The sequence below is a fragment of the Marinobacter guineae genome (assembly GCF_002744735.1).
Lineage (GTDB): Bacteria > Pseudomonadota > Gammaproteobacteria > Pseudomonadales > Oleiphilaceae > Marinobacter > Marinobacter guineae.
The window spans coordinates 1555191-1612562 of sequence record NZ_KZ319339.1; the positions used below are offsets into that span (position 1 = coordinate 1555191).

Here is a 57372-nt window from a genome sequence, read left to right on the forward strand (position 1 = left end):
GCGTGAATTCCATGTGCAGAACCGCATCACCGGGCTCCAGAGTCCGGATAATTTCCAGCGTCTGTGAGTCGATCACCTGAACCACATCGTTGTCCGGATGGGCAAAGCTTACCCAGATCTGGCGGTTGTCCGGACTTGCCATCACAAACACCGGCTGACCCTGCACCGGGATGCGATCGGTCAATGACCAATCACTCGTGTCGGCCACCAGCACCTGGTGGTGACCAACGGCCGGCACAAAGGCCTGTCCATCGGCGATGGCCCAGCCCTCCAGGTGAGGCATCTTGTACACCGGCAACTTCTGCTCACCCTTGCCATAATCCGGCAGAATTTCAGTCACCCCCTGCCCCGGGTTCCATAGGTCCAGCATCGACAAGCCATCTTCGCCAAACAGGCCGGCAATGTAGAAGCGGCCGTCCGGGGTAATGAGTGCGTCATAAGGTGATTTGCCCGCCTCGAAGCGGGTGATTGCCAACGAAGCACCACTCATGTCGAGGGTCCAGATCTCTCCCGCGTCGAACAGGCTGAAAACAAACAGGTTCCCCGGCGCGTCCACCAGCCCGACCGTTTTCGATTGCTCAGATTCACTCTGCCCGCTGGTGTAGTTGGCGGGCACATCCGCCACCAGTTCCAGTGTCTGGCTGTCAAACACCTTCACGCCACCCGGTTCATAGTTGGAAACAGCCACGTAGCGGCCATCCTGGGAGATAGCGCCGCCAATACTGTTGCCCGACTGGATAATCCGGTCGACGACGGTTCGGGTTAACAGATCGACTTTGGTGAGGCCGCCGTCCCGCCCGAATACGTAGCCGTATCGGGCGTCCCGGGAATAGACCACGGACGCGTGGGACAGGTCCCCCAACCCCTCGATTCGCCCAAGCACCTCATGGCGAGACGTGTTGATAACCAGCACCGAGCCACTTGCCCGCTCAACGATCAGACCAAGATCTCCGGTGCCCATAATTTCAGGTCGGGGCTCTTTTTCGGACATCGCCGCTCCGGGAAACGCCTGGCATCCGCTCAGGCTGATGGCAATAAGCAATGCAAGTATCAGATGTGCGGATCGCTTGAGCGCAGGATCCATGATTGATCGTTCCTCCAGATTGGCCCTTAGGGCGAAACCAGTGCACCGGACTTCAGCTGCTGGCTGATCCAGTGAATCTCTTTGGGGGACAGCAGTGGCTTCCAGGGTGGCATGGCGGTATCCGGAACACCTTCGCGGATAATGGCGGCGATGGCCTCTACCGAAAGATCTCCCAGATCCTCTGGCCGCAAGGGCGGGCCGAGGCCACCACGGAGAGTCAGGCCATGACAGGAGCCACAATCCTGGACCACCAGGTTGGCGAGCCGGGCCTGACCCGCTGCCTGCGCCCCGGATTCATCTCCCATCACCGTGGCCGGCGTTACCACCAGGCCAAACAACAGAGCTGCAGAAACCAGCCTCCGCCATTGCCCTTCTCGCCAGGAACTGTTCAAACTCTGCGTCCTCCCAAGTGTTATCAGCATCGTGACGACACCCATAAAGCTCATCCTTGATATTGGTTAAAAGCCGCACTCAACGCCAGAACTCTTTGGGCATACCCCCGTTTGGGTAGAGGCTGGACAAAAAACAGGCATCTGACATTAATCAATGTTCATCAAACCAAAGAAGCGAAACCTAGAGGGACTCTTAAATCCAAGGAGAGAACCTGATGAGAGTAACCAACCTGTTTTTCAAACCCCTGGCCCTGGCCGTTGCCGTCGCGTCGTTCGGCGCCCTCGCGGCCACTGACGACGCCAAACATCCCGACGACCCGGCCTCAACCGCGTATGAGGGCACTGCGAGTGCCGTCTCGCCGGAGTCCGCCAAGGTCGTTCGCAGTCCGGGTGCCCCGGAGCTGACCGAGGCCGAATTCGAGAAAGCCAAGAAGATCTTCTTTGAGCGCTGCGCCGGTTGTCACGGCGTCCTGCGCAAAGGCGCAACCGGCAAGCCGCTGACCCCTGACATCACCCAGGAGCGCGGCCTGGACTACCTGAAAGCCTTTATCACCTATGGCTCACCGGCGGGCATGCCCAACTGGGGCACGTCCGGTGAATTCACCGACGCTGAAATCGAGCTCATGGCCAAGTACCTGATGCACGAGCCACCCGAGCCACCGGAGTTCAGCCTTGCCGACATGAAGGCCACTTGGGAGATTGTCGTTCCGCCTGAAGACCGACCCAAGAAACAGCTGAACGACCTGGACCTGAAAAACCTGTTCAGCGTGACCCTGCGGGATGCCGGCCAGATTGCCCTTATCGATGGCGATTCCAAGGAAATTGTTGAGGTGATTGAGACCGGGTATGCGGTTCATATCTCGCGGATGTCCGCCTCGGGGCGTTATGTGTTCGTTATCGGACGGGACGCCAAGATCAACATGATCGATCTGTGGATGGAGCATCCGGATACCGTCGCCACAATCAAGATCGGCCTTGAAGCCCGTTCCGTGGAAACCTCCAAGTACGAGGGTTACGAGGACAAATACGCCATTGCCGGCGCCTACTGGCCACCGCAGTTCGTGATCATGGACGGCCAGACCCTGGAGCCGTTGAAAATCGTCTCTACCCGGGGTATGACCGTGGACACCCAGGAATACCACCCGGAACCCCGCGTTGCCGCCATCGTATCCTCCCTCGAACAGCCGGAATTTATTGTTAACGTCAAGGAAACCGGCAAGATCCAGCTGGTCAACTATGAAGACCTGGATAACCTGAGCATCACCACCATCGATGCCGCCCGGTTCCTGCACGACGGCGGCTGGGACAGCAGCTTGCGGTACTTCATGACCGCCGCTAACCAGTCCAACAAGATCGCGGTGGTCGACTCCAAGGAACGGGAACTCGAGGCGATGGTCGACGTCGGCAAGATTCCCCATCCCGGCCGTGGTGCCAATTTTGTCGATCCGGAGCATGGTCCGGTCTGGGCCACCAGCCATCTGGGCGACCCGACCATTCAGTTGATCGGCACCGATCCCGAAGGCCATCCCGACAAGGCCTGGAAAGTGGTCCGCACACTGAACGGCCAGGGCGGCGGCTCGCTGTTCATCAAGACTCACCCGAAATCCGACAACCTGTGGGTCGATACCCCGCTGAACCCGGCGGAGTCCGTGAGCCAGAGCGTCGCCGTTTATGACATCGACAACCTGGAAGCCGGCTATGAAGTGCTGCCGGTCTCAGATTGGGCCGAGCTGGGCGAAGGACCCAAGCGCGTGGTTCAGCCGGAGTACAACGTTGCCGGCGACGAAGTCTGGTTCTCGGTCTGGAATGGCAAGGAACAGACTTCGGCCCTGGTGGTTGTCGACGACAAGACACGCGAGCTGAAAAAGGTGATCAAGGACGAACGGCTGGTAACGCCTACCGGCAAGTTCAACGTCTACAACACCCAGCACGACGTGTACTGATCGGTTCCGGCCCGGAGGAGAGCACTGATGAGACTGGATACGACTGACAGACAGCTGATCAACCTGTTCCAGCGGGACCTGCCCGTCTGTGACAGGCCCTACCAAGCCATGTCCCGCCAACTGGGCATCGCCGAAGAGGAGGTCATTGAACGCCTTCAGTCGCTCCAGGACAGCCAGGTTCTCAGCCGGGTCGGACCGGTTTTTGAACACAGCCGGGCAGGCGCGAGTCTGCTGGCTGCCGTTGCCGCCCCGGAAGAGCAGATCGACCTGGTCGCGGCCCGGATCAACCATGCTCCCGGCGTGAATCACAACTACGCCCGGGAGCATACCTACAACCTCTGGTTCGTCATGACTGCGCCGGATGAAGACACTCTGGACGAGCGACTTGACGAGCTGGAACACCAACTGAGGCTCCCGATGCTTCGGCTGCCAATGGTGGAGAGCTACCATATTGACCTCGCCTTCGATATTGACTGGGAGTCCCTGCCGTGAAGCCAGCCCCGGATTACCTGGTTCTCGCTCCGGACGTCGCCGGCGCGGGGCCCACCAGTGCGTGGGGGCTGCTGCGACTGAGACAACAGCTGGAGCTGGGCATACCCCTCACCCCCCGGCCCTATAAAACCCTGGCAGAGCGTACCGGACTTTCGGAGCAGGACGTCATGTCGGCCATCCGGCAGTGGCAGGAACGGGGACTTATCAAGCGGCTGGGTCTGGTTATCAAACACCGGACACTGGGTTACACCGCCAATGCGATGGTGGTCTGGGATGTCCCGGACGATCAGGTTCAGAATCTGGGCCGCGCCCTGGCTCGCACCTCGTTCATTACCCTCTGCTACCAGCGTCCGCGCCGGCTCCCCGAGTGGCCCTACAACCTGTTCTGCATGATTCACGGCGTTGACCGGCAACGGGTCCTGAGCCAGCTGGAAACGCTGATTGCCGACCTTGGCCTGGAACAGATCCCCCATGCCGTGCTGTTCAGCACCAAGGCCTACCGGCAACGGGGAGGCCGGTATGTCAGCCGTGACTGAGCGCCTTCAGGCAGATCCCGAGTTCACGGAGGTGGAGCGGGCCGTCATTAACCGGTTGCAGACAGGGCTCCCCCTGGCGCATTCACCCTACGCTGCGGTCGCCAGCGAACTTGGCCTGACCGAGCAGGCACTTCTGCATACCCTCACAGACCTTCTGGACCGCCGCATCCTCACGCGTTTTGGCCCCATGTTTCACGCCGGAGAAATGGGCGGCGGGCTCACACTGGCCGCCATGCGAATCCCGGAGAACGACTTTGAGGACGTCGCCCGAAAAGTGAACGCCTTCGACGAGGTGGCCCATAACTACCGACGGGAACATGAACTGAACATGTGGTTTGTTCTGGCCACGGAAGCCCCGGAAGACATCGCCCGGGTTATTGCCGCCATCGAATCCGCCACTGGCTATCCCGTCTACAACATGCCCAAGGAGGAAGAGTTCCATGTCCATCTCCACTTCCCGATCTGACCCGGATTACGTGCTGGGTGAGCGGGACCGACAACTCATCCTGGCCACTCAGGAGGGCCTGCCCCTGGTGTCCGACCCCTGGGGCAAGCTTGGAAAACAACTGGGGCTGCCAGCCGACGAGGTGCTCGTCAGGTTCCAGCGCATGCAGGAGGCCGGTGTGATTCGACGGGTCGCCGCCGTGCCCGATCACTACCGCCTGGGTTATCGCTTCAATGGCATGACGGTCTGGGATGTGCGCGACGACGCCATCACCGACATGGGCCGGCAGGTGGGCGAACTGCCCTTCGTCAGCCACTGCTACCGGCGCCCGAGGCACCTGCCCTATTGGAGTTATAACCTGTTTGCCATGGTCCATGGCACCAACCATGACGAGGTGGAAGACAAGGCTTCGCAGATTCAGGCGGTGCTCGGAAACACCTGCCAGGGCCACACCATTCTCTACAGCTCGGCCATCCTGAAAAAGACCGGTCTGCGGCTGCGGAAAACATGAGAGAGGAAGCACCATGTTCAGAATGACCCGCTATATAAAGAGCCTGATGGACCCGGCCCCAGTGCGACCGGTCCCGAAACCCTCCGGCCCGGTGGTGATCTGGAACCTGATCCGCCGCTGTAACCTGACCTGTAAACACTGCTATTCAATCTCTGCAGACATCGACTTCAAGGGCGAACTGAGCACGCAGGAAGTCTATACCGTCATGGACGACCTCAAGGCTTTCGGTGTGCCGGTCCTGATTCTGTCCGGCGGCGAACCACTGATGCGGCCGGACATTTTTGACATCTCCCACCGGGCCCGGGAAATGGGCTTTTACGTGGGGCTGTCTACCAACGGCACGCTGATCACCGAAGACAACATCGGCAAGATCGCCGAGGCAGGCTACGACTATGTGGGCATCAGCATCGACGGTCTGGAAAAAACCCACGACGAATTCCGGCAGAAAAAAGGCGCATTCAGAGAGTCCATGAACGCCGTTGCCCTGTGCAAGCAAGCCGGCATCAAAGTGGGCCTGCGTTTTACCCTGACCCAGGACAACTTCCCGGAACTGCCAGCCATGCTGGACCTGCTCGATGAGCACGACATCGACAAGTTCTATCTCTCCCACCTGAACTACTCCGGCCGTGGCGGCCGCAACCGGAAACGGGATGCCTGGTACGACATGACCCGGGAAGCCATGAACCTGATGTTCAACCACTGCCACCAGGAACTCCAGCGGGGCGTGGAGCGGGAATATGTTACCGGCAATAACGACGCCGACGGCCCCTTCCTGATCGAGTGGGCGAAACAGCACTACCCGGACCAGTTCGGGACTCTGGAACAGCGCCTGGAAAACTGGGGCGGAAACTCCTCCGGCGTCAATATCGCCAATATCGACAACCTGGGCGTGGTTCATCCGGACACCTTCTGGTGGAACCATGACCTCGGCAACGTTCGCCAAACCCCCTTCTCCAGAATCTGGGCTGACACCACCGACCCGCTGATGCAGGGCTTCCGGCAGCATCCGCGACCGGTCAAGGGGCGCTGTGCGGAGTGTAAATACCTGGCCATCTGTAACGGCAATACCCGGGTCCGGGCCTACAACATTTCCGGTGACTTCTGGGAGGAAGACCCCGGCTGCTACCTCACCAATGAAGAAATCGGTGTATTCGATATGCCCCGGCGCGTTGCTGCCCCGGTTACCGAAATCCCGGTTCACAACCTGTAAGGACAAGCATCATGACAACCAGCCAAAGGAAGAAGTGCCTGGTGGAGTTCCAGCTGGCGGAACAACCCTTACGGGCGGGGGAAGTGGCCATCGTCGGAGCGGGCCCGGGCGACCCCGGACTGCTGACCCTGCGGGCCCTGATGCTGATTCAGCAGGCCGATGCCATCGTCTATGACCGCCTGGTGTCACCCCAGATCATGGAACTGGTCAATCCGGCGGCCGAGCGAATTCATGTGGGCAAGGCCAGCGGCTGCCATTACGTGCCCCAGGAAGACACCAATGAACTGCTGGTGCAGCTGGCCGTAAAACAGCGCCGGGTGGTCCGGCTCAAGGGCGGCGACCCGTATATTTTCGGCCGGGGCGGCGAAGAAGCGGAATTCCTGGTGGATAATCACATCGACTTCCAGGTGGTTCCCGGCATCACCTCCGCCGCCGGCTGTGCCTCCTACTGCGGCATACCGCTGACGCACCGGGAATACTCCCAGAGCGTGACCTTTGTAACCGGCCACCGCAAGGCCGACCAGTCCCTGGAACTGAACTGGAGTGTACTGGCAGCGCCGGGCCAGACCCGGGTGTTCTACATGGGGCTTCACAATGCTCCGACCATTGTCCGGGAACTTACCGCCCATGGTCTGCCGGGGGACTGCCCCGTGGCCCTCATCGAGCGGGGAACCACTCCGCAGCAACATATGGCGGTCACCACGCTGGCGGAACTTGAAGCCACCATCCTTCGTGAAGGCTTCCAGCCTCCGACACTGATTATTGTAGGTGAGGTTGTCCGCCTTGCAGACAAGCTGGCACAACCCGCGGTCGCCGGCTGGTATTCCGGCCAGAACGAGACCATCGCAGCCCGGGCAGGAGGCGGACCGGCATGATGAACTGCAAAAACACCCTGCGGATTCTCGCCGCCAGCCTGCTGTTCCCGGCCTCGCTGCTGGCCAGCCCGGGTCCGGAAACCGAGGCACTGTACCAGCAACACTGCGCCAGTTGTCACGGCTCTGACCGCCTGGGCGGCATGGGCCCTGCCCTGCTGCCGGAAAACCTGTCCCGGCTCAAAAAGCCGGAAGCGGAGACAACCATCCGCAGCGGCCGACCCGCGACCCAGATGCCGGCCTTTGCCGATGTTCTTGGCAGCGAATCCATCACCGCACTGGCGGACTATATTTACCGCCCACCCGCCAGCCCAGCGACCTGGGGCCAGGCAGAAATCCACGACAGCCATTTGTTGCCCCACCCCCAGGGTACGTTACCCGACGAGCCGGTGTACGAAGCCGACATGATGAACCTGTTCCTGGTGGTGGAAATCGGCGACCACCACGTCACCTTGCTCGACGGTGACAGGATGGAGCCCATTCACCGGTTCCCGAGCCGCTACGCCCTGCACGGCGGCCCGAAATACAGCCCGGACGGTCGTTACGTCTACTTCGGCTCCCGGGACGGCTGGATCACCAAGTACGACCTGTACAACCTGAAAGTGGTGGCGGAAGTGCGCGCCGGCATCAACATGCGCAACATCGCCGTGTCTGCTGACGGCAAATACGTTATGGCGGCCAACTACTTGCCCCATACCCTGGTGCTGTTCGAGGCGACCAACCTTGAACTCATGGATATCATCCCGGTGGAAAACGACGCTGGTGACAGCTCCCGGGGCAGCGCCGTGTACGCCGCCCCGCCCCGGGACAGCTTCATTGCCGCCCTCAAGGACATCCCCGAAGCCTGGGAAATCACCGTACGGGATGGCGAGGCCAGCATACGCCGGATGCAAATCGACACCCTGCTGGACGACTTCTTCTTCGACCCCGGCTACAAACACGTCATCGGCGCCGCCCGCGACGGCAAACGCGGCTACGTGATCAACCTCGACACCGGCAACACCGTCGCCAAACTCCCCCTCCCCGGCATGCCCCACCTGGGCTCCGGCATCACCTGGGAATACCAGGGTACGCGGGTGATGGCCACGCCCCATTTCCGCACCGGCGCAGTCTCCATCATCGACATGGACAACTGGGAAGTCATCAAAACCCTGGAAACCCAGGGCCCCGGCTTCTTCATGCGCAGCCACGAAAACTCCCGCTACGCCTGGGTGGATGTGTTCTTCGGCCCCAACAAGGACAAGGTCCACGTCATCGACAAGCAGACCCTGAAAATCGTCAAAACCTTACAGCCGGCTCCGGGCAAGGTCGCCGCCCATGTCGAATTCGACCGGTACGGTGAAAAGCTGCTGCTGAGTATTTGGGACAAGGACGGAGCTGTGATCGTTTACGACGCTGATACTCTGGAGGAGGAAAAGCGCATTCCCATGAACAAGCCCTCCGGGAAATATAACGTCTGGAACAAGATCAACTACGAGGAGGGAACCAGTCACTGACTGAGGCCAGGCCAACCAGATCCGGGGGTTCGGAGTTGCGGGCCAGGGCTGGGACCGTCTCCCGAAACTGTGCGGAGCCATGGATGGCGGAGCCCAAGCGTCACAGGGATGTGCCGCAAGGAGCGTGTTTCGGGAGACGGTCCCAGCCCTGGCCCTCCCGCTAACTCTCAGCCCTAATCGACTCAGTGAAAAAGCCTTAATGATTTAAGTCATTTCAAAAAGCATATTTCTGATACCATAATTGAATAAAACTTCAACCAGGGTAGAAACCATGAACAGCATCTTCAGGCCGGATGTGTCCTCAGCCCCCTGCATGCTGGGTGATAACAACCCTGACATTATCCAGCACGACAGCGCTCCCGCCGAAGTCGCCCTGCTGAATGGCCTGAGCCGGGTATTTGGTATCCGCCTGGCAGGCCATGAAAACGATCCGGACGCACGGTTTCTGGCAGATCTGGCCCGCCTGTTCCATCAGCGCCGGGTTGATGCGGACACCAACCTGGAAAAGCATGACTCACCGTGGGCCAGCGTCTACTTAATTCAATACGGTATCCTCAGGCTGTTCCGGGAAGCGCCCAATGGCAAAATCTCTGTGCACCACTTTTTTTCCGAAGGCGATATGGTGTGGCCGGTCTTCGGTCGCAGCCGCACCGTACGCAACACCCTGTGCCTGACCTCCTGCACGCCCGCGACGCTCTGGGTGGCGGACTTTGCCGCTTTCAGATCGGCGATTCAGTCTCACGGTGAAGGACTCTGGCCGCAATTCGCCCTGGCCCTGACTGAGGAGATGGCGGAGCTGACCAGCATGAGGGAGTTCCGGAAACACACCATGCCCGCCCGGGAACGGTATCAGCTGCTGCTTGAGGAATATCCGGAGCTGGTCAGGCGAGTGCCAGACAATCAGTTGGCATCATGGCTGGGTGTTGTGCCGGCAACCTTCTCCCGGCTGAAAACCGGGGCTGCAGGCAACCGGGCGTAAGTTCCCGAACAAGACCGGATACACTATAAAAAAGGGCAGCAAGCTCTCGCCCACTGCCCTGAAAAACGCTCAACGCTTATTCAATGCTTTGCTGTTAGCCGTGCAGTTTTACTGCCAGCTCGGCCACATGCTTGCCCTGATAACGGGCGATCGTCAGCTCTTTCTCGCTGGGCTGGCGGGAGCCGTCGCCTCCGGCGATGGTCGACGCACCGTAGGGTGTTCCGCCGTTCATTTCCGAGATATCAAAGAACTCCGGAATCCCGTAACCCAGGGGCACAATCACCATGCCGTGGTGGGCCAGGGTGGTCCAGAACGAGCTGATCGTATGCTCTTGGCCGCCACCGGTTCCGGTCGAGGTAAACACACTGGCCAACTTTCCGTGGAGCTTGCCTTCCGCCCAGAGACCACCGGTCTGATCCAGGAAGGTGCGCATCTGGCCGGCCATGTTGCCGAACCGGGTCGGTGTGCCAAAGATGATGGCGTCGTAATCCGCCAGCTCTTTCGGATCTGCGACGGGGGCTACCTGCTCCGCCTTGCCGCCGGCACCCAGAAACGCCTGATCCGACATAGTCTCCGGAACCCGCTTGATGGTGATTTCGGCACCGTCGACATCGTTGGCGCCTTCGGCAATCGTGTTTGCCATCGTTTCAATATGGCCGTACATGGAATAATAAAGGACAAGTACTTTTGCCATTGGGAAAACCTCCTCTGTCTGTCATCTGATGTGACAAGGCTACCCAGTGACGGATTGCAGAGAAACCGGAAGTTTTCCGGCAGGTCGTTCAGTTTTTCTGAATGGGGTCACAGGACGTTCATCCCCGGCCATTGCGTACACTTGTACGCTCAAGTATTTTAACGGCATGACCAATATGGACGACCTTTCGATGACACCTGTTCCATCCCCTGCGCACAACATCCACCATCGCATCGAGGAATGGCTTAACAGTGCCACCCATGGTCTGGGTGCCCTGCTCAGCGTTGTCGGAACCATCGCTCTGATCGTTGGCGCCAGTCAGCACGGTGATGTCTGGAAAATAGTCAGCTTCGGCATTTTTGGTGCTTCCCTGATCCTGCTGTATCTGGCGTCCGCCCTGTATCACGGCGCGCAGCAGCCGAAATTGAAGAGAGCCTTCAAAACCCTTGATCATTGCGCCATCTTCCTGCTGATTGCAGGTACCTACACGCCTTTTCTGCTGGTGAACATGCGGGGAACTGTGGGCTGGACCCTGTTTGCAGTAATCTGGTCACTGGCCGTCACCGGCGTAGTGCTGAAGGTTATTTTCAAAAACCGCTATGAGCTTGCCCGCGTCGCCATATACCTGGCCATGGGCTGGCTGATCACGGTCGCTTCCTCAGATCTGGCAGCCAGCCTGAGCGAGACGGCCCTGAATCTCACCATCGCCGGCGGTATTCTGTACACCGCCGGCGTCGCCTTCTATCTGGCAGACCGGATTCCGTACATGCATGCCATCTGGCACCTGTTCGTGATCGGAGGCAGCGCCTGCCATTTCAGTGCTGTCTATTTCGGCGTTCTGCCTTACACGGCCTGATCAGAACCCCCACACCATCGCCATCAGTACGCCCCAGGCAAGCAAGGACGCCGCCATAACGGTGTAGGTGGCAGACATGGCCACCACATCGTTATCCGATCGCTCACAGAGGGAGCGAACGCCCTGATACACCAGCGCACAGGAAAAGAACAAACCGGCAAACACGGCAACCATACTCACCGCCAGAGCCGGCACCAGTAACGCCAGTGACGACAGCCAAAGCGGCAGCGGAGCAATCGCGGCCAGCAGGTAGGCATCCTGGTAACTCATCTTCAATTGATGGCTGTTCATCACGGCGTGAATCAACCACCCCATAACGAAAAACGTGAGCAGTTCGGCCAGAAACAGAATGGTGGTTATAAACCGCCACTGCTTGTCACCGAACCCCTGAATAAAACCATCTCCATATTGCGTGCCCGCGTAATAAAGCAGCACCGGCGGCAGTAACGACATAGGGACGACAACAACCCAGGCCAGGAACGGAATGGAAAGATCAAGGCGCCGCAGCTCAGACCAGGCACCATTGCCGGAAAATGGTAAGCGAGCAAGTTGTGTAATATTCATGATGCACCTTTACAATGTATCCCTTGGTCTTTTTACTGATAGCCCCGGGGCGAGAGCCGGTCAAGGACACGAGATGACTTTGGACAACTCGGGGATACCCCGTAAAAACCTGCATGCGTTCTGGCTGTTCTTTCCGGCCGCCTCGGTTCTGGCTGCATTGGCGGTGCCTCTATCCGTTTACAGCGCCCTGTCTGGCACAGGCTGGCCCCCGGGTCTTTTGGGCTCAGGACATGGCCATGAACTGATCTTCGGCTTTGCGCTGGCCCTGATTGCTGGCTACACCCTTGGCCCCCAGCCTCGACGGATTCTTGCATCGCTGTTCCTGTTATGGGTTCTCGCCCGGATCAGCTGGTTTCTGGCCCCGGAAAGCCTGGCCGCCCAACTGCTCAGCCCGGCGTTTGCCCTGTTGTTGGCCCGCCACGCCGTGCCAAGATTCCAGGCGGCCAAGAAATGGCGCAACCGGGTTGCAGGCCCGCTGATACTGGTTCTTTGTCTATTGTCGGTGGTGTTCTGGCTGGTCAATGGCCCCTTGAACGGGTTTATGTCTCCAGCACCCGACGCCCGGGATGTGATGGCGGCTGCCATCATTGGCCTGTTGCTGCTGATGACATTTATCGGGGGCAGAATCATCGCCCCGGCGGTGGCGGGAACCCTGGAAAAGCGGGGCATTCCCCTGGAGGCACGGGTGCAACCTCGGATTGAAGGGATGCTGCTGATCATTCTGCCGCTGGCATTGGCTCTGACCTTTGTGCCCTTGGCAGCTCCGGGAGCAGGATTCCTGTTGGTGGCTGCGGCTGTTCTGATTGTGGTTCGGACCAGCCGCTGGAAGCTCTGGCGTTGCAAAGACCGACCCGACCTGCTGGTTCTGGCCCTTGGTTATCTCTGGCTGGCGGCAGGCGCCGGCGCCACCGGGTTCAGTCTTTTGCAGGGAGCTGACCCCATCCCCTCCATGCATCTGATCACTATTGGCGCCCTTGGCACCCTGTCCTCCAGTGTCATGCTCCGGCTGGCCTGGCAGCGCGCCAGACGGATCACACCTCCCGCCTGGCAGGTTATTGGTATTGCTATCACCATGGCTATTGCGGCGTTCTCTCGGCTCAATGCGGGCGTTACGCCGCTCGCAGAACCCGATCTACTGTGGTTGTCGGCGGTAAGCTGGTCCTGCACCTACGCTCTTGTCGCCCTCCAGCTGGCTGTGCTGTTCCGGCACAGCCAGAGTCGCCGGAAATGATTGGCTACCTCTACTGCGCTGAGGGCCGAAATGCCTACCTATTTCGGAATATCCCCATCGCATCTCATTGAAATTTATGATTTTTAATAACCAAAAACACGACCAAAATATTGTCTGAAAACAGGCTTGACCGAACACCGGTTTGTCCTTGAGAAATATCAAGAATGACTCCCCGCCCTGCTTTGCACAATGGTGTCGAGAAGCCCGGGTGCCGCGATGTTTGCGGTCAGGGTACGTTAACCGAGGGAGTCAAAATCATGGCCAAAACCAACGCAGACATCGAACACTGGGATGTCGAAAGCGAAGAATTCTGGGAGCAGGAGGGCAAGCGCATCGCCTCCCGCAACCTTTGGATTTCCATCCCCAGCCTGCTGATGGGCTTTGCCGTCTGGCTGATGTGGGGGATGATTACCACCCAGATGAAAAACCTGGGTTTTCCCTTCAGCATTGAGCAGCTGTTTACCCTCTCTGCGATCGCAGGCCTGTCCGGCGCGACACTGCGAATTCCGGCCTCGTTCATGATCAAGATTGCCGGCGGTCGGAACACGGTGTTCCTGACCACCGCCCTGCTGATGATCCCGGCTGCCGGTACCGGCATCGCCCTGATGAATCCGGACACACCCTTTATCGTGTTCCAGGCCCTGGCACTGCTCTCGGGTATCGGTGGCGGTAACTTTGCCTGCTCCATGAGCAACATCAGCACCTTCTACCCGAAGAGCAAACAGGGCTATGGCCTCGGCATGAACGCCGGACTGGGTAACTTCGGCGTCACCACCATGCAGGTGGTGATCCCGCTGGTGATGACCGTTGGCATATTCGGAGCCCTGGCCGGTGATCCGATGCAGCTGCAAAGCCCGAGTGGCACCCTGATTGGCCGGATTGAGGCGGGCACCGACACCTGGATCCAGAACGCCGGCTTTATCTGGCTACTGTTCCTGATTCCGCTGGCGTTCGCCGGCTGGTTTGGCATGAACAACCTTAAGGTGGTTACCCCGAACCCCGGCAGCCCACTATCTGCCTTTGGCAAAATTCTCGGGCTTTATGGCGTCGGCATTCTGGCGTCCATTGCCGGTGTCTGGGCCCTGAGCGTCCTGAACATGTGGCTGGCACTGCCGCTGACCATCGTGCTCACCCTGATTCTTCTGCGACTGATTCCGGGTGACATCAAGCCCAACATCCAGAACCAGTTTGCCATCTTCAGCAACAAGCACACCTGGTCCATGACAATTCTCTACATCCTCACCTTTGGCTCTTTCATCGGATTCTCGGCTGCCCTGCCGCTGTCCATCAGCGTCATCTTCGGAAACATGATGGAAGTTGCCGCCGACGGCACAATGACTCGGGTGGTGAATCCGGAAGCGCCAAGCGCACTGACCTGGGCCTGGATGGGACCGTTTGTCGGCGCCCTGATTCGCCCCGTCGGCGGCTGGATTTCCGACAAGGTGGGCGGCTCCATCGTTACCCAGATCATCTCGGTTGTGATGGTGATAGCCTCCGTGGCCACTGGTTATGTGATGATGCTGGCGTACAACTCAACCGATCCGAATACCTACTTTGCGCCCTTCCTGATTCTGTTCATCATCATGTTTGCGGCCAGCGGTATCGGCAACGGCTCCACCTTCCGGAGCATCGGTTTCATCTTCAACCAGCAGCAAAAAGGCCCGGTTCTGGGCTGGACCTCCGCCGTGGCCGCCTATGGCGCATTCATCGCCCCAAGGGTAATGGGCCAGGAAATCCAGGCCGGGACTCCGGAAGTGGCCATGTACGGGTTTGCGGTGTTCTACGCCCTCTGCCTGGTGGTTAACTGGTGGTTCTATCTGCGCAAGGGTGCGTACATAAAGAACCCGTAACTGGTATCGTTACTTGTAACACGACCCCTGCCTCTTGGCCCCAACAGGAGCCTACGTGGGGGTTCTTATTTCTGCCCGCCTAGGCACAACCTCCGTGGACTCGTATACGAAATAGCCGAACGTTCATTGAAATTAGCCTGAGGTGGCACTATAGTTCGACACAGCTCATCTACCAGCCCACGGGCGTAAGTGTGGAAGGAGTTACGGCCCCGTCCTCTTCGAGGGCGCGGCCAGCCTTATTTCCGGCTAGTGTTTCTTTTCCAGCGCTTTGTGTATTTGTCCCGTTGGTGTTGGCGGTCGATGTAAAAGGCCGTCCAGGGCAGTGTGTATGTTGCTCGCTCGGCTAGAACGACCAAGTAGCCTTCCGCCTCGAACCAGAGATGAATCCGGTTTTCGTTGCCCCGTTTTTCTGACCACACTTTCAATGCTGGGTCTTGCTCGTTTTCGATGACCGGGCGGGGCCAACGGATTCGCTCACATCTTCTAAAATCCGGTGTTCTCTCAGCTTCCACGCTTCCTTCGCTGGTCATGTGCCAGAACGTCGCTTCCTTCCCGTCTACAATTGGGTGCCTTTTCAGGGCCAAATGCTGTCCTCGGAACACCGGCTTAGAATCTACGAAGTCTTGGCAGAATATTCTGTATATAGCCTCAAGATACTGCTCCCAGTTTCCGCCATAGTGGGAGAAAAGCTCCAGTTCGGGTAGCCAATCTGGTGTTCCATCCATGGTCAGGTCCTGCTGTTCCAAATCAGAAGATTGAACTTCAGCTCTCGCATCATGGTATTGAGTGTCAGACGGTAGCCGCTGCGCTGCCTGATTCGTGCGATGAGAGCTTCCTTGGCGCTGTTTCCGGATAATCCACGGTGCAGGTAGGACAGGGCGCCTATCAGCAAGTCTGCTACCTGCAGGTGTTCGACTTCATGGGAGTGGACACGTTTCACATCTGCAATCATTTTCCGTGAGAAGTCGTACGCGTTGGTGCAGAGAATGTCCTGAAGTTTTTCGACTTTCTCATGGCCCAGCGTGTCTTTGATGTCGATGTAGACGTAATAGCGGGATTCAGGGTCAAAAATGGTTTTCAGCATGGTGAAGTACATCTTGTAGTACCACTCATCGTGGTCCTGCTGATGTTGTTTATGGTCCAGAACGCTTTTGTCCGGAACCACCAGCCCGCGGAAATGTAGGTCGTCATCATCGAAAAAGTAATCAACAATGTCCTGATAGAAGGCGAGCTTCGATGGGCTCACCTTGGTCCATTTGATTTCGAAATCACCCTCGAGCCCATGCTTCTGTTTGATTTCACGAATCCGCTCGGCGATTTCCAGACGTTTGTCTTTCGGGCACCAGACGGCGCCCAGAACCATAGCTTTCTGGCCATCATTTTCCAGATGACAGGATTCGTCGCAGTAAACGTTGTATTCGGTAGTCATGCTGAAAGTCCCTGTTCAACAATGGTTTCGGCCAGCTGGCAGCGGGTTTCGTTGGCCTGGTTCAGGCGCCCTTTGAGTTGGTCGCAGAGGGCCATGAGTTCATCAACTTTTTGGACGATGCGGTGCTGTTCCTCAAGAGGTGGTAAGGGAAAGGCATACATCATCACGCTGTTTGCTGACAGGTTTGGCTGCGCTGAGCCATTGTCAAACCTAAAGATTTGGCTACGGCCAAACGGGCTGGTTAGGTAGCGGTAGATATAGCTGCGCATCGCTGGAAGGTATGGACGTATTATCATTAGGGAGGAAGCGATAGCTCCTTCCTCGTAGGGAGTAACAAAGGCCGTTTTTCCGAAGGTGGCACCGCGAAGGCAGTATACTAGGTCAGTAGGTTCAATTTTCCCGCTTCGCAACGAGTCATACTTTTCGCGTGTAATGAAGTGCATGTGAGTTCGTGTCAGCGTTCCGCTTGGCTCAATGTGGCCGGTGTTTATCCATGCCACACCGCGTTCCACATACTCTTCTTTGTTGGGGTAGTTTTTACTTCTATCACCGTTGATGAAAAGACCGAGTTCGCCAAACTTAACCCACTGCCAGTTTTGAGGGATCTCGAAAAGAGTCTCCTCTGATGTGATAGCCGGAAGTTTCTTCGGGGTCTTGATTTGTTTAGCTTCAACAAGCTCTTGTTTGCGACGCTCGATGCTTGCGAGTAGTCCTTTGGCGGAATCGTCTCCCACATCCTGCTCCACCAACCGCCCCATCACCGCCAGTTGCAGAATCGTCTGCTTGAGCTTGTCGATGCTCTGTTCGGTGGTGAACAGGGTGTCGAAGTGGGCAGCGAGGCGGGCCCAGTTGTCGGCCAGTTCGGTGGCGCTTTCGGATTGGGTGAGGGTGCCGAGCAGTGTGTCCACGAGGGTTTCGTGGGCTTCGAGCTGGTCGCTGGTTTGCTGTTCCAGGCGGTCGCAGAGGGCCATGAGTTCATCGACTTTTTGGACGATGCGGTGTTGTTCTTCCTCTGGGGGCAGTGGTAGTGGTGTTTCCGAAAAATAGCCTTTTGGAACTCGCTTTTGGCCAGCGGAGCCGGTCATGACTTTTTCGCCTTCTTTCAGAAATCGTGGCGATTTCAGAAACAGAAGTAAGAAGTACGGATTGATGGCAGATGAGAGTGGTCGCGCTACATGTAGTTCGGTTGTGCCGGCACCTATGCCATTTCTAAGGTTTCGGAAGACAGCGGCCTTGCTGTTTTCAAAGCAAGGTGTGATTTTCGCCAGCCCGACATCTCCGTTTGCGAAGTGACTGTAGCCTTTCTTTATCTCTCCCCAATTACGAGGCTCATCTTCATGGTCACCATGGTATGAGGTAGTGACTAGAGGCATAGGAATGAAGGATGCCTCTAGCGAATCGTCTCCCACGTTGCGCGGGTTGACCTCCGCGATGGAGCCCAATCTTGTCCAAGACCAACCCACAGGGAGCTCTGACGGAGCCTCGTCCTGTGTTACTGGCGGTAGCGGCTTCGAGTTTTTGATTTTCTTAGACGCAATTAACTCTTTCCGACGCTCTGCAATGCGTTCTAGAAATTGGCCGGCGGGAGTGTCAGCAGGATTTTGCTCCACGAGCTTTCCATGGACAGCCAACTCCAGAATCAACTCCCGAAGCTTCTTAACCCCAGTCAGCTCAACCTTGCCATTACTCCCCCGGCCACTGCTGGACTTCTTTGATACCGCCCCAGTCCACAAATCCAGGTGTTCGGTAATCAACTCCTGCGCACTCACGCCGCACCTCCACCGGTGTTTTCATCACTGTTGTGGGAGCGCGCGTCGGCCAGGATATCTCGCAGCTGATGGCGGATTTCCTGGATTTCGGCTTGCTGCTGTTCGTACTTGGCCAGCAGTTCGTCCGGGTCGTGGATGACCTGCTCACCTACGTGGGGGTTCTTGATGTCAAGGTTGTAGTTGCGGGCCTTGATATCGTCGATGGACACTTTCCAGGCCTGCTCGGTCTCTACCCGGCTGGCAAATCCGTCGGCCTCGATGCCCCACCAGTCGATTTCCGTCTGGAATTCGGCAAAGCGCATGGGCTTGGTCTTGTTGTAGCTCTTCACACCTTCTGGATATGGGTGCTCGTAGTACCACACGTTTTCCGTGGGCTTGCCCTTGGTGAAGAACAGCAGATTGGTCTTGATGCCAGTGTAGGGATTAAACACGCCGTTGGGCAGGCGCACGATGGTGTGCAGGTTGCACTCGTCCAGCAGCTTTTCCTTGAGGCGGGTTTTCATGCCTTCGCCAAACAGGAAGCCGTCTGGCAGCACCACGGCGGCGCGGCCGCCGTCCCGCAGCAGGTGGATGAACAAGGTCATGAACAGGTCGGCGGTTTCCCGGGTGCGGAAGGCGCTGGGGAAGTTGGTTTCGATGCCGTCTTCTTCCATGCCACCGAAGGGCGGGTTGGCGACGATAACGTCTACCCGTTCTTTCGGGCCCCAGCTGATGAGCGGGCGGGCCAGGGTGTTGTCGTGCTTGATCTGGTCCGGCACTTCGATGCCGTGCAGAATCAGGTTGGTGGTGGCCAGCAGGTGCGGCAGGGGCTTCTTTTCAACGCCGTGGATGCTCTTCTGCAGGGTTTGTTCGTCCTGCGGGGTGCTGACGTAGTGCTTGCGCTTGTGCTCGATGGTGCAAGTGAGGAAGCCGCCGGTGCCGCAGGCCGGGTCCATCACTTTCTCGTCCAGTTTCGGGTCTACCCGGTTGACCATGAACTCGGTCACTGCCCGCGGGGTGTAGAACTCACCGGCGTTGCCGGCGCTCTGCAGGTCCTTGAGGATTTGCTCGTACATATCGCCCAGCTCGTGGCGCTCGGCGGATTTGTTGAAGTTGACACCTTCCTGCAGTTTGTTGATGACCTGGCGCATGAGCTGGCCGGACTTCATGTAGTTATAGGCATCCTCGAACACGTTGCGGATAACCACGCCCCGGTAGTCGTCACCGGCCGGCTCCAGGTTCTGCAGGCCGGGGAACAGGGTGTTGTCGATGAAGTCGTTGAGTTCGTCGCCGGTCATGCCCTCCGGGTCGGCGGCCCAGTTGCGCCAGCGGAGGTGTTCCGGAATTGGAGATTTGTAGTCGTCGTAAGTAATTGCCCACTCATCTTCCCGGTCGTCGAAAATTTTCAGGAACAGCATCCAGACCATCTGACCGATGCGCTGGGCATCGCCGTCTACGCCTACGTCTTTGCGCATGATGTCCTGGATGGATTTGATGGTGGTGCTGATAGACATAAGTGTTCAGTTCCCGTGTGTTCAGAATGGGTGGTAAACCGTAATTCGGTTCAGGACGTTTGGCGGTACAGCTCGTCTTCCAGGTCTTTCACGGCTTCGGTGTAGCCCGGTTTGCCGCCAAAGGCATCTACAAGCTCCATCAGTGAGCCTATCTGGCTGAATGGCGCGAGGGTGAGGATTTTAACATCCTCGATGGGCTCGATACCGGAGTCTGTGTACTTGTCCAGCAGGGCATCCAGAACCTGTTTGCTGGCCCCTTCGTATTTGCTGAAGTAATCCTGCTTGCGCACCTGCTCGGCCCGTTCCTTGCGGCTCAGGGGCGGCTGGTCGTAGACGATGTGGCAGATGACATCGAAGGGGTCGGGCTCACCCCCCAGTTTCTTGCTGACGTCCTTGATGAGGTCGTCCCAGATGACGCCTTGCTCGGCGAGTTCTTCGATAATGGCCTGTTTGCGCTCGGCCTGGTTCCAGTGCTTGAGGAAATCTGTAAGCGTGGCGTACTGCTCTTTCACTTTCTTGCGAGTGAAGTCTTTCAGGCTTTCGGTGATGAGCTTGCCGTCCGGGCCCAGGTACTGGACGCGTTCGGCGATAACGCTCACTTCCACATCACCCACCACGTACTTCACCCGCTTGGTCTTTTCCCCGTCACCAGAAGGCCAGGCGAGCGTGCTGTCATCGCTGTGCCAGCTTTCGCCGGGCTCGACTTCGTAACCTTCGGCCTCTTCACTTAACGGAAGCTCTGTCGCGGCTGGGTCCAGAACCTCGTGTTCATCATCCGGCACAATGGAATCGTCGCCTTTGGGCTCATAGACCTTCACCGGGTCGCCGTCGAACGCCGGGTCCGCGAACAGTTCGGTGGCCTTTTTGAAGTCCAGAATGGTGAACCAGTGCTTGTTGTAGTCGTCGTTGATGCGGGTGCCGCGGCCGATAATCTGCTTGAACTCAGTCATGGACTGGATGCGCTGGTCCAGCACGATGAGTTTGCAGGTCTGGGCGTCCACGCCGGTGGTCATCAGTTTACTGGTGGTGGCAATGACCGGGTAACGCTCTTCCGGGTTGATGAAGTTGTCCAGCTCGGCCTTGCCTTCCTGCTCATCGCCGGTAATACGCATCACGTACTTGCGGTTCTCCTTCACCCGCAGCGGGTTCAGGTTCACCAACGCCTGGCGCATGCGTTCGGCGTGGTCGATATCTTCGCAGAACACAATCGTCTTCTGGTAAGGGTCCGTCTGCTCCAGAAACTCGGTAACCTTCCTGGCAACCACCAAGGTGCGTTTTTACAGCACCAGGGTACGATCGAAGTCTTTCTGGTTGTAGATGCGGTCATCGATGAGTTCGCCATGCTTGTCGGTCTGGCCTTTACTCGGGCGCCAGCCCTGCAGGTCGCGGTCCAGGTCAATGCGGACAACTTTGTAGGGAGCCAGGAAGCCGTCTTCGATACCTTGCTTCAGGGAATAGGTGTAAACCGGTTCGCCGAAGTAGTCGATGTTGGATACTTCCCGGGTTTCCTTTGGTGTGGCGGTCAGGCCTATGTGGGTAGCGGCCGAGAAGTATTCCAGAATCTGGCGCCAGGCGGAGTCCACAGAGGCGCTGCCCCGGTGGCACTCGTCTATAACTACGAGGTCGAAGAAGTCTGGTGAGAACTGCTTGTAGATGTTCTGCTCTTCTTCGCTGCCGGTAACGGCCTGGTACAGCGACAGGTAAATCTCGTAGGACGGGTCTACCGTTCGGTTGGTGACCTTGGTCATGGCCTGGCCGAAGGGCTTGAAGTCGTTGTTCTTGGTCTGGTCTACCAGAATGTTGCGGTCGGCCAGGAACAGGATGCGTTTCTTCTGCCTGGACTTCCACAGACGCCAGATTATCTGGAAGGCCGTGAAGGTCTTGCCGGTACCGGTGGCCATCACCAGCAGGATGCGGTTTTGCCCGCGCGCCACCGCTTCTACCGTGCGGTTAATGGCCACGGCCTGGTAATACCGAGGTGTGCGGCCGCTGCCGTCATCATAATAAGGTTGTTCGACGGTTTGCCGGGCGGCCTGGTTGATGCCCTTGTGCTGGCAGTAAAGCTCCCAGAGGGTTTCCGGGGAGGGGAATTCGTCCAGGCCGAGGGTGGTTTCTGTCTGGCCGAAGAGCCCGGTGCGGTCGTGGAACAGAAAACCGTCCCCATTGCTGCTGAACACAAAGGGGGCATCCAGGGCATCGCTATAGGCCAGAGCCTGTTGCATGCCGTCGCCAAGGCTATGGTTATTGTCCTTGGCTTCGATGATAGCAATGGGCATGTTCTTCTTGAAGCTGAGAACATAATCCGCCCGGCGGCGTTTGCCACGGGTATGCAGCCTGCCACGCACGATGATGCGGCCGGCGGTGAACGACACTTCTTCCCGCACCTGGCTGTGCATGTCCCAGCCTGCGTTCTGCAGGGCCGGGTTGATGTACTTGGTACAGATGTCCCGCTCTGTGAGCTGTTTCTTGTCCATGTGCTCGCCGCCATTACTTCTGGTATGCAACCATCTGGTTTTGCGTGGTTTTGTGGCTTCAGGTTAGCCCATATCGTTAGGTTACAGAAGGTTTGTGTGCTTGTTGCCGAGCTCCGATGACCTACCCGTATCCGGCATTATGCAAAAAGCCCGCAGGGATCACTCCGTGCGGGCTTTTTGCTCGACTGAACTCAGGTGGCAGCGGCAGCCTTCCGGCGACGATCTTCCTCTTCAATCTCCAGGTCCACAGAGGACAACTGGTATTCCTCGGAAAAACCACTCTCAGGTTCTTTCAGCCACATCATGCACAGCAGCCAGCTGATAAATGCGCCACCGGCGATGATGTAGAAGAACTGGGTCGGAGTGACAAAGGTGAAGATGGTCAGGTATACCACCGCGCCGACGTTGCCGTAGGCACCCGCCATCCCGGATATCTGGCCGGTGAGGCGTCGCTTGATGGAGGGGATGATTCCGAAAGTAGCACCCTCGGCACCCTGCACAAAGAACGAGGTGAATACGGTAATGCCCACGGCAATGATCAGCGGCCAGTTGGAGTTCATCAGGCCCATCAGGGCGAAGCCCACAGAGATGCCGAACATGTAGCTGAGCATCACGAACCGGCGGTTACCCATGCGGTCCGAGACCAGGCCGCCCATCGGGCGTGCCACCAGGTTCACAAAGGCAAAGGAGGCGGCGATCAGGCCGGCTGCGGTGGCGCTCAGGCTCCAGGTTTCCTCGAAGAACATCGGCAGCATGGAGACTACCGCCAGCTCGGCACCGAAGTTGGCAAAGTAGGTGCTGTTGAGCGCGGCAACACTGTTGAACGGGTATTTGTCATCCTCAGGCACGCCCTGTTTCAGTATGGGAATATTGACCCGCAGAATCTGGATAACCTGGTAGCACACAATGGCCACAATCGCGGCGTAGCAGATCGCCGCGCCGGTGGCGCTCAGATAGCCCATGTTCTCGATACGCCATACCAGGATGCCGAGCACACCCACCAGCGGAATGGTCCAGAGAATCAGCTTGATCATATCGCCCCAGCTGCTGACTTCCAGGGCCACCGCCTTGCGCGGCTTGCGATGGACAGTGCCGACAGGGCCGTCGGTAATGGCAAACCAGTAGTAAACGCCGTAAGCCGCCATCACGATAGCGCTTTGGGCAATGGCCCAGCGCCAGCCGTCCTCACCGCCATACATTTGCAGGGCGATGGTCGGCAGAGTGATGGCCGCAGCAGCGGAACCGAAATTGCCCCAGCCGGCATAGAAGCCTTCGGCAAAGCCGATGTCTTTCGGTTTGAACCACATGGCGGTCATATGGATGCCCACCACAAAACTGGCACCGATGGAGCTCAGCACCAGGCGGCTGACCAGGAGCTGGGTCATGGTGTTGCCGAAGGCAAACACCAGGGCCGGGATCGACATCAACACCATCAGTACGGAGAACACCCGGCGGGGGCCAAAACGGTCCAGAGCCATGCCCACGACAATCCGGGCAGGTATGGTCAGGGCCACGTTGCAGATGGCAAACAGGCGGAGGTCATCGGCGGTGAGCCAGTTGACGCTTTTTAGCATGCTCGATGCCAGCGGCGCCATGTTGAACCACACATAGAAGGTAATAAAGAATGCAATCCAGGTCAGGTGCAGGGCCCTGATCTCCGGATTCTTGACGTGGAAAACGTCTGCCACTTTCATGTCAGCCTCCTGGGCTTTCAGATACAGAAACGGTTAGGCGCCAGGCTCAACGGCTGGGCAGAATAAGAAGTGGGCACTGGATCCGTCGAGCGAGGAAGGAGCTCACGCTGCCGAAGGTCATGTAGTCCAGTTCGTCCACGAAATAGGTCAGCGAACGGGCGATAAATCCACCGTCCGGTTCGTGGCTATGGCGCGCAATAACGAGCATGTCCGGGTGGATCTTTTTCTCGGCGGCATAAAGCAGCATCTTCCGCGCATCCCCCTCAAGCAGCAGCGTTTCGGCGGAAATCTCCTCCTGCTCGCACACGCCCATGGCCTCGACGAGATGCTTCTTTAGATCAGCCAGTTCCTGCTGGAACATGTCTTCGTTTCCGGAGGTGATATCCCGCGGGTTTTCAGCAACCGCAACCAGGGTGATTACGGGCTTGAGATCGCGGAACATGGTGATGGTCTGAGCCAGAGCCAACCTGGCATTGCGCGAACCATCGTAGGCAATCATAATTTTCATTTGTTGGGTTCTCCCGAAGGCGTTTTCGGCGCTCCTGCAAGGGGCAGCCATTGATATCTGTCAGCATTAGCCCACACTCCGGTGCCACCCATAATTGACGTAAATCAACGCTGACAGCGCGTACCCCACGAGAGAAATCAGGGGTCTATCCCCCTGGCCACGAAAACCTCCCATTGCCTACCACCAGCGCACCCAGCTGGAGGTACCTCCAATGCCCTGCATCGAAAAACCCTGTTTTTGATAAGGTTTAAGAGGTGTGTTCAGACGTCTTTTGATCAATGTCCGGAGGGAGCGGAATATGGCCAACATCCCATCAAAGCCAGAGCAATACCGAGCACTAGGCTTATCGACATTTGCCTTCACCCTGTGCTTTGCGGTGTGGACCATTTTCTCCATCATCGGGATTCGCATCAGTGAAGATCTGGGATTGTCCGATACCCAGCTCGGCCTGCTAATGGCAACACCCATTCTTACCGGCTCCATAAGCCGGCTGTTCCTCGGCATCTGGACGGACCGCTACGGCGGCCGTTGGGTTTTCGGCATCCTGATGCTCACCACTGCCGCGTGCGTGTACCTGCTCACCTTCGCAACCACTTACCTCATGTTGCTGGTGGGCGCCCTGGGTGTCGGCCTGGCAGGCGGGGCCTTTATCGTCGGGGTGGCCTACACGGCCGCCTGGTTTGAACCGGAACGCCAGGGAACAGCCCTGGGGATTTTCGGCGCGGGTAACGTGGGTGCTGCGGTGACCAATTTCGGGGCCCCGTTCCTGCTGGTCGCCTTCGGGTGGGAGAGTACGGCACAGATATACGCCACTGTGCTGGCCGTTATGGGCGTGGTCTTTATCCTATTAGCCAAAGAAGACCCGATGGCCGCGGAGCGGGCCGGCGCCAAGGCCAAAACCTTCATGGAGCAGATGGAACCACTCCGTGAGCTGAGGGTCTGGCGGTTTGCCCTGTATTATTTCTTCGTGTTCGGTGCCTTTGTCGCCCTGGCGCTCTGGCTGCCCCACTTCCTGATCGGCGTCTACGGCCTGGACATCAAGACCGCGGGCATCATTGCAGCGCTCTACACCATTCCGGCGTCGCTATTCCGTATTCTGGGGGGCTGGATGTCGGACCGTTTCGGCGCCCGCCGGGTCATGTACTGGACCTTTGGCGCCTCGGTTGTGTGTACCTTCCTGCTGAGCTATCCGCCCACGGAGTATGTGGTCCAGGGCATCGACGGCGATATCCGCTTTACCCTGGAGATGAGCCTGCCGATGTTTGTGACGCTTATCTTTATTCTGGGTTTCTTCATGTCCCTGGGTAAGGCTGCGGTGTACAAGCACATTCCGGTGTACTACCCGATGCACGTGGGCGCCGTGGGGGGTGTTGTCGGGATGATCGGCGGCCTTGGCGGCTTCATTCTGCCGCTGACCTTCGGCGTGCTGAACGATCTGACCGGCATCTGGCAGAGCTGCTTCATGCTGATGTTCGTCATCGTCGCGGCCGCACTGGCCTGGATGCACTACGCAATACGTTCCGCAGAGCGGGTTGAGTGGGCTGCCAACGAGGAGAGAACCGATCTGCCAGAGCTGGCTTCTCCCCAACTGTTCTACCCACTGAACCGGAAAAAACCGTAACCCGAATTCGTAATTTCGCCTCTCTGCCCCCATCTTCGGGGGCTTTTTTTCGCGTATAATTCCGGTTCACTCAGGAGCTCAGCGAGCCTCCGCTGCCCGACTACCGCTGGAGAGCTTTAACCTATGTCCCCGGAAATGAACCCTGCCTCAGGCTTCAGCCAGTTGCGGCGAATCGAATCCAGCAAGATTTTCCAGACGGCGGTGATATCGATCATCATCTTGTCCGCACTGACGATTGGCGCCAAGACCTACGACCTGCCAGTTCTGGCAGAACAGAGCCTGACAGTGATGGACAACGCCATCACCCTGTTCTTCCTGATCGAGATTCTGTTCCGTTTTTCCGCCAGCCCGGTCAAACGGCGGTTTCTCCTCGATGGCTGGAACCTGTTCGACACCCTGGTGGTGATTGGCAGCCTGATTCCTCTGGATAACTCGGAAGCAGTGTTGCTGGGGCGTCTGCTGAGGGTGTTCCGGGTTTTGCGTCTGGTGTCGGTGGTTCCAGAGCTGCGCTTTCTGATCAACTCCCTGCTAAAAGCCATTCCCCGCATGGGCTACATTGCGCTGCTGATGTTCATCATTTTCTACATTTACGCCGCCATGGGCTCGATGTTTTTCGCCAGCGTCGATGAGGAACTCTGGGGCGACGTCGCCATTGCCATGCTCACCCTCTTTCGGGTCGCCACCTTTGAAGACTGGACGGATGTAATGTACGCCACCATGGAGCAGTATCCGCTCAGCTGGGTTTACTACCTGACGTTCATCTTCCTGACCGCCTTCGTATTCCTGAACATGATGATCGGCGCGATTCTCGAGGTCATGAGCGAAGAGCAGAACGCCAAGGAGGCGCAGAAGGCCCATGACGAGCGGGATGAGATTGCCCGCCAGCTCCAGGGCATGCAGCGACAACTGGAAGAATTGACGCGGCAGGTGGCGGGCAGGAACCAGGAATAACAACCAAAGGCGGCGCTTACGAGAAGACCGGCTTATTCAACGCCAGATGGAAGATGGCGGTGATCTGTACCAGCGCAATCACTGCCGCTGCCACCCGCGCCGGGGCTCCGAGTGTTGTTCTCAGCGCAAAAAGACCGGCAATGATATAACCAATCAGCAGAAAGATCTTGGCTGTCAGCCAGCCGTGCACAAACGGCATCCAGGGCGTCACAAACAACAGGCTGAGGGCTGCCACCAGCAGGATTGTGTCGTTCGCGTGAGGAATCCAGCGCAGCGGTGTTTTCCGCCACTCAGGCTTCCCAACCGCATCCAGCAACAGACGCAGGGCAAACAGCACTACCGTCAGGTAGGCTGCGGTCATATGGACACTTTTCAGAATCAGGTAGCCACTCATAAATCATCCTGTTGTGAATCAAAACGATAGCAGCATTGTAAGCAAAGATACCCCCAACCGGGTATGTTCTTTCTATCGGTTCACATATAACATGTACTCCAATTACATGTATAAGCGGAGACAACCATGCAGGCGATCCCCTCAACCAGTCAATCAGAAGCCGCCAGCATCAGCCAGCTGTTCAGCTACCCGTTCCGGATTTTCTTCCTGTCCATGGCGGTACTGGCGCTACTGGCCATTCCACTCTGGGTCATGCAGGTCACCGGCGTTATCAACCTGCCCCTTGCCCTGCCGGGCCTGTTCTGGCATCAGCATGAGATGCTGTTCGGTTTCCTGTCGGCGGCCATTGCCGGCTTCCTGCTGACCGCGGTCTGCGTGTGGACCCAGACGGAGCGCACCCACGGATTGCGCCTGTTACTGCTCTGGGGCGTCTGGCTGGCTGGCCGCCTTCTCCTTGCCTTCGGCGCGGGGCTGCCGGACTGGCTGGTGCATGGCGTGAACCTGGCATTTCTACCTCTGGTCATGCTCGATGCCGGCTGGCGGATCTGGCATGCTCGCCAGAAGCGGCAGCTGTTGATCCTGCTGGTCCTGGGGTTGCTCTGGCTCATGCAGATAGGATTCGTGACCCGGCTGGATATGACCTTCAGTTACGGCGCCCTGATCATGGCCATGGCGCTGATCAGCATCATTGGCGGGCGCATCACTCCGGCCTTTACCACCGGCTGGCTTCGCCAGCGAGGGCTGGACAGTACCGCTGTGAAAACCACCCCAGCACTGGACATGGCCACCTTGTTCAGCCTGATTCTACTGATGGCCTCGCTGGTCACTGGCTGGCAAACCGTCACCGGTGTATTAGCTATTGTTGCTGGCGCCCTGATGCTGGCTCGTCTCGCAGGCTGGAAAGGCTGGCTGGTTCGCGAAGATCCGCTGCTCTGGATTCTGCACCTGTCCATCCTCTGGGTGCCGGTGGCCCTGTTCCTGCTGGCGGGCGCACTGCTTGCCGGCTGGCCAACCAACGCCTGGAGCCACGCCGCTGGCACCGGCGCGGTGGCCTGCCTGATTCTCGGCGTAATTGCCCGGGTCTCCCTGGGCCACACCGGCCGGCCGCTGATTCTGCCCAAAGGCATGGTCACCGCCTTTATTGCCATTCATCTGGCAGCACTTATCCGGGTTCTCACCGCCTTTGAAATCATCCCCTGGCACCCGGGCATCGGCAGCAGCACCCTGCTGTGGCTGTTTGCGTTCGGCGTATTTCTGTACCGCTACACCAGAGTCCTGGCCAGCCCAAGGCCCGATGGTAAAGCCGGTTAAGGCCCCTGAAAAGTTCCGGGCCAGACGCCGGCACCCCCTCTCCAAAACTGTGTGTTGCCAGGGATGTCAACACCAACCCCCATGGGTGAGACAAGCGTTTATGAAGCTTAGCTTCATGCGCAGGCGAACGACTGCAATCTATGATTGCAGTCCGGACCCGAAGGGGGTCCACGGCGTGTTTTGGAGAGGGGGTGCCGGCGTCTGGCTTGCACCAATCTTTCAACCGATCCATGCCTCGATTTCCCGCAAAAAATGCCAATCATCCACTAATGGTCAATACCCGAATGCCAAATTCGAGCTAAAGTATGAGGAAATCATTTTGTAACAGAGATACTGGCACTATGAACCCGGATCATTTTGATAAAGAAGACCTGATCAAATGTGGCCACGGCACACTCTTCCCTGGCTCCATGCGTCTGCCCATTGATGAGATGCTGATGTTCGACCGCGTCACTCACATAGCAGACAACGATGGCCTGTATGGCAAGGGCAGTATCGTGGCCGAGCTCGACATCAACCCGGACCTCTGGTTCTTCAAGGTACACTTTGTTGATGATCCCGTTATGCCCGGATGCCTGGGTCTGGACGCCATGTGGCAGTTGGTCGGTTTCTTCCTGGCCTGGGGTGGCGGCGAAGGCAAGGGGCGCGCCCTGGGTTCCGGTGAAGTGAAGTTTACCGGCCAGGTTCTGCCCACTGCCAAAAAGGTGACCTACCGCCTGGATCTCAAGCGCGTGATCAGGCGCAAACTGACCATGGCAATTGCCGATGGCCGGATGGAAGTGGACGGACGGGAAATCTACACCGCCAAGGACCTCCGGGTTGGCATGTTCACCTCGACCGATGATTTTTAGGAGCTAACAAGATGCGTCGCGTTGTAATCACCGGTATGGGCATCGTTTCCAGCCTTGGTACCAACCAGAAGGAAGTTGCCCAATCCCTCAAGGACTCCCGCTCCGGTATCGGCTTCAGTGAAGAAGCCCGGGATAGCGGTCTGCGCAGCCACGTCTGCGGGCAGATCAACCTGAACCTGCCGGAACTGATTGACCGTAAACTCTGGCGCTTCATGTGCCCGGCCTCAGGCTACACCTACCTGGCCATGCTGGAAGCCATTGAACAGTCAGGCCTGACTGAAAAACACATCAAGGCTGACACCACTGGCATCATTTTCGGCCAGGGTGGCGCCTCCACGGTCGAGCTGCTCGATGCCATCGACACTCACCGCGATCGCGGTATCCGCCGGGTTGGCCCCTACCGCGTGCCCCGCACCATGGGCAGCGCCATTAACGCCTCTATCGCAACCGGTTTTGGCATTCGCGGTATCAATTACGGCATTACCTCCGCCTGTGCCACCAGTGCCCACTCCATTGGCCACGCGGCAGACCAGATTGCCCTGGGCCGCCAGGATGTGATGTTTGCCGGCGGCGGCGAGGATATCCACTGGACGCTGAGCCTGCTATTCGACGCCATGGGCGCCCTGTCCACCAAGTACAACGACACACCGGAGCTGGCTTCGCGCACCTATGATGCCAACCGGGATGGCTTCGTTATATCCGGTGGTGGCGGTGTTCTGGCCCTCGAAGCGCTGGAACACGCAGAAGCACGCGGCGCAAACATTCTGGCCGAGATCGTCGGTTTCGGTGCGACTTCCGACGGCGCCGACATGGTTGCCCCCAGCGGCGAGGGCGCAGTGCGCTGCATGAAGCAGGCCATGAAGTATCTGGACGGCGAGATCAGCTACATCAACACCCACGGCACCAGCACCCCTGCCGGCGACGTCACCGAGCTGAAAGCACTGAAAGAAACCTTTGGCGACAAGATCCCGCCACTGAGCTCCACCAAACCACTGTGCGGCCATGCCCTGGGTGCGGCAGGGGTGCATGAGGCCATTTACAGCCTGCTCATGATGCGCGAGGGCTTCATTGCTCCGTCCGCCAACATCCAGACTCTTGATGCAGATGCGGAAGGCTACCCGATCGTCCGGGAACGCATGGACAACCAGAATCTGGACCTGGTGATGAGCAACAGCTTCGGCTTTGGCGGCACCAACGCCTCGCTGGTGTTCAAAAAGGTCTGATCCGGATCAGGACAGCCTGACAGAGCGATATTCAGCCGGGGATGTTCCCATCCAGCGCTTGAAAGCCCGGCTGAATGCGCTCAACTCCGAAAACCCGAGCTGCTCAGCGATTTCCACGAGCGGCTTGGTTCGGTCCTGCATGTAGGTCAGCGCCTGTTGACGGCGAACCTCCTCAAGCAAGCGGGCAAACGTCAGGCCTTCGCGCTTCAGCTTCTTGTGCAGCGTGTAACGACTCATATGCAGCTGCGACGCCACCACTTCAACACCAACCTTGCCACGGGCAAGCTGTACGCTGATCAGGGAACTCACCCTCAGACTCAGCGAAGCCCGCGCCACCTCTGGCGTCAGAGGCTTTGATCCCATCTGGAACTCCTCCTTTTTCATCCTGTGGCCACATCGGCCATGCTGTGAGCGTACACATGTTAGCCGAAAACAATCAATACAACCTTTGAGCAGGGTCAAGGGAACGCCCGCCAACATACGGCAAAATGCCCCGCTTACAGAATCGCCCGGAGCCCACATGAATACCCCGGAACTGCTTGCCCCCGCCGGCACCCCTGAACACCTCGAAACAGCCTTCGCGTACGGTGCGGATGCCGTATACGCCGGCCAGCCCCGCTACTCACTGAGAGTAAGGAACAACAGTTTCAAAGACGTTGCAGCCCTCGGGGCCGGAATCGCAAGAGCCCACGAACTTGGCAAGCATTTTTACCTTGTTTCAAACATAGCACCTCATAACAACAAGGTACGCAGCTACCTCAAAGATCTGGCGCCGGTACTGGAACAGAAACCCGATGCCCTCATCATGTCTGATCCCGGGCTGATCATGCTGGTTCGGGAAAAATGGCCGGACCAGCCCATACACCTCTCGGTGCAGGCCAACGCGGTTAACTGGGCCTCCGTGGAATTCTGGCGCCGACAGGGCATCAGCCGGGTCATCCTCTCCAGAGAATTGGCGCTTGACGAAATTCGCGAGATCCGTGACCGGGTCCCCGACATGGAACTGGAAGTCTTTGTGCACGGCGCCCTTTGCATGGCCTACTCCGGCCGCTGCCTGCTCTCCGGCTACATGAACCACCGGGACGCCAACCAGGGCGCATGCACCAACGCCTGCCGCTGGAACTACAAGGAAGTCCAACACAGCCACGACCAGACCGGTGACCTCATCGCCACCTGCGGCAATGGCGGCGCTCAGGAAGTGGAACCAAAGGAAATCCTGCTGGAAGAGCCGAACCGCCCCGGCGGTTTCATCCCCGCCTACGAGGACGAACACGGCACCTACATCATGAATTCCAAGGACCTGCGGGCAGTTCAGCACGTGGCAGAGTTGGCCAGGATGGGTGTCCACTCCCTGAAAATCGAAGGCAGAACCAAAAGCACCTACTACGTTGCCCGCACCACCCAGGTCTACCGTCGCGCCATCGACGAGGCAATGAACGGCAAGCCCTTCGACATGAGTTTGATGGACGAACTCGAAGCCCTCTCCAATCGCGGTTACACCGAAGGCTTCCTGCGCCGGCACGTACCCCGGGAATACCAGACCTACGAACAGGGCTCCTCGTTCCTCGGAACCCAGCAGGTTGTCGGCACTATTACCGATGCGGATGACCGATGGCTGACCATCGACGTAAAGAACAAATTCGCACCCGGCGATCAACTCGAACTGATCAACCCGGCCGGCAACATCCGGTTCTCGGCCAGTATCATGGAAAACCGAAACGGCCAGGCCATGGAATATGCGCCTGGGAGCGGGCATATCGTTCGAATTCCAAAACCGGCTGATCTTCCTTGGTCCCTGGAACATAGTTACCTCACCAAAATCTTGTCCCTCGGCGTTTAGCAATTAGTCTCAGGCGGCGTGCGCGGACCGCCTCCACAGACTGTGTGTTGCCAGGGATGGCAACACCAAGCCCCCACGGATGGGTTCACGGCGTGTCTGGGGAGGCGGTCCGCGCACGCCGCCCTGCACCAAATCTGAAGTCCCCGTAGTTATAAGCTATAGGGCCCATCACCCAGCCCCTTAGTGCCCCAAAGGCCGATTAAGGTATAATCATTCCACGCACAAATTAATACCTGACTAATTTACTCTGGTATTGTATAATCCCCAGCCAGAAGCAACGGATTCAGCCTGCATTTCTGCTTATGTTTCAGCATCAGGGCACCAGAAATCCGTCATCCAAAAAGCGATTGCAGGGCGTACTCACCGGATGAGCGACCACTGCAACACCCAAACTGATGACATCCGATCGACAGCCCGCCTACGAGGCTGCCGGCGACACCAAGGGCGAAAGCCCGCGATGAGAGAATACGGAGCGACGATCATGGCGACCACCGACACCGAGGTGAACGAGCTGATCAAACGGGAATACGAGTACGGGTTTGTAACAGACATCGAATCCGACACGTTCGAGCCCGGCCTTAATGAAGACGTTATCGCCCGCCTATCCGGCATCAAGAAAGAGCCGGAGTGGATGCTGGAGTGGCGCCTTAAAGCCTATCGTCGCTGGCTCGAGATGGATGAGCCGGACTGGGCGCATGTGGGCTACCCGAAAATCGATTACGATTCGATATCGTATTATTCCGCGCCCAAGCGCCCCGAAGACATGCCCCAGAGCCTGGACGAAGTGGATCCGGAGCTGCTGAAAACCTACGAAAAACTGGGCATCCCCCTGCATGAGCGCGAAAAACTGGCAGGCGTGGCTGTCGATGCAGTATTCGATTCCGTTTCCGTAGCGACCACCTTCAAAGAGCCCCTGGCCAAAGCCGGCGTGATTTTCTGCTCCATCTCCGAGGCGATCCAGGATTACCCGGAGCTGGTCAAAAAATACCTGGGCTCCGTAGTTCCTGCTGGCGACAACTTCTTCGCCGGCCTGAACTCCGCAGTCTTCTCCGATGGCACTTTTGTTTATGTGCCCAAGGGTGTGCGTTGCCCCATGGAGCTGTCCACCTACTTCCGCATCAACGCGGCCAACACCGGGCAGTTCGAGCGAACCCTGATCATCGCCGAAGACAGCAGCTACGTAAGCTACCTCGAAGGCTGCACCGCGCCGATGCGGGACGAAAACCAGCTGCACGCCGCAGTTGTTGAACTGGTAGCTCTGGACGATGCCCAGATCAAGTACTCCACAGTACAGAACTGGTATCCGGGCGATGAAAACGGCAAGGGTGGCATCTTCAACTTCGTGACCAAGCGTGGCGCCTGCATCGGCAAGAACTCCAAAATCTCCTGGACCCAGGTCGAGACCGGTTCAGCGGTCACCTGGAAGTACCCGAGCTGCGTTCTGCGCGGTGACAACAGCGTGGGCGAATTCTATTCCGTAGCGCTGACCAACAACTACCAGCAGGCCGACACCGGCACCAAGATGATCCACCTGGGCAAGAACACCTCCAGCACCATCATCTCCAAGGGCATTTCCGCCGGCAAAAGTTCCAACGCCTACCGCGGCCTGGTGAAATTCGGCCCCGGTGCGGAAGGTGCGCGCAACTTCACCCAGTGTGATTCGCTGTTGATCGGCGACCGCTGTGGCGCCCACACCTTCCCGTACATCGAAAGCAAGAACAAATCCGCCATTGTCGAGCACGAGGCGACCACCTCCAAGGTCAGCGACGAGCAGATGTTCCTCTGCCGCCAGCGTGGAATCGACCCCGAGCAGGCTGTGTCCATGATCGTGAACGGCTTCTGCAAGGAAGTGTTCAAGGAACTGCCAATGGAGTTCGCTGTGGAAGCCGGCAAGCTGCTGGAAGTCAGCCTTGAAGGCTCGGTGGGTTAACCCGGGCCGGCCCATAGACTGCATACGAATTCATACAGATTCAGAAATAGAGAGAAGCCAACAAATGCTGAGCATCAAGAACCTGCACGCATCCGTTGAGGGCAAAGAAATCCTCAAAGGCATCAACCTGGAGATCAAGGCCGGGGAAGTTCACGCCATCATGGGCCCGAATGGCTCCGGTAAGAGCACCCTGTCGCAGGTACTGGCAGGTAACGAGGCATTTGAAGTTACCGAAGGCGAAGTGACACTGAACGGCGAGAACCTGCTGGAACTGGAGACCGAAGAGCGTGCCCGCGAAGGTGTTTTCCTGGCATTCCAGTACCCGGTGGAGATTCCCGGCGTGAGCAACCTCCAGTTCCTGCGTACTGCGGTGAACGCCCTACGCCATCACAGGGGTGAGAGCGAAATGAACGCGGCGGAGTTCATGAAGCTGGCCAAAGAGGTCTCCAGACAGGTGGATCTGGACCCGGCATTCCTGAAGCGTGGCGTGAACCAGGGCTTCTCCGGCGGCGAAAAAAAGCGCAATGAAATCATGCAGGCGCTTCTGCTGCAGCCGAAGCTGGCGATTCTGGACGAAACCGATTCCGGGCTGGACATCGACGCCCTGCAGGTGGTCTCCAACGGCGTTAACGCCCTGCGCGCGAAAGATCGCGCCATCTTGATGGTGACCCACTACCAGCGCCTGCTGAACCACATTGTGCCGGATTACGTGCACGTGCTGGCCGGGGGCAGGATCGTTAAATCCGGTGGCCGTGAGCTGGCCCTGGAGCTTGAAGAACGCGGCTACGGCTGGCTCGGCATAAAGGAAGAAGAAACTGCCAACAGTTCGGCCAATTAAAGGAGTGCGCGGAATGAAACCAGCACCAACACTTTCTACCGCGTTCCTGCATCCGGCCGGGCACACCCTACCGGAACCGCTGGCGGCACTGCGCAGGCAGCAGAGCTCAAGCCTGGTAGACCTGCCACTGCCGACGCGGAAAACAGAGAACTGGAAGTACTCGAGCAAGTACCTGAAGCTGACCGATGAAATGGCCATTTCTCTGCCTGCCGATGGCAAATCCGGCAGCAGTCTGGCGGTACCCGGCTACAAGGTCGTGGTGCTGAATGGCATCATGATGCCCGAAGCCAGCGACTACCCGGATCTGGATGGCATCACTATCGAGCGCTTCGAAGACCTGGACGGCGACACGGCCACCTGGCTCGCCGAACGCCTGGATCACGCCCTGGATAGCCAGTCCGTGCAAATCTCCCGCCTGAATACCGCTCGGTTTGAAGATGGCCTGCTGATTCGTCTCAAGCCCGGTGCGGTGCTGGACCAGCCACTGTTCATTATTCACGAGACCAACGCCGACGCCAGTGGCTCCGCCTATCCGCGCATTTACGTGGATGCCGGTGCCAACAGCCAGATCACCCTGGTAGAAGAGTACATATCCAGCGGCACTGAATCGGCCATGGTAAACACAGTCACCGAAATGAATCTTGGTGAAGGCGCCAACGTCACCAGCATCCGCCTGAACATGGAAGGCGAGAATGTTCAGCATATTGGCTCTACGGGTGTCCTGCAGCAGCGCAGCTCTCGCTTTGAAAGCCACTGTGTCGGCTTTGGCGGCCCCCTGCGCCGGCACGATCTGCAGGTTCGGCTGGAAGGTGAAGGTGCCGACTGCAAACTCAACGGCGTGGTGGTAACCCAGGGCAAACAGCACTACGACAACCACACCACCATTGAGCATGTTGCGGCCCACTGCAACAGCGAGGAGACCTATCGCAACATTGCTGCGGACCAGTCCCACGCGGTTTTCAACGGCCGGATTCATATCCATCAGGACGCCCAGAAGTCCAACGCGGAGATGAACAACAAGAACCTGTTGCTGTCCAATGGTGCAGAAATCGACACCAAGCCGGAACTGGAAATCTACGCAGACGACGTGAAGTGTGCCCACGGGGCCACCATCGGCCAGCTAGATGAAACCTCACTGTTCTACCTGGTTTCACGGGGTATCGGCCGGCGCGAAGCCAATGTTCTGCTCACCATGGCATTCATTAACGAGCTGGTAGAGCAGATCCCGGTTGAAGCAGTTCGGGAAACGGCCCAGGGCCGCCTGAACCACTTCTTCGAACAGACATTCCAGGAGGCATAACCGGTTATGACCGATCTGTCCGTGGCAAACACCGCCAAGCGCCCCACTTTCGATGTGGAGGCTATCCGCCGGGATTTCCCGATCCTGTCACAGCAGGTGAACGGCAAGCCCCTGGTGTATCTGGATAATGGCGCTTCGGCCCAGAAACCAGAGGCAGTGCTGGACGCCATGGACCGCTATTACCGTGAAATGCACTCCAACGTTCACCGCGGTGCCCATACCCTCGGGGATCGGGCCACCGCCGCTTTCGAAGGTGCCCGGGAAACCGTTCGCAGATTCCTGAACGCCGAAAGCACCCGGGAAATCATCTGGACCCGTGGCACCACCGAGGCCATCAACCTGGTGGCCAACGGCCTGGCACCACGCCTGAAAGCCGGCGACGAGATCCTGGTCAGCTACATGGAGCACCACGCCAACATTGTGCCTTGGCAGATGATTGCCGAGCGTACCGGCGCGAAAGTGGTTCCTGTCCAGGTAACACCCGAGGGTGAGCTGGACCTGGAGTCTTTCACGAGCCTGCTGAATGACAGAACCCGGATATTGGCCATCACCCACGTTTCCAACGTGCTGGGAACAGTGAACCCAGTGGCGGCACTGATGGAGCAGGCCAAAGCCCGCGGCATCATCACTCTTGTGGACGGCGCACAGGCAGCGCCCCATTATCAGCCGGACGTCCGGGCGCTGGGGTGCGACTTTTATGCGTTCTCATCCCACAAACTGTTTGGCCCCACTGGCATTGGCGTTCTCTATGGCAAGGCCCAGCTGTTGGAAGAGATGCCTCCCTACCAGGGCGGCGGCGAGATGATCGAGCGGGTCTCTTTCGAACGCACCACCTGGAACACCCTGCCCTACAAGTTTGAGGCCGGCACTCCGGCCATTGCTGAAGCCGTGGGGCTGGGAGCCGCCATCGACTATCTCAATGGCCTGGACCGCTACGCCATGGAAGCCGCAGAATCAGCCCTGCTGGAGCGGGCCAACCAGCTGGTGGAGACAGTCCCTGGCATGGAAATCATCGGCACCGCGAAACAGAAAGTGCCGGTCATGTCCTTTAAAATTGCCGGTCTGCACCCCAGTGATATAGGTACGTTGCTGGATCAGCAGGGTATCGCCATCCGCACCGGCCACCATTGTGCCATGCCGCTGATGGATTTCTACGGAGTTCCCGGTACAGCCCGGGCCTCCTTTGCGTTCTACAATACTCTGGACGAGGTGGAATCATTGTTTACCGCCCTGCAGAAAGTCCAGCGCCTGTTTGCCTGATGGAGGTGGAATCATGACAGCTGAAGTCTTCACCCCGACCGTTGCCGTCACCATGACGCCCAACGCGGTTCGACATGTCCGCAAACAACTGGAGAAGAAACCGGACGCCAAAGGTATCCGGCTGGCCATCCGGAAAAGTGGCTGCTCTGGTTTCAAATACGAAACCCAATGGGTGGAAGATGTCGCGGCCGACGACAAGGTTTTCCATATTGATGGCGTCGACGTGTTCGTCAAAGAGGAACACCTGCCTCTGGTGAACGGCATCGAGATCGACTTTGTCACTGAGGGCGTGAACTCCATGTTCCAGTTCCGCAATCCGAATGCCACCGCCGAGTGCGGGTGCGGCGAGAGTTTTACCGTAGCGTAGCTCGTATCACCTCACCCAGAACACAGACAGGTAGGTCGGATTAGCGCAGCGTAATCCGACACCAAAGATAGAAAACAGCGAGGCCCGAACAGGCATGCAAGAACGGGAAGTGGTCCTGACCAAACGCGAGGTGGAAGCCCGCCTTGTTCCTTCCGGAACCGAGATTATGATTCCGTCGGACACCTTCGTGACCATCACGCAGTCACTGGGCGGCACCTTTACGGTTGCCGTGAACGGCAATCTTGCCCGTATTGAAGGCCAAGATGCCGATGCCCTTGGCAAGCAGCCACTGGAAAGCAGCTTCGACACCCCGGAAGACGGCACCGTCAACGAGAACCAGGTGTGGGAAGCCATGCGCAATTGCTACGACCCGGAAATTCCGGTCAATGTAGTGGACCTCGGCCTGATCTATGAGTGCAAGATCGAGAACGGCACGGAAGACGGCAACCACGTGTACGTCAAGATGACGCTGACTGCTGCCGGTTGCGGCATGGGGCCGGTGATCACCGAAGACGTCCGGCGCAAGCTTGAGCATGTGCCCAATGTGGACAAGGTGACCGTGGAACTGACCTTCGATCCGCCCTGGAGCAACGACATGCTCACCGACGAAGCCAAGCTTGAACTGGGAATGCTGTAAATGACTGCCAGCAAAGAGACCTTTCTGACCAACCCGCTCGGAAAAGACACCACTCTGGAAGACGTTCTTGATGGCTTCGAGCTGCTGGACGACTGGGAAGAGCGCTACGCCTATATTATCGACCTGGGCAAACAGCTGCCGGCCTTTCCGGACGATGCCCGAATTGAAGAGAACTACGTGCACGGCTGCCAGAGCCAGGTCTGGCTGATTCACCATTTCGACGAAACCAGCGGCCGGCTCTACCTGTTGATTGATTCAGACGCCATGATTGTGCGTGGCCTGGCCGCCATCATACTGGTGGCCCTGAACGGGAAACCCCCAAGGGATCTGCTGGCCACCGATATTGATGAGCTGTTCGAGAAGCTGGACCTGTTCCGTCACATCTCCCCCACCCGGGGCAACGGCCTGCGGGCCATGGTTGGCAAGATTCGCGATATTGCCGCCGCCGAGCTGGCCCGCACCAGCGACTGACGGCGACCGCCTACCACAGGATGGCGATATCATCCCTCTGAATATTCACGATACCGCCCAGCTGGGGCATGGTTCCGCGGCTGGACTGAGGCTGAACCCTGTCCAGGGTTACGGACAGCTGGCTGTCCGTCAGCTCCGGAGTGGCGCCAGGCGCATCCAGATACCCCGTGCTCCGGTACAGCTGCAATTCGTCACCAGGCCGGAGCCCTGCCGTTGCGCCGGATTCCAGTGTCACTGAATATCCATCCACCCGGGTGATCCGGGTAATAAAAGGCTGACAGGCCAATGCCTCGGTAACGGCTGTCGCCATTTCTTCAATGACGCCATTCACAGACTGGCCATAGGCGGTCTTCCGGAAACCTTCCGATCCAAAGCCGGCTGAGCTGCCGGGCGCTGCGTTCCAGTCCGACGAGGTGGCGAACCTTTGCTGATAGATCGGTGAACCGCTGAAGCCGTCATAGACGACAAGATCCGCCGCAAAGCGACGTTGCTGATCCACCGTGCCAATACCCCGCTGCATCCGGTCCAGAACCGACGTGCCCCAGGCGGACGGGTCCGCCACGCCCAGATCCCGGATAACGCCCGTTACGACGAACTGAACCCCCATTTCACGGGCCACCTGCAACACATTGGTCAGCCGGTTATTGCCCTGCTGAACCGTGGGTGCATTCAGAAGATCGGAAAACATTCGCGACCGGGTAGCGCCAAAGACCTGAAAGCCACCCCGTTCCATCAACCGCTGCTGGAGTTGTTGCGGCAAGATTTCGCCGGCGTCGCCAATACGCCCTATACGGGTCTGGTCCGGGTGGAGCACCGGAAAACCGGTGACGGCGACCCGTTTTTTAAGCCGACTCGCCTCACCCGCACCGCACTGGCCTCGGCTCTCACTGATATCGCCCCGAACCACCACCCGCAGCAGATTACCGCTCTGGTACTCGTCGACAATCCGAACATTTCTTGCCCGCGTGCTTGAGGCCAGGCGAACCTGTGACTCCGTGATAACGCCATTCTCCATGGTGTCCTGGGTGCTCACCCGGGCTTCATACTGCAGCGATAAGTCCCGGATGGCCGACTTGCGGGCCTCAGCGCGGGCGGTCTCAAGATCCCCGTTGTAGATATTGGCGTGGCCCACACCTTCCAGAACCACGGCCTGCGCCCCGGTGGCAAACACCAGCGGCAAGGCGAGAGCGCACAGTACTAACAGTGATGACCAACGCAGTGACAACAAACGCTTCATAACTTTATATCACTCAAGGTAATACAGGGAATCGACGCCCTTGCTCTGCACATCGCCGACGCTGTCATTCTCCTGGGGCATGGGGATCGGGCACAGGTCCCGAACCTGATCATCAGCAACCTTGGCAACACAGGCCCGGAACCGGGGTTCCAGCTTCAGCTCCATAACCGTTTCAAAGACCCCGTCGCTGTGCTCGTTGACCGCGACCAGCTTGGCGCCGCGGAGGTAGCTGTCAACATAGGTTCGGAACGTATCATTGCGCAAAACGAAGTCATTGACGGTGGAACTGCCGTAAACCACGGTTCCGTATACTCGCTCTACCAGGTTCCGGTAAGCGTCCAGCTGCGAAGCCCGCCGGGCCATAAGACGCTTGCGGGTATCCGAACGGTCCGTGCCGACATTCTCATAAGTCCCAAGGCCGCTGACCCGAACGGTGATCGGCTCCAACTTCGTGTCATCCCGGGACCGGTTACCGTCATCGGACCGGTAACTGCCAACCGGCGCACAGGCAACAAGACTCGTTGCCAACAGAGGGATGAGTATCCAGCGAAGGGTCATTGCTTCTCTCCAAAAAACGTCATTTCCGGGCTACCATGAAAGAATTACGCCAGTTTTGCTAAGCCTCTGATATTCCGCATAACGGACATAAAACGCTCACCCCCGGCCGGGCCATGCGGCAAAAACCTGCCTCCGTTTACACATCGAAAACAAACCGTTACCCCTTGTGTCATGTGCCAGACAAGGTTCTGCATTAACCTTTCAGCCACGTAATATCTATTTCGCATTTTTACTCAACAGGATTCTTCATGACCGGAACTCGTCTGACCAAGCTCTCAGTGGCCATTGGCCTTTCCATTGCCACCACCTCGGCACTGGCGAGCCCGCAGTCATTTATGTCTGCCAGGTCTTTTGCCATGGGCGGCACCGGCGTTGCGGTTGCGCATCCCTCCGATGCGGCAGCAACCAACCCTGCCCTGATGGCCGGCAATCACCACGACTGGGCTGACGATTTCGGCCTGCAACTGTTATCTGTCAACGCTCAGGTTGCAGATGAAGAAGAGACCGTTGATCAGGTCGACGAGATTCAGGACACCATTGATGATTTCGAACAAGCCATCAACGACCTGAACCAGACAGAAGCAGAGAATCAGGCCGGCAAGCTCCGTGACCAGTTGCAGGCCTTTGACCAGGATACCGCCCGTGTTAACGCCGGCCTCGGACTGTCGATCGCCTTCCCCGGCAAGCAGCTGTCGGTGGGTGTTTTCACCAACGGCAACCTGACCGCGACCGTTCGGGGCGAGTACGACGAGGACGACGATACCATCCTCGCAGCTATTGAAAATGGCGCACTGCCAGCACCGGGCGTCACGGATACCCTGGAATCCCGCGGCAAGATTCTCGCCTCTGCCGTTACCGAGGTTGGCGTCAGCTTCGCCCGGGAGTTTGAATTATCAAATGGTCAACGCATGCAGCTTGGCGTGTCGCCCAAGTATGTAAACCTGCAGACGTTTCAGTATACCGAGACAATTTCAGGCTTCGAAGACGACGAATTCGATGGCGATCAGTACCAGACTGACAAGAGCGGCTTCAACCTGGATATCGGCGCTACCTACGCGTTCGGTGAAGAGCAACAGTGGAATGCCGGGATCGTGGTTAAAAACCTCATCCCCATGGAACTGGACTCCGCCGCCAGCCGCCCACTGTTGGGCGAAAAAGTCCGCACCCTCGAACTCAACCCGATGGCAACCGTCGGCATTGCCCATAAGAGCGAGTTCCATGTGGTCACAGCGGAAATCGATCTGACCAAAAAAGAAGCATTCGGCTTTGAAGACGACACCCAGTGGCTGGCCCTGGGCGCGGAATTCGATGCCTTCCGTTATGCCCAGTTGCGTGTCGGGGTTCGCCACAACCTTGCCAGCAATGATGACAACGACGGCATTGAGGAATCAACCCAGTTCACCGCCGGACTCGGCCTGAACATTCTGGGCGCCCGCCTTGACCTTGGCGCCCTGTACAGTGATGCCGATGTCGGTGCTGCCCTGGAGATTGGCACAGCATTCTGATCTCCACCACCTGAAGCGAAAGCTCGCCCGGGCCATCCCGGCCGGGCTTTTTTATTAGCCAATCCGCCACAGGTTTGCCTGCGCTGCCCCGGAACCGGATAATCCCCGGAATCACTCCCCGAAAGGAATCAGACATTCCATGCAAACCTATCTGGTTGGCGGTGCCGTTCGCGATGAATTACTCGGTCTTGAGGTGAAAGACCGGGACTGGGTCGTGGTAGGCGCAACTCCAGAGGACATGCTCGCCAAAGGCTTCAAACAGGTCGGCGCGGACTTTCCCGTGTTCCTGCACCCTGGAACCCGGGAGGAGTATGCGCTGGCCCGCACGGAGCGAAAACAGGGGCGCGGCTACCATGGCTTTACCGTATACAGCGCACCAGATGTCACCCTGGAGGAGGACCTCCAACGCCGGGATCTGACCATCAATGCCATGGCAAAAACCGAAGACGGTTCTCTGGTGGACCCCTTCCACGGCCAGACGGATATAAATGACAGAAAGCTTCGTCACGTGTCCGAAGCCTTTGCCGAAGACCCGTTACGAATCCTGCGTACAGCCCGGTTTGCAGCCCGATTCCGACCTCTTGGATTCACTGTATGCGATCAGACCATGGCTTTGATGCGCAAGATGGTGGACGAGGGTGAAGTCGACTACCTGGTACCTGAACGGGTCTGGCAGGAACTACAGCGGGCATTGCATGAGCAAGCCCCGGACGGATTTTTCGAGACCCTTAGGGAAAGTGGCGCACTTGCCGTGCTGATTCCGGAACTCGATTCGGCGGGAGTTTTCCGTTCGGCAATGGGGTCACTTCGTTGCATCCATGATGAGCCTGACGCCAGCACAGAAGAACGCTTCGCCGCCCTGCTCTCGCCTCTGGAGGCGAACGCCGCCATCGTTCGCGCGAAGGCTCTGAAGGCGCCCAATGACTGCCAGAGTCTCGCGCGCCTGGCCACGGCATTTATTCCCCAACTCCGGGAAATGGACCCAAAAAATCCCGATGCCGAAGCATTGCTGGACCTGCTCGACCAGGCGGATCTCTGGCGCCGCCCGGGGCGTTTCACACAGCTGCTAAGCGTTATCCGGTGCGCCGCTCCGGATGACCAAGACAAACTGAAACTGCTTCGAACAGCCTCGCAGGCAGCAACCGGCGTCGATCCCAAAACCCTTCTTGCCCGTGGCTATAAAGGCAAAGCACTTGGGGACGCCATCCGCAACGAACGCCTGAAACGTATTGTCGACGCCGTAACCCAAGCCGATCATTGAGGAATTGCCATGACAGTCACTGTTCCCGTTGCACTGATCACCGGCTCTGCCCACCGCCTGGGCGCACAGACGGCGAAGACACTTCATCAACGGGGCTGGAACCTGGTGATTCATTACCGGAGCCGGGAAGGTCAGGCACGGGCACTGGTTGAGAACCTCAACCGGAAGCGCCCGAATTCCGCTCACTCTGTTCAGGCAGACCTCAGCCTGACTGCCGATGTGGAACGGCTGGCAAACGAAACCATTGCCCGCTGGAACCGGCTGGATGCACTGGTCAACAATGCCTCGGTGTTCTACCCCAACCCGACCGAGGCAGCTACCGAGGAGGGCTGGAACACGGTTCTGAACACGAATCTCCGGGCCCCCTTCTTTCTCCTTAAGGCCTGCCTTCCGGCGCTGCGGGAAAACGGTGGCAGCGTGGTCAATATGATCGATATCTACAGTGAGAGACCTCTTGCCGACCACCCACTTTACTGCGCCAGCAAGGCTGGCCTGGCCGCCCTGACCCGCTCCTGGGCGAAAGACCTGGCACCGGATGTGCGGGTGAACGGCGTTTCGCCGGGGGCCATTCTCTGGCCGGAGGGTAACGGTGAAACAGACAAGGATTCCCGGCAGGCCATTCTCGACAAGACCCCACTCGCCCGTACCGGCAACCCGGAAGATATCGCCGAGACCATCGCTTTCCTGATCTGCGACGCCCCGTTCATTACCGGACAGATTGTCGCCGTCGATGGCGGTCGCAGCCTGAATATGTAGAGCGTCACCCGGCTTACCCGCGCGACAGCTTTGGCCAACCGCCGCTTTCCGGATACAATGCCAGCAGTGTTCAATTCTGCCTGCACGAGGGCTTACACTTTCGTGCGCCTCTGATCCGGAGAATTTCCATGCGTGATGTCGTTATTGTTGCCGCCCGCCGTACAGCTATCGGAATCTTTGGCGGAGGTCTTTCCAGCCTGCGCGCAGACCAGCTCGGTACCGCCGTCATCAAGGCCCTTCTGGAAGAAACCGGTGTCGCTGGCGATCAGATCAACGAAGTGGTTCTTGGCCAGGTCCTGACGGCCGGCTGCGGCCAGAATCCGGCTCGCCAGTCCGCCATCAACGCCGGCATTCCGGCATCGGTGCCCGCCATGACCATCAACAAGGTGTGCGGCTCCGGCCTGAAGGCGGTCCACATGGCGGTTCAGGCCATTCGCTGTGGTGATGCCGAGATGATGATCGCCGGCGGCCAGGAAAGCATGAGCCAGTCCCCGCACGTATTGCCCAACAGTCGCAATGGCCAGCGGATGGGCAACTGGTCCATGGTTGACACCATGATCAACGATGGCCTCTGGGATGCGTTCAATGATTACCACATGGGCGTTACCGCTGAGAACATTGTGGAAAGGTATGGTGTCAGCCGTGAAGAGCAGGACGAGTTCGCTGCGGCTTCCCAGCAAAAAGCCGTCGCCGCCCGCGAAGCCGGTTATTTCGATGGTCAGATTGTCCCGGTCTCCATTCCCCAGCGCAAGGGTGACCCGATTGTGGTTGACCAGGACGAAGGCCCCCGCGGCGGCGTTTCCGCCGAGGGTCTTGGAAAACTGCGCCCTGCGTTCAAGAAAGACGGCACGGTCACGGCCGGCAACGCATCCTCACTGAACGACGGTGCCGCTGCTGTTCTGGTATGCAGCGCCGACAAGGCCAAGGAACTGGGACTGACCCCTCTGGCCACCATCCGTGCGCACGCCAACGCCGGCGTGGATCCCAGCATCATGGGTACCGGCCCGATTCCGGCCAGCCAGCGTTGCCTGAAGCTGGCCGGCTGGAGTGTTGACGACCTTGATTTGGTGGAAGCCAACGAAGCCTTTGCCGCCCAGGCCATTTCGGTTAACCGGGACCTGGGCTGGGATACTGGCAAGGTGAACGTCAACGGTGGCGCCATTGCCCTGGGCCACCCGATCGGCGCCTCGGGCTGCCGCATACTGGTCTCCCTGCTTCATGAGATGGTGCGTCGGGATGTCCACAAGGGCCTCGCCACCCTGTGCATCGGCGGCGGCATGGGTGTCGCCCTGGCCGTCGAGCGCTAGGCCGTATGCTCAACCTGGTGCTGTACGAGCCGGAGATACCGCCTAACACTGGCAATATCATCCGGCTGTGCGCCAACACCGGCTGCCAGCTGCATCTGATCGAACCTCTGGGCTTTAGCCTGGAAGACAAGCAGATGCGGCGGGCCGGGCTGGATTACAGTGAGTATGCACGGGTAAAGGTCCACAAGGACTACCAGAGCTTCCTGGACAGCGAGCAGCCTGAACGCCTGTTCGGGCTGACCACCAAGGGTAGCCGGCATTACCATGAGATGACCTATCAGGAGGGTGACTTCCTGATGTTCGGGCCGGAAACCCGGGGCCTGCCTGGTGAAATTCGTGAATCCCTGGCCCCCGAACATCGCCTCAGGGTCCCGATGCGCCCGGAAAGCCGAAGCCTCAACCTTTCCAATACCGCAGCCCTGGTGGTTTATGAAGCCTGGCGACAGTTGGGCTTCAGCGGGGCGATATAAAAAAACCGGCCTGAGCCGGTTTTTTTATATCGAAAAGAATCAGCCTCAGTGAGTCTGCGGCTCTTCCTTCGCCTCACCTGCAGCTTCTTCCTGCTTGCGCTTCAGAGCCTGGGCGTAGATGGCATCAAAATTCACCGGCGCCAGCATAAGAGCCGGGAAGCTGCCCTTGTTAACGATACCGTCGATTGCTTCGCGGGCATATGGGAACAGGATAGTCGGGCAGTAGGCGCCCAGCATCTGGCCCAGCTGCTGGCCTTCAATACCCTGAACCAGGAATACACCGCCCTGCTGGATCTCAACGATGTAGGCAACCTTTTCACCCACTTTGGCAGTTACTGTCAGCGAAAGCACAACCTCGTACTGGTTGTCGCTGACCTTGTTGTGGGACGTATTCAGGTCCAGATTCACCTGCGGCTTCCACTGCTCCTGAAACACCACCGGTGAATTGGGTGATTCAAAAGACAGGTCCTTCACATAGATGCGCTGAAGGGCAAACTGGGGTTGATTCTGGTTGTCACTGCCTGCTGCGGCTTGCTCATTCTCAGCCATGTTCAGTCCTTTCGTTCTCGATCATGGGCCCAGGGCCCGTTGTTATGGAATGCTATGGAGTTTGCTGCCGGAACAGTTTACGTCGACGCTACTCCAGCTTATGTGAAACAGTGCGGCAGATTGATCTTCAGATCAAGAGCCGCCTTATTTCTTCACCAGCGGAAGATTACTGGCTCTCCAGTCAGAAACCCCACCGTTAAGGCGCACAACATTACTGAAGCCTTCGGCGTTCAGCTGCTTGACTGCCATCGCTGAATGCTGGCCCATCTTGTCAGCAACGATAATCTGCTTGTCCTTGAACTTGTTCAGCTCGGCAACCCGGCTCTTGAGGCTGTTCAGCGGAATATTGATGGAACCGGTAATGCGACCTTCACCGAATTCCTTCCGATCCCGGATGTCCACTACAATGGCCTCATCCTTGTTGATGAGGTTGACTGCCCCCTGGGCCGAGATCTTGGCACCGCCGCGGCGGGACTCCAGAAAAAGAATCGCGACCAGAAATGCCACAAACAGCGACACAAGAATGTAGTGATTAACGACAAATTCAAACAACCGGTCCATGAATTTACCCTGATAATGAGTTTGGCGAGATTATACACAGGCTGCTCCCCGGACAGAAGGTGACGAAACTGGCCAGTAAATGCGAAAATAGATAAACTCCATTTTCGTTTTAGTAAACTTACTAACATTTTACTTCCGGACCGAATGATGACCGCAATGCGCAAGCCGACTGCACTGATTATCCTGGACGGCTGGGGCCACCGCGACCCGGCTGAAGACAACGCCATCAGCAACGCCAATACCCCGTTCTGGGACAAGCTCTGGCAAAATCAGCCAAAGACCCTGATCAACACCTCAGGCATGTTTGTTGGGCTGCCTAAGGGGCAGATGGGTAACTCGGAAGTCGGCCACATGAACCTCGGCGCAGGGCGCGTGGTCTATCAGAGCCTCACCCGGATCGACAAGGATCTGGAAGAAGGCACATTCCAGAGCAACGAAGTGCTGTGCTCGGCGATCGATAAGGCCGTTCAGAGTGGTCGCGCTGTGCACCTGATGGGGCTGATGTCTCCGGGTGGTGTGCATAGCCATGAAGATCATATTCTGGCCGCTGCCGAACTGGCCGCCGCACGTGGCGCGAAGGAAGTTTACATACATGCCTTCCTGGATGGCAGGGACATGCCGCCTCGCAGTGCCAAGGCCTCCCTGGAAAAAGCGGCAGCCAGGTTGAAGCATCTCGGCGTTGGCCGTGTTGCGTCCATCGTTGGCCGCTACTACGCCATGGATCGCGACAATCGCTGGGATCGCATTGAAGCAGCCTACAACCTGATGACCCAGGGCACCGCAGAGTTCACCGCAGCCGACCCCGTTTCCGGCCTGGAACAGGCCTACGAGCGTGGCGAGAACGACGAATTCGTGATGCCTACCCGTATTCGTGCACCGGGAGAGCCGGAAGGCACCATCAATGACGGCGACACGGTTCTGTTCATGAACTTCCGCGCCGATCGCGCCCGGGAAATGACCCGCACTTTTGTGGATAAAGACTTCGACGGCTTTGAGCGTCGCAAACACCCTGAGCTCGCCGATTTCGTGATGCTGACCGAGTATGCGGCGGACATCCCTGCCTCCTGCGCCTACCCGCCGGAGCAGCTGACCAACGGTCTTGGCGAATACGTGGCCAATCAGGGCAAGACCCAGCTCCGGATTGCGGAAACCGAGAAATACGCCCACGTTACCTTCTTCTTTAATGGCGGCATGGAAACGCCGTTCGAGGGCGAAGACCGGATTCTGGTGCCCTCTCCCAAGGTTGCCACCTACGACCTGCAACCGGAGATGAGCGCGCCGGAAGTGACCGACAAACTGGTGGAGGCCATCAAGAGCGGAAAATACGACCTGATTGTCTGCAATTACGCCAACGGCGACATGGTTGGTCATACCGGCAAGCTGGACGCTGCCATCAAGGCCGCCGAGTGTCTTGATGAGTGCGTAAAGCGGGTGGTTGAAGCTCTGGATGAAGTAGGCGGCGAAGCCCTGATTACTGCCGACCATGGCAATTGCGAGCAGATGACTGATCCGAATTCCGGCCAGGTCCATACCGCGCACACCATTGGCCCGGTACCTCTGGTTTACACCGGCCACCGCAAGATTACGCTGAATAACGACGGTAGCCTGAGTGACGTTGCACCTTCGCTGCTGACACTGATGGGGCTGGAGCCGCCGAAGGAAATGACCGGGCACAGCCTGGTTGAGATCGGTTGATCCCCGCGCGGACCCAACCCTTGCGACTTTCCACTATCCTGGCGCTCACCCTTGCCCTGGGTGCAGCGCCGGTGCTCTCCCAGCAAGAGGTCACCCCGGCTCAGATCGAAGAACTCAAGGAACGTATTGAGGACATCGATGACTGGCTGGCCGATGCCGAGGAAGACCGCTCCGCCCTGGAGCGGCAGCTTGCTGCGACTGAACGCACCATCAGCCGCCTTACCCGGGAGCGCCGCTCCCTGCGCCAGCAGGTAGAACAGCAGCAACAGCGACTCAAGGAACTGCAAAAAGAAGAGCAGGAGCTCACCCGCACGCTGGACCGGCAACGGGAGAGCCTGAAGAAACAGATCCGGGCTGCCTGGATGGAGGGCGACGCGCCGGCGGTAAAGGTCCTCCTGAATGAGATCGATCCAGACAGAATCGCCCGGACCATGACTTACTACGAGTATCTGAGCAAGGATACAGTTACCCGCCTTGAGTCGTTCAGGCAAAGCCTGCAGGAACTCAAAGACACCCGAGCCGCAGCACAGTCAACGCGGGTGGAACTGGCCCAAACGGAAGAAAACGTCGCCAGGCGTCAGCAGGAATTGGCGGCATCCAGAAAACAGCGGCAGCAGACCCTCGCATCGCTCAATGCCGATATCAAGAATCGGCTCAGCGAACGGGAGGAGCTGGCATCCGACCGAAAACGGTTGGAAAAACTGCTTGAGGAAGTCCAGCAGGCGATCAATAACATTCCCTCGCCCAATGAATCCCGGCCCTTCGCTTCACTGCGGGACAAGCTACCCTGGCCTGCACAGGGGAAGGTTCTCAGCGGCTACGGAGACAGCTACGCCGATGGCAAATTGCGGCGCAACGGCCTTCTTATCCGCACCGAAGAAGAAGCGCAAATACGCGCAATTCATTATGGCCGGGTGGTCTTTGCCAATTGGCTCCGCGGCTTCGGCCTGATCACGATTATTGATCACGGCGACGGCTACATGACACTCTATGGTCATAGCAGCAGCCTGTTTACCAACCCCGGAGACTGGGTGGCAGCCGGCGAACCCATCGCCCTGGCCGGCCGCACGGGCGGCACGGATTCCCCGGCGCTGTATTTTGAGGTTCGGCACAACGGCAAACCCGACAATCCGGGCCGGTGGCTGGCAAACTGACTGGCTTCGGGAGGGCTGACAAACGCCCCGGGTAACGCCATACTGTCCGGAGTCAGGAAAACCAGTCCAACTATCGGAATAAAAACGGGATATGTGAATGAAACGGGTCCGAAATACACTCCATGCCTTTCCATTACGCAGCATTGCACTCGCTACCTGTTTCGCCACCGCATCCGGTCTGGCCTGGGCCCAGGACGAAGACACCGCTACCGAACAGCTACTGGAGGGCATCCAGAATGGCGAGCGGGTCGAAATCCGCCTCCCTGACCCGGAAAAACAACTGCCCCTGGAAGATCTCCGAAAATTTACCGAGGTGTTCAGTCGAATAAAAGACGCCTATGTCGAGGAAGTGGATGATCGACAGCTGCTTGAAAGCGCCATCAAGGGCATGCTGTCAGATCTGGACCCCCACTCCACCTATCTCGCCCCCAAGGATTACGAGGACCTGGAAGAAAGTACCTCCGGAGAGTTTGGCGGGCTCGGCATTGAAGTGGGCATGGAGAATGGCTTTGTTAAAGTAATCGCGCCCATTGATGACACTCCCGCGGACAAAGCTGGGGTCGAAGCAGGGGACCTGATTATCAAGCTCGATGACAAGCCAGTGAAAGGCATGAGCCTGGAAGAAGCCGTACAGCTGATGCGGGGCAAGCCGGGCAGCATTCTCACCCTGACCATCATGCGTGAGGGTGAAACCGGCCCCATTGAAATCAAAGTCGAGCGGGACATTATCAAGGTCACCAGCGTGAAATCACGGATGCTGGAAAACGGTTACGGATATGTCCGGATTACCCAGTTCCAGGCCGATACCGGCTCGCAGTTCAGAGACGCCCTCAGCAAACTTGAAGACGAACTGGGCAGTGATCTGGATGGCCTGATCATTGATCTCCGGAATAATCCAGGGGGTGTTCTCCAGGCGGCCGTGGAAACTGCGGATGTGGTGCTGGATGACGGGCTGATTGTCTATACCGAAGGCCGCATCCAGAGTTCGCGCCTGCGTTTCAGTGCCAGTGCCGGCGACGTCATGGAAGGCACCCCGATTGTGGTACTGATTAACGGCGGCTCTGCCTCCGCCTCCGAAATCCTGGCCGGCGCCCTGCAGGACCATGAACGCGCCGTGATCATGGGCACCAAATCTTTTGGCAAGGGCAGCGTTCAGACGGTCATCCCGCTGGATGAGACCCACGCCATCAAAATGACCACTGCGCGCTACTATACGCCGGATGGCCGCTCTATCCAGGCTACCGGCATCGAACCGGATATTGAAGTGCGCCCGGCAGAGCTGAAGGAACTGGACAGCAAACCATTCTTCACCGAGGCAGACCTCAGCGGACACCTCCAAGGCAAAAACGAGAATCAGCAGCCGAAGAACGGCAGTGACTCCCAGGCCGAAGACGAGGCCGCGTCCCTGGCAGACAGGGATTATCAGCTGCGCTCAGCTCTTAACCTGCTCAAGGGCATCCGGATTCTGAATCCGCAAGATAAAGGCCAGGCAGAAGGAAGCAGTCAGTGAACGCAGTACGTTCCCTGCTGGCGCTTGTCCTCTCGTTTGCAGCCACCCTGGCGGCAGCCGAGCCAGCAAAACAGGCGCTGCCTCCGACCATTGCCATCATTATTGATGACATGGGACACAGCCTTCACGAGGGCAAGCGCCTGGCCAACCTTGATCAGCCGCTGACCCTTGCCTTCCTGCCCTACCGCAGGCACACCAATACCCTTGCCAGGCTTGCCTACCGGCAAAACAAGGAAATCATGCTGCACGCCCCGATGGCCAACACGCGAAACTTCGGGCTTGGCCCCGGCGGGCTGACACCGGATATGGACGAGCAGAGCATGGCAACGACACTCCGGCGGGCCCTCCAGTCAATTCCTCACGTACAGGGTGTGAATAATCATATGGGCAGCCTGCTGACCCAGCAGCTCCAGCCCATGGACTGGGTAATGAAGGAGCTGTTTCGCTATCCGGTCTATTTTGTGGACAGCCGCACCATAGCTTCATCAGTTGCCGGTGACGTGGCTGCCGCTTACAGGATTCCCACCATGACCCGGGACGTGTTTCTCGACCACGAACAAACCGAGGAGTATGTTGACCGCCAGTTCAAACTGCTCATTGAGCGCGCGCGGGAAAACGGCAGCGCCGTCGGGATTGGCCATCCACATAAAGTCACGGTGGACTATCTGGAGAAGCACCTTCCAAAACTGGACGCACAGGGCATTGCCATCGCTACCGTGAGCGGCCTGTGGGCCATGCGCAACAGCAACCGGGAGATGTTTGCAGAGGGTGAAAAGCAGACCATTCGGCCTGCTTTTGCGAAGAAAGATTAATCCCTGATTTCAATGCCCTGAGCTTTCAAAAAAGCCTTGGCCTCAGGAATAGTGTGCTGGCCAAAATGAAAAATCGAAGCCGCCAGCACCGCATCGGCACCACCCTGGGTCACTCCATCCGCCAGATGCTGCAGCTCGCCGACACCGCCCGAGGCGATCACCGGCACAATCACCGCATCGCTGATGGCCCTGGTCAGGCCCAGATCGAATCCGACCTTGGTACCATCCCGATCCATGCTGGTCAGCAGCAGTTCCCCGGCGCCCATCTCCACCATTTTACGGGCCCACTCAACGGCGTCCAACCCGGTCGGCTTACGGCCACCGTGGGTGAAAATCTCCCAGCGCGGCTCCTCGCTTTCCTCACTGACCCGCTTTGCATCAATGGCCACTACGATGCACTGACTGCCAAAACGCTCCGCCGCTTCCCGCACAAACTCCGGGTTAAATACCGCTGCGGTGTTGATCGAGACCTTATCTGCACCAGCATTTAAAAGCTTCCGGATATCGTCCACCGTACGCACGCCGCCGCCCACGGTGAGCGGGATAAACACTTCCGCTGCCATCCGTTCGACAGTTTCGTAGGTGGTATCACGGCTCTCGTGGCTGGCCGTTATATCGAGAAAGGTGATTTCATCTGCGCCTTGCTCGTTGTAGCGGCGGGCCACTTCCACCGGATCGCCAGCATCGCGGATATCCACGAAGTTAACGCCTTTTACAACGCGGCCTTTGTCGACGTCCAGACAGGGAATAATGCGTTTCGCCAGAGCCATAATTCGTCTTACCCCTTCAGGCTGTCACAGAAGGCCTGGGCTTCAGCGACATCCAGTGTGCCTTCGTAGATGGCACGGCCGGTGATGGCGCCCAGGATACCCTTGTCTGCCACGGTGGCGAGGCGTTTGAGGTCGTCCATATTGGTGACTCCGCCGGACGCGATAACGGGAATTCCACCCTCTTCCGCCAGTGCCGCTGTGGCTTCCACGTTGACACCCTGCATCATGCCATCGCGGCTGATGTCTGTGTAGACAATGGCGTCCACGCCGTCATTCGCAAACCGCTTCGCCAGGTCGGTGGCCATAACTTCCGAGACTTCCGCCCAGCCATCGGTGGCTACGCGGCCGTCTTTGGCGTCCAGGCCAACGATGATGTGGCCCGGGAATTTCTTGCACATCTCGGTCACAAACTCAGGCTCTTTTACAGCCTTGGTGCCGATGATGACCCACTGCACGCCGGCCTTCAGATAGGCTTCGATGGTTTCCGCCGAGCGGATGCCACCGCCGATCTGAATTGGCAGATCCGGGTATTTACGGGCGATAGCCTGAACGATTTCGCCGTTCACCGGCTCTCCTGCAAAGGCGCCATTCAAGTCAACCAGATGCAGGCGACGGGCGCCAGCTTCCACCCAGCGGGTGGCCATATCAACCGGGTCGTCACCGAATACGGTGGAGTCGTCCATCCGGCCCTGGCGCAGGCGCACGCATTTGCCGTCTTTCAAATCAATGGCGGGGATTATCAGCATTTTCCGGTCCAATCAGTAAAATTCTTCAGTAACTGCAGCCCCGCCCGGGCACTTTTCTCCGGGTGGAACTGCACTGCAAATATGTTGTCTCTCGCTACGGCGGCGGCAAGGTCTACACCATAATGCGTGCGGCCGGCCATATCGGCATTACCCTCGGCCTCAGCGTAAAAGCTGTGCACGAAGTAGAAGCGGTCAGCATCAGGAATGTTGTGCCACAGAGGGTGATCAATGGTTTGATGCACCTGGTTCCAGCCCATGTGGGGTACTTTCAGGCGTTCACCGTTTTCGGTGAGGTGATCGCCAAAATAACGTACCTCTGAAGGGAACAGGCCAATGCAGTCAACGCCGCCGTTTTCCTCACTGCGGGACATAAGGGCCTGCATGCCCACGCAGATTCCAAGAAACGGGCGATCCTGAGAGACCTCACGGACCAGATCCACCACCCCAAGGCGATGCATTTCTGCCATGCAGTCGCGAATGGCGCCAACGCCGGGGAGAATCACACGATCGGCTTCACGGATTTTGTCGGCGTTGTCGGTGACCAGCACGGTGGTGTCCGGGGCTACGTGCTCTACCGCTTTTTTGGCAGAGTGAAGGTTGCCCATGCCGTAGTCGATTATGGCAACGGTTTTCATGGTTGTTGCGGTGTCCTTGGGTGACCGGTTTCAGCGAGCCTTTTTTCAACGAGCCCGTTTACAATGAACCTTTGGTGGACGGAGTAATACCCGCCATGCGCTCGTCCATTTCGATGGCCATACGCAGGGCGCGGCCAAAGGCCTTGAACACCGTTTCTATCTGGTGATGGGTGTTCTTGCCCTTCAGATTGTCAATGTGCAGGGTCACCATGGAGTGGTTCACGAAACCGTGGAAGAACTCCTCGAACAGGTCCACATCGAAGCCACCTACCGCACCGCGGGTGTAAGGTACGTCCATCATCAGTCCGGGACGGCCGGACAGATCAATCACGACACGGGAAAGGGCTTCATCCAGCGGGACATAGGCGTGGCCATAGCGGCGGATGCCTTTTTTGTCACCCACGGCCTGCTTGAAAGCCTGGCCCAGGGTGATACCGATGTCTTCCACGGTGTGGTGATCATCAATGTGCAGGTCGCCCTTCGAAACGATGTTCAGATCCACCAGGCCGTGGCGAGCAATCTGGTCCATCATGTGCTCCAGAAAGGGCACGCCGGTGTCAAAGCTGGATTTGCCGGTACCGTCGAGGTCGATCTCAACGGTGATCTGGGTTTCAAGGGTATTTCGTTCTACCCGAGCCTTACGTTCGGCCATGGGGACTCCGTGACAATTGAGCGGCATAACGCCGGAAAGAATCTATCCGGCGATTATACCTTTTATGTCCGCCTGAGTCCCACAACCGGTTTAATCGCTTCGATAGCAAAGCGCGGTTAAAACGCCTTCTTGAGGTTCTTCATGTAGGTATCCACGAGGCTGTTGAACTCGTGTTTGATCACAGGGCTGATTGCCAGTTTCAGCAGGCTGGGCAGCGGCAAGGTAAGTTCAGCGCTGGTCTGGAATTTCACCGCCGTGGCCGTTTCGCCCTTGGCCTTGATGGTCCAGGAGCCGCTCACAACCCCATTGCCCTCACCTTTAACCGGCTCCCAGGTAACCTTGCCGGCGTCTTTATCCGAGTAATATTTGCAGGCATACACGGACTGGATCGCGTGTTTGTCCACTCCCACCTTTTCCATCTCCCAGCGGTAGGCGTTATCGCCAAGGTCTGTCAGTTTGTGGACCTTCGGAAAGTGGCTGGCAGAGCGTGGCACATCCGCCAGCAGATCAAACACTTCATCGTAGCTCCCCGGTATTTCAAGCTCCCGGTTCAGCTCAATCGAAACGGTTATAGCCACAGCCAACTCCTTTTTGTGTTTATAGGTGTAAATGTAGTCGGAAAATTGAGGACGTGTATTTTGGCCCAACACTAAGGCATTGTCATACTCCCGCGCTGTTAATTTGTTAACCCTGCGTTATCCTTTAGGCAATTAGCGTCAGGATTCGTCACGAAAGCCTGCAAGCTCCCAACATTAGGAAGGAAGCCTGAATTATGAAAGCCGTCCGTTATGTGCTGATCGCCATCGTTGCGTTGGTCATACTTGCCGTGGCCGCCGTTGCCATCGCCATGGCCGTGATCGACCCCAACGACTACAAACCCCAGATTGAGCAGGCCGTTGAGAAGCAGTCCAACCTCGACCTGATTCTTGACGGTGACATCGGCTGGTCTTTCATTCCCCTCGGCCTGGAGCTGAACAATGTGGAAGCCAACCTGGAGGGCGACCGGCTGGTTGCCTTGGACAGACTGGTGGCACAGGTGGATTTCTGGTCGCTGATCGCCATGTCCCCGCAGGTGGACACCTTTGTGCTCGACGGTCTGGATGCCCGCCTGGTGGTTGATGAGCAGGGCGTGGGTAACTGGACGCGGGTCATGCCCCAGAAGACTGCGGATGAGGCAGCCGGGCAACCTCCTGGTGCGCAGGATGAGCAGCCGCAGGAAGACCCGGGAGCCGGTGGGGAGCCTCTCAACTTCAATGTGGAAAATGTTCAGATCAGCAACGCCCAGGTGAGCTACACCGACAAGGCCACTGGCCAGACCGTGACTCTGGAGGACTTCACCGTCAATGCCAGCAACATCACCCTGGGCTCCGAGTTCCCGCTAGAGATCGGATTCCGGGTAGCCACCACCAAGCCGACTCTTGAAGTTGATGGCAGTATCAGTGCCCGCCTCGCGGCCAATGAGGCGCTAAACGAATTCGCCGTATCCGGCCTGAAAGCCGTATTCGACATGACGGGCGAACCATTCGGGGGCAAAGAGGTCACGGCTGAGCTCGGCGGTTCTGCCAAGGCAAACCTCGAAACCGAAACCGCAACCCTGAGCGACTTCACTGCCAGCCTTGCCAACCTGTCTCTCAGTACCGCGCTGAGCATTGACGGATTTGGTGACAAGCCGACTCTG

56 protein-coding genes and 1 pseudogene (2 of these 57 running past the window's edge) are annotated in these 57372 nt (G+C 58.0%); 35 read left to right on the top strand and 22 right to left on the bottom strand.

The window, feature by feature from the left end; all coding sequences use genetic code 11:
• On the bottom strand, positions 1–991 hold the 5' portion of the coding sequence (locus CLH62_RS07240) for a cytochrome D1 domain-containing protein (RefSeq protein ID WP_099617652.1). Its footprint begins 149 nt before the window's first position; only the first 991 of its 1140 coding nucleotides appear in the window; it begins with the start codon at positions 989–991; its stop codon lies off the left edge, out of view.
• 119 nt (positions 992–1110) lie between these two features.
• Positions 1111–1476, bottom strand: coding sequence for a c-type cytochrome (locus CLH62_RS07245; protein WP_228152787.1), 366 nt, complete (start codon positions 1474–1476; stop codon positions 1111–1113).
• Between the two features lie 215 nt (positions 1477–1691).
• Between CLH62_RS07245 and CLH62_RS07250 the strand changes: the two genes are divergently transcribed.
• The 9 genes from CLH62_RS07250 (at position 1692) to CLH62_RS07290 (ending at position 9960) form a co-directional block, all read left to right on the top strand.
• Positions 1692–3419 (top strand): nitrite reductase, encoded by a 1728-nt coding sequence (locus CLH62_RS07250; RefSeq protein WP_099617422.1) that lies wholly within the window; start codon positions 1692–1694, stop codon positions 3417–3419.
• 27 nt (positions 3420–3446) lie between these two features.
• Positions 3447–3911 (top strand): Lrp/AsnC family transcriptional regulator, encoded by a 465-nt coding sequence (locus CLH62_RS07255; protein ID WP_099617423.1) that lies wholly within the window; start codon positions 3447–3449, stop codon positions 3909–3911.
• A 17-nt stretch (positions 3912–3928) separates the two neighbouring features.
• The gene (gene ahbB, locus CLH62_RS07260) at positions 3929–4447 is read left to right on the top strand and encodes a siroheme decarboxylase subunit beta (protein WP_099617654.1); all 519 of its coding nucleotides are present in this window, start codon (positions 3929–3931) and stop codon (positions 4445–4447) included.
• On the top strand, positions 4431–4913 hold the full coding sequence (locus CLH62_RS07265) for an Lrp/AsnC family transcriptional regulator (protein ID WP_211285664.1): 483 nt from the start codon (positions 4431–4433) through the stop codon (positions 4911–4913). The genes ahbB (CLH62_RS07260) and CLH62_RS07265 overlap by 17 nt, the downstream gene beginning before the upstream one ends.
• On the top strand, positions 4888–5403 hold the full coding sequence (gene ahbB / locus CLH62_RS07270) for a siroheme decarboxylase subunit beta (protein ID WP_099617425.1): 516 nt from the start codon (positions 4888–4890) through the stop codon (positions 5401–5403). The genes CLH62_RS07265 and ahbB (CLH62_RS07270) overlap by 26 nt, the downstream gene beginning before the upstream one ends.
• Before the next feature lie 13 nt (positions 5404–5416).
• On the top strand, positions 5417–6613 hold the full coding sequence (nirJ, locus tag CLH62_RS07275; RefSeq protein WP_099617426.1) for a heme d1 biosynthesis radical SAM protein NirJ: 1197 nt from the start codon (positions 5417–5419) through the stop codon (positions 6611–6613).
• A gap of 11 nt (positions 6614–6624) precedes the next feature.
• A complete protein-coding gene (gene cobA, locus CLH62_RS07280) occupies positions 6625–7488 on the top strand; it encodes a uroporphyrinogen-III C-methyltransferase (protein ID WP_099617427.1) in 864 nt (287 codons plus the stop codon).
• A complete protein-coding gene (locus tag CLH62_RS07285) occupies positions 7485–8981 on the top strand; it encodes a cytochrome D1 domain-containing protein (RefSeq protein WP_211285666.1) in 1497 nt (498 codons plus the stop codon). The genes cobA and CLH62_RS07285 overlap by 4 nt, the downstream gene beginning before the upstream one ends.
• Positions 8982–9252: 271 nt before the next feature.
• Entirely contained in the window at positions 9253–9960 is a 708-nt protein-coding gene (locus CLH62_RS07290; protein ID WP_099617428.1) for a Crp/Fnr family transcriptional regulator, read from the top strand.
• Positions 9961–10054: 94 nt separating this feature from the next.
• Here the strand turns inward: CLH62_RS07290 and wrbA are convergent, their stop codons facing one another.
• Positions 10055–10654 (bottom strand): NAD(P)H:quinone oxidoreductase, encoded by a 600-nt coding sequence (gene wrbA, locus CLH62_RS07295; RefSeq protein ID WP_099617429.1) that lies wholly within the window; start codon positions 10652–10654, stop codon positions 10055–10057.
• A 166-nt stretch (positions 10655–10820) separates the two neighbouring features.
• On the opposite strand from wrbA, the gene trhA reads away from it, so the two are divergent.
• Positions 10821–11510 carry a PAQR family membrane homeostasis protein TrhA gene (trhA, locus tag CLH62_RS07300; RefSeq protein WP_099617430.1) on the top strand — a complete coding sequence of 230 codons (690 nt, stop codon included), beginning with the start codon at positions 10821–10823 and terminating at the stop codon, positions 11508–11510.
• Here the strand turns inward: trhA and CLH62_RS07305 are convergent, their stop codons facing one another.
• Positions 11511–12074 (bottom strand): Yip1 family protein, encoded by a 564-nt coding sequence (locus tag CLH62_RS07305; RefSeq protein WP_099617431.1) that lies wholly within the window; start codon positions 12072–12074, stop codon positions 11511–11513.
• A 73-nt stretch (positions 12075–12147) separates the two neighbouring features.
• Here CLH62_RS07305 and CLH62_RS07310 point away from each other — a divergent pair, with 73 nt between their 5' ends.
• Together CLH62_RS07310 and CLH62_RS07315 are read left to right on the top strand one after the other, a co-directional pair.
• Positions 12148–13305 (top strand): NnrS family protein, encoded by a 1158-nt coding sequence (locus tag CLH62_RS07310; RefSeq protein ID WP_099617432.1) that lies wholly within the window; start codon positions 12148–12150, stop codon positions 13303–13305.
• Between the two features lie 257 nt (positions 13306–13562).
• A complete protein-coding gene (locus CLH62_RS07315; protein ID WP_099617433.1) occupies positions 13563–15155 on the top strand; it encodes an MFS transporter in 1593 nt (530 codons plus the stop codon).
• Positions 15156–15391: 236 nt separating this feature from the next.
• Here CLH62_RS07315 and CLH62_RS07320 read toward each other — a convergent pair whose 3' ends face one another.
• The 7 genes and pseudogenes from CLH62_RS07320 to CLH62_RS07350 form a co-directional block, all read right to left on the bottom strand.
• On the bottom strand, positions 15392–15880 hold the full coding sequence (locus CLH62_RS07320; protein WP_099617434.1) for a hypothetical protein: 489 nt from the start codon (positions 15878–15880) through the stop codon (positions 15392–15394).
• A 2-nt stretch (positions 15881–15882) separates the two neighbouring features.
• A complete protein-coding gene (locus tag CLH62_RS07325; RefSeq protein ID WP_099617435.1) occupies positions 15883–16584 on the bottom strand; it encodes a DUF3800 domain-containing protein in 702 nt (233 codons plus the stop codon).
• A complete protein-coding gene (locus tag CLH62_RS07330) occupies positions 16581–18353 on the bottom strand; it encodes a restriction endonuclease subunit S (protein WP_170005764.1) in 1773 nt (590 codons plus the stop codon). The genes CLH62_RS07325 and CLH62_RS07330 overlap by 4 nt, the downstream gene beginning before the upstream one ends.
• Positions 18350–19846, bottom strand: a complete 1497-nt coding sequence (locus tag CLH62_RS07335) for a type I restriction-modification system subunit M (RefSeq protein ID WP_099617436.1) — start codon at positions 19844–19846, stop codon at positions 18350–18352. Before CLH62_RS07335 ends, CLH62_RS07330 begins: the two co-directional genes overlap by 4 nt.
• A 50-nt stretch (positions 19847–19896) precedes the next feature.
• Positions 19897–22320: pseudogene (gene hsdR, locus CLH62_RS07340) on the bottom strand (EcoAI/FtnUII family type I restriction enzme subunit R).
• A gap of 191 nt (positions 22321–22511) precedes the next feature.
• Positions 22512–24014, bottom strand: a complete 1503-nt coding sequence (locus CLH62_RS07345; RefSeq protein ID WP_099617437.1) for an MFS transporter — start codon at positions 24012–24014, stop codon at positions 22512–22514.
• A gap of 46 nt (positions 24015–24060) precedes the next feature.
• Complete coding sequence (locus CLH62_RS07350; protein WP_099617438.1) at positions 24061–24522, bottom strand: universal stress protein; 462 nt, start codon at positions 24520–24522, stop codon at positions 24061–24063.
• A 298-nt stretch (positions 24523–24820) separates the two neighbouring features.
• Here CLH62_RS07350 and CLH62_RS07355 point away from each other — a divergent pair, with 298 nt between their 5' ends.
• Positions 24821–26143 (top strand): MFS transporter, encoded by a 1323-nt coding sequence (locus CLH62_RS07355; protein WP_099617439.1) that lies wholly within the window; start codon positions 24821–24823, stop codon positions 26141–26143.
• Between the two features lie 123 nt (positions 26144–26266).
• The gene (locus CLH62_RS07360; protein ID WP_099617440.1) at positions 26267–27094 is read left to right on the top strand and encodes an ion transporter; all 828 of its coding nucleotides are present in this window, start codon (positions 26267–26269) and stop codon (positions 27092–27094) included.
• 16 nt (positions 27095–27110) lie between these two features.
• Here the strand turns inward: CLH62_RS07360 and CLH62_RS07365 are convergent, their stop codons facing one another.
• Positions 27111–27488: a SirB2 family protein gene (locus tag CLH62_RS07365; RefSeq protein ID WP_099617441.1), complete on the bottom strand. Its 378-nt coding sequence runs from the start codon at positions 27486–27488 to the stop codon at positions 27111–27113.
• 126 nt (positions 27489–27614) lie between these two features.
• Here CLH62_RS07365 and CLH62_RS07370 point away from each other — a divergent pair, with 126 nt between their 5' ends.
• The 3 genes from CLH62_RS07370 (at position 27615) to fabB (ending at position 30873) form a co-directional block, all read left to right on the top strand.
• Positions 27615–28799, top strand: a complete 1185-nt coding sequence (locus CLH62_RS07370) for an NnrS family protein (RefSeq protein WP_099617442.1) — start codon at positions 27615–27617, stop codon at positions 28797–28799.
• 341 nt (positions 28800–29140) lie between these two features.
• Positions 29141–29650 (top strand): bifunctional 3-hydroxydecanoyl-ACP dehydratase/trans-2-decenoyl-ACP isomerase, encoded by a 510-nt coding sequence (gene fabA, locus CLH62_RS07375; protein ID WP_099617443.1) that lies wholly within the window; start codon positions 29141–29143, stop codon positions 29648–29650.
• Positions 29651–29661: 11 nt separating this feature from the next.
• Positions 29662–30873 carry a beta-ketoacyl-ACP synthase I gene (gene fabB / locus CLH62_RS07380; protein WP_099617444.1) on the top strand — a complete coding sequence of 404 codons (1212 nt, stop codon included), beginning with the start codon at positions 29662–29664 and terminating at the stop codon, positions 30871–30873.
• Positions 30874–30879: 6 nt separating this feature from the next.
• On the opposite strand, the gene CLH62_RS07385 is transcribed toward fabB, so the two are convergent.
• Positions 30880–31236, bottom strand: coding sequence for a helix-turn-helix transcriptional regulator (locus CLH62_RS07385; protein WP_099617445.1), 357 nt, complete (start codon positions 31234–31236; stop codon positions 30880–30882).
• A 157-nt stretch (positions 31237–31393) separates the two neighbouring features.
• Here CLH62_RS07385 and trhP point away from each other — a divergent pair, with 157 nt between their 5' ends.
• The 8 genes from trhP to CLH62_RS07425 all read left to right on the top strand — a co-directional run bounded on the left by trhP (position 31394) and on the right by CLH62_RS07425 (position 39516).
• Positions 31394–32713 (top strand): prephenate-dependent tRNA uridine(34) hydroxylase TrhP, encoded by a 1320-nt coding sequence (gene trhP, locus CLH62_RS07390; protein WP_099617446.1) that lies wholly within the window; start codon positions 31394–31396, stop codon positions 32711–32713.
• 481 nt (positions 32714–33194) lie between these two features.
• Complete coding sequence (sufB, locus tag CLH62_RS07395) at positions 33195–34643, top strand: Fe-S cluster assembly protein SufB (protein WP_099617447.1); 1449 nt, start codon at positions 33195–33197, stop codon at positions 34641–34643.
• A 64-nt stretch (positions 34644–34707) separates the two neighbouring features.
• Positions 34708–35481: a Fe-S cluster assembly ATPase SufC gene (gene sufC / locus CLH62_RS07400; protein WP_099617448.1), complete on the top strand. Its 774-nt coding sequence runs from the start codon at positions 34708–34710 to the stop codon at positions 35479–35481.
• 13 nt (positions 35482–35494) lie between these two features.
• Positions 35495–36781, top strand: a complete 1287-nt coding sequence (gene sufD / locus CLH62_RS07405; RefSeq protein WP_099617449.1) for a Fe-S cluster assembly protein SufD — start codon at positions 35495–35497, stop codon at positions 36779–36781.
• A gap of 6 nt (positions 36782–36787) precedes the next feature.
• Positions 36788–38041 carry an aminotransferase class V-fold PLP-dependent enzyme gene (locus CLH62_RS07410; RefSeq protein WP_099617450.1) on the top strand — a complete coding sequence of 418 codons (1254 nt, stop codon included), beginning with the start codon at positions 36788–36790 and terminating at the stop codon, positions 38039–38041.
• Positions 38042–38054: 13 nt separating this feature from the next.
• Positions 38055–38408 carry a HesB/IscA family protein gene (locus tag CLH62_RS07415; protein WP_099617451.1) on the top strand — a complete coding sequence of 118 codons (354 nt, stop codon included), beginning with the start codon at positions 38055–38057 and terminating at the stop codon, positions 38406–38408.
• 94 nt (positions 38409–38502) lie between these two features.
• Positions 38503–39045, top strand: a complete 543-nt coding sequence (sufT, locus tag CLH62_RS07420) for a putative Fe-S cluster assembly protein SufT (RefSeq protein WP_099617452.1) — start codon at positions 38503–38505, stop codon at positions 39043–39045.
• Positions 39046–39516 carry a SufE family protein gene (locus CLH62_RS07425; protein ID WP_099617453.1) on the top strand — a complete coding sequence of 157 codons (471 nt, stop codon included), beginning with the start codon at positions 39046–39048 and terminating at the stop codon, positions 39514–39516. It abuts the gene before it with no gap.
• 10 nt (positions 39517–39526) lie between these two features.
• Here the strand turns inward: CLH62_RS07425 and CLH62_RS07430 are convergent, their stop codons facing one another.
• Both CLH62_RS07430 and CLH62_RS07435 read right to left on the bottom strand, forming a co-directional pair.
• Positions 39527–40753 carry a flagellar assembly protein FlgT gene (locus CLH62_RS07430; RefSeq protein ID WP_099617454.1) on the bottom strand — a complete coding sequence of 409 codons (1227 nt, stop codon included), beginning with the start codon at positions 40751–40753 and terminating at the stop codon, positions 39527–39529.
• Between the two features lie 9 nt (positions 40754–40762).
• Complete coding sequence (locus CLH62_RS07435) at positions 40763–41311, bottom strand: LPP20 family lipoprotein (protein ID WP_099617455.1); 549 nt, start codon at positions 41309–41311, stop codon at positions 40763–40765.
• Between the two features lie 248 nt (positions 41312–41559).
• On the opposite strand from CLH62_RS07435, the gene traF reads away from it, so the two are divergent.
• From traF to trmL, 5 genes are all read left to right on the top strand, one after another.
• On the top strand, positions 41560–42816 hold the full coding sequence (gene traF, locus CLH62_RS07440) for a conjugal transfer protein TraF (protein WP_099617456.1): 1257 nt from the start codon (positions 41560–41562) through the stop codon (positions 42814–42816).
• Positions 42817–42955: 139 nt separating this feature from the next.
• On the top strand, positions 42956–44077 hold the full coding sequence (locus CLH62_RS07445) for a tRNA nucleotidyltransferase/poly(A) polymerase-related protein (protein ID WP_099617457.1): 1122 nt from the start codon (positions 42956–42958) through the stop codon (positions 44075–44077).
• A gap of 9 nt (positions 44078–44086) precedes the next feature.
• Positions 44087–44833 (top strand): pteridine reductase, encoded by a 747-nt coding sequence (locus tag CLH62_RS07450; protein ID WP_099617458.1) that lies wholly within the window; start codon positions 44087–44089, stop codon positions 44831–44833.
• Between the two features lie 128 nt (positions 44834–44961).
• A complete protein-coding gene (locus CLH62_RS07455; protein WP_099617459.1) occupies positions 44962–46140 on the top strand; it encodes an acetyl-CoA C-acetyltransferase in 1179 nt (392 codons plus the stop codon).
• 5 nt (positions 46141–46145) lie between these two features.
• A complete protein-coding gene (gene trmL / locus CLH62_RS07460; RefSeq protein ID WP_099617460.1) occupies positions 46146–46610 on the top strand; it encodes a tRNA (uridine(34)/cytosine(34)/5-carboxymethylaminomethyluridine(34)-2'-O)-methyltransferase TrmL in 465 nt (154 codons plus the stop codon).
• Positions 46611–46655: 45 nt separating this feature from the next.
• On the opposite strand, the gene secB is transcribed toward trmL, so the two are convergent.
• Both secB and CLH62_RS07470 read right to left on the bottom strand, forming a co-directional pair.
• Positions 46656–47159 (bottom strand): protein-export chaperone SecB, encoded by a 504-nt coding sequence (gene secB / locus CLH62_RS07465; protein ID WP_099617461.1) that lies wholly within the window; start codon positions 47157–47159, stop codon positions 46656–46658.
• A gap of 144 nt (positions 47160–47303) precedes the next feature.
• Positions 47304–47720, bottom strand: coding sequence for a rhodanese-like domain-containing protein (locus tag CLH62_RS07470; protein ID WP_099617462.1), 417 nt, complete (start codon positions 47718–47720; stop codon positions 47304–47306).
• A gap of 147 nt (positions 47721–47867) precedes the next feature.
• Between CLH62_RS07470 and gpmM the strand changes: the two genes are divergently transcribed.
• From gpmM to CLH62_RS07490, 4 genes are all read left to right on the top strand, one after another.
• Positions 47868–49415, top strand: a complete 1548-nt coding sequence (gpmM, locus tag CLH62_RS07475; protein ID WP_099617463.1) for a 2,3-bisphosphoglycerate-independent phosphoglycerate mutase — start codon at positions 47868–47870, stop codon at positions 49413–49415.
• 20 nt (positions 49416–49435) lie between these two features.
• On the top strand, positions 49436–50569 hold the full coding sequence (locus tag CLH62_RS07480; RefSeq protein ID WP_099617657.1) for a murein hydrolase activator EnvC family protein: 1134 nt from the start codon (positions 49436–49438) through the stop codon (positions 50567–50569).
• Positions 50570–50666: 97 nt separating this feature from the next.
• The gene (locus CLH62_RS07485) at positions 50667–52079 is read left to right on the top strand and encodes a S41 family peptidase (RefSeq protein WP_099617464.1); all 1413 of its coding nucleotides are present in this window, start codon (positions 50667–50669) and stop codon (positions 52077–52079) included.
• Positions 52076–52891 (top strand): divergent polysaccharide deacetylase family protein, encoded by an 816-nt coding sequence (locus tag CLH62_RS07490; RefSeq protein ID WP_099617465.1) that lies wholly within the window; start codon positions 52076–52078, stop codon positions 52889–52891. The genes CLH62_RS07485 and CLH62_RS07490 overlap by 4 nt, the downstream gene beginning before the upstream one ends.
• On the opposite strand, the gene hisF is transcribed toward CLH62_RS07490, so the two are convergent.
• The 5 genes from hisF to CLH62_RS07515 all read right to left on the bottom strand — a co-directional run bounded on the left by hisF (position 52888) and on the right by CLH62_RS07515 (position 56272).
• Entirely contained in the window at positions 52888–53661 is a 774-nt protein-coding gene (gene hisF, locus CLH62_RS07495) for an imidazole glycerol phosphate synthase subunit HisF (RefSeq protein ID WP_099617466.1), read from the bottom strand. The genes CLH62_RS07490 and hisF overlap by 4 nt on opposite strands.
• 8 nt (positions 53662–53669) lie before the next feature.
• On the bottom strand, positions 53670–54407 hold the full coding sequence (gene hisA / locus CLH62_RS07500) for a 1-(5-phosphoribosyl)-5-[(5-phosphoribosylamino)methylideneamino]imidazole-4-carboxamide isomerase (protein ID WP_064227531.1): 738 nt from the start codon (positions 54405–54407) through the stop codon (positions 53670–53672).
• Entirely contained in the window at positions 54401–55042 is a 642-nt protein-coding gene (gene hisH, locus CLH62_RS07505; protein ID WP_099617467.1) for an imidazole glycerol phosphate synthase subunit HisH, read from the bottom strand. The genes hisA and hisH overlap by 7 nt, the downstream gene beginning before the upstream one ends.
• A 58-nt stretch (positions 55043–55100) precedes the next feature.
• Positions 55101–55694: an imidazoleglycerol-phosphate dehydratase HisB gene (gene hisB, locus CLH62_RS07510; protein WP_007153401.1), complete on the bottom strand. Its 594-nt coding sequence runs from the start codon at positions 55692–55694 to the stop codon at positions 55101–55103.
• A gap of 116 nt (positions 55695–55810) precedes the next feature.
• Positions 55811–56272: an SRPBCC family protein gene (locus CLH62_RS07515; protein ID WP_099617468.1), complete on the bottom strand. Its 462-nt coding sequence runs from the start codon at positions 56270–56272 to the stop codon at positions 55811–55813.
• Positions 56273–56466: 194 nt separating this feature from the next.
• Between CLH62_RS07515 and CLH62_RS07520 the strand changes: the two genes are divergently transcribed.
• Positions 56467–57372 carry the beginning of an AsmA family protein gene (locus CLH62_RS07520; RefSeq protein ID WP_099617469.1) on the top strand. Its footprint extends 1257 nt past the window's final position, so only the first 906 of its 2163 coding nucleotides appear in the window; its start codon is at positions 56467–56469; its stop codon lies off the right edge, out of view.

Coding starts and splice junctions, on each gene's coding strand:
- CLH62_RS07250 (WP_099617422.1), top strand. CDS start 1,692: ATGAGAGTAACCAACCTGTTTTTCAAACCCCTGGCCCTGGCCGTTGCC.
- CLH62_RS07255 (WP_099617423.1), top strand. CDS start 3,447: ATGAGACTGGATACGACTGACAGACAGCTGATCAACCTGTTCCAGCGG.
- CLH62_RS07265 (WP_211285664.1), top strand. CDS start 4,431: ATGTCAGCCGTGACTGAGCGCCTTCAGGCAGATCCCGAGTTCACGGAG.
- ahbB (WP_099617425.1), top strand. CDS start 4,888: ATGTCCATCTCCACTTCCCGATCTGACCCGGATTACGTGCTGGGTGAG.
- nirJ (WP_099617426.1), top strand. CDS start 5,417: ATGTTCAGAATGACCCGCTATATAAAGAGCCTGATGGACCCGGCCCCA.
- cobA (WP_099617427.1), top strand. CDS start 6,625: ATGACAACCAGCCAAAGGAAGAAGTGCCTGGTGGAGTTCCAGCTGGCG.
- CLH62_RS07285 (WP_211285666.1), top strand. CDS start 7,485: ATGATGAACTGCAAAAACACCCTGCGGATTCTCGCCGCCAGCCTGCTG.
- CLH62_RS07290 (WP_099617428.1), top strand. CDS start 9,253: ATGAACAGCATCTTCAGGCCGGATGTGTCCTCAGCCCCCTGCATGCTG.
- wrbA (WP_099617429.1), bottom strand. CDS start 10,654: ATGGCAAAAGTACTTGTCCTTTATTATTCCATGTACGGCCATATTGAA.
- trhA (WP_099617430.1), top strand. CDS start 10,821: ATGACCAATATGGACGACCTTTCGATGACACCTGTTCCATCCCCTGCG.
- CLH62_RS07305 (WP_099617431.1), bottom strand. CDS start 12,074: ATGAATATTACACAACTTGCTCGCTTACCATTTTCCGGCAATGGTGCC.
- CLH62_RS07310 (WP_099617432.1), top strand. CDS start 12,148: ATGACTTTGGACAACTCGGGGATACCCCGTAAAAACCTGCATGCGTTC.
- CLH62_RS07315 (WP_099617433.1), top strand. CDS start 13,563: ATGGCCAAAACCAACGCAGACATCGAACACTGGGATGTCGAAAGCGAA.
- CLH62_RS07320 (WP_099617434.1), bottom strand. CDS start 15,880: ATGGATGGAACACCAGATTGGCTACCCGAACTGGAGCTTTTCTCCCAC.
- CLH62_RS07325 (WP_099617435.1), bottom strand. CDS start 16,584: ATGACTACCGAATACAACGTTTACTGCGACGAATCCTGTCATCTGGAA.
- CLH62_RS07335 (WP_099617436.1), bottom strand. CDS start 19,846: ATGTCTATCAGCACCACCATCAAATCCATCCAGGACATCATGCGCAAA.
- CLH62_RS07345 (WP_099617437.1), bottom strand. CDS start 24,014: ATGAAAGTGGCAGACGTTTTCCACGTCAAGAATCCGGAGATCAGGGCC.
- CLH62_RS07350 (WP_099617438.1), bottom strand. CDS start 24,522: ATGAAAATTATGATTGCCTACGATGGTTCGCGCAATGCCAGGTTGGCT.
- CLH62_RS07355 (WP_099617439.1), top strand. CDS start 24,821: ATGGCCAACATCCCATCAAAGCCAGAGCAATACCGAGCACTAGGCTTA.
- CLH62_RS07360 (WP_099617440.1), top strand. CDS start 26,267: ATGTCCCCGGAAATGAACCCTGCCTCAGGCTTCAGCCAGTTGCGGCGA.
- CLH62_RS07365 (WP_099617441.1), bottom strand. CDS start 27,488: ATGAGTGGCTACCTGATTCTGAAAAGTGTCCATATGACCGCAGCCTAC.
- CLH62_RS07370 (WP_099617442.1), top strand. CDS start 27,615: ATGCAGGCGATCCCCTCAACCAGTCAATCAGAAGCCGCCAGCATCAGC.
- fabA (WP_099617443.1), top strand. CDS start 29,141: ATGAACCCGGATCATTTTGATAAAGAAGACCTGATCAAATGTGGCCAC.
- fabB (WP_099617444.1), top strand. CDS start 29,662: ATGCGTCGCGTTGTAATCACCGGTATGGGCATCGTTTCCAGCCTTGGT.
- CLH62_RS07385 (WP_099617445.1), bottom strand. CDS start 31,236: ATGGGATCAAAGCCTCTGACGCCAGAGGTGGCGCGGGCTTCGCTGAGT.
- trhP (WP_099617446.1), top strand. CDS start 31,394: ATGAATACCCCGGAACTGCTTGCCCCCGCCGGCACCCCTGAACACCTC.
- sufB (WP_099617447.1), top strand. CDS start 33,195: ATGGCGACCACCGACACCGAGGTGAACGAGCTGATCAAACGGGAATAC.
- sufC (WP_099617448.1), top strand. CDS start 34,708: ATGCTGAGCATCAAGAACCTGCACGCATCCGTTGAGGGCAAAGAAATC.
- sufD (WP_099617449.1), top strand. CDS start 35,495: ATGAAACCAGCACCAACACTTTCTACCGCGTTCCTGCATCCGGCCGGG.
- CLH62_RS07410 (WP_099617450.1), top strand. CDS start 36,788: ATGACCGATCTGTCCGTGGCAAACACCGCCAAGCGCCCCACTTTCGAT.
- CLH62_RS07415 (WP_099617451.1), top strand. CDS start 38,055: ATGACAGCTGAAGTCTTCACCCCGACCGTTGCCGTCACCATGACGCCC.
- sufT (WP_099617452.1), top strand. CDS start 38,503: ATGCAAGAACGGGAAGTGGTCCTGACCAAACGCGAGGTGGAAGCCCGC.
- CLH62_RS07425 (WP_099617453.1), top strand. CDS start 39,046: ATGACTGCCAGCAAAGAGACCTTTCTGACCAACCCGCTCGGAAAAGAC.
- CLH62_RS07430 (WP_099617454.1), bottom strand. CDS start 40,753: ATGAAGCGTTTGTTGTCACTGCGTTGGTCATCACTGTTAGTACTGTGC.
- CLH62_RS07435 (WP_099617455.1), bottom strand. CDS start 41,311: ATGACCCTTCGCTGGATACTCATCCCTCTGTTGGCAACGAGTCTTGTT.
- traF (WP_099617456.1), top strand. CDS start 41,560: ATGACCGGAACTCGTCTGACCAAGCTCTCAGTGGCCATTGGCCTTTCC.
- CLH62_RS07445 (WP_099617457.1), top strand. CDS start 42,956: ATGCAAACCTATCTGGTTGGCGGTGCCGTTCGCGATGAATTACTCGGT.
- CLH62_RS07450 (WP_099617458.1), top strand. CDS start 44,087: ATGACAGTCACTGTTCCCGTTGCACTGATCACCGGCTCTGCCCACCGC.
- CLH62_RS07455 (WP_099617459.1), top strand. CDS start 44,962: ATGCGTGATGTCGTTATTGTTGCCGCCCGCCGTACAGCTATCGGAATC.
- trmL (WP_099617460.1), top strand. CDS start 46,146: ATGCTCAACCTGGTGCTGTACGAGCCGGAGATACCGCCTAACACTGGC.
- secB (WP_099617461.1), bottom strand. CDS start 47,159: ATGGCTGAGAATGAGCAAGCCGCAGCAGGCAGTGACAACCAGAATCAA.
- CLH62_RS07470 (WP_099617462.1), bottom strand. CDS start 47,720: ATGGACCGGTTGTTTGAATTTGTCGTTAATCACTACATTCTTGTGTCG.
- gpmM (WP_099617463.1), top strand. CDS start 47,868: ATGACCGCAATGCGCAAGCCGACTGCACTGATTATCCTGGACGGCTGG.
- CLH62_RS07485 (WP_099617464.1), top strand. CDS start 50,667: ATGAAACGGGTCCGAAATACACTCCATGCCTTTCCATTACGCAGCATT.
- hisF (WP_099617466.1), bottom strand. CDS start 53,661: ATGGCTCTGGCGAAACGCATTATTCCCTGTCTGGACGTCGACAAAGGC.
- hisA (WP_064227531.1), bottom strand. CDS start 54,407: ATGCTGATAATCCCCGCCATTGATTTGAAAGACGGCAAATGCGTGCGC.
- hisH (WP_099617467.1), bottom strand. CDS start 55,042: ATGAAAACCGTTGCCATAATCGACTACGGCATGGGCAACCTTCACTCT.
- hisB (WP_007153401.1), bottom strand. CDS start 55,694: ATGGCCGAACGTAAGGCTCGGGTAGAACGAAATACCCTTGAAACCCAG.